Annotated in this window: 37 protein-coding genes and 1 pseudogene; 13 read left to right on the top strand and 25 right to left on the bottom strand. The window is 70.2% G+C overall.

Annotated features, from left to right (window positions below; genetic code table 11):
* From ON30_RS10510 to ON30_RS10490, 5 genes are all read right to left on the bottom strand, one after another.
* A partial coding sequence (locus tag ON30_RS10510) for a beta-ketoacyl synthase N-terminal-like domain-containing protein (protein WP_218006245.1) occupies window positions 1–1,534 on the bottom strand: 1,534 nt, incomplete at its 3' end.
* A complete protein-coding gene (locus ON30_RS10505) occupies window positions 1,531–2,151 on the bottom strand; it encodes an anthranilate synthase component II (protein WP_051029161.1) in 621 nt (206 codons plus the stop codon). The genes ON30_RS10510 and ON30_RS10505, both read right to left, overlap by 4 nt.
* Entirely contained in the window at window positions 2,148–3,764 is a 1,617-nt protein-coding gene (gene pabB / locus ON30_RS10500) for an aminodeoxychorismate synthase component I (RefSeq protein ID WP_063719859.1), read from the bottom strand. Before pabB ends, ON30_RS10505 begins: the two co-directional genes overlap by 4 nt.
* 40 nt (window positions 3,765–3,804) lie before the next feature.
* On the bottom strand, window positions 3,805–4,668 hold the full coding sequence (locus ON30_RS10495; protein WP_157183682.1) for an alpha/beta fold hydrolase: 864 nt from the start codon (window positions 4,666–4,668) through the stop codon (window positions 3,805–3,807).
* A gap of 69 nt (window positions 4,669–4,737) precedes the next feature.
* Window positions 4,738–6,270 carry a class I adenylate-forming enzyme family protein gene (locus tag ON30_RS10490; RefSeq protein WP_083911292.1) on the bottom strand — a complete coding sequence of 511 codons (1,533 nt, stop codon included), beginning with the start codon at window positions 6,268–6,270 and terminating at the stop codon, window positions 4,738–4,740.
* An 876-nt stretch (window positions 6,271–7,146) separates the two neighbouring features.
* Here ON30_RS10490 and ON30_RS10485 point away from each other — a divergent pair.
* From ON30_RS10485 to ON30_RS10475, 3 genes are all read left to right on the top strand, one after another.
* Entirely contained in the window at window positions 7,147–7,596 is a 450-nt protein-coding gene (locus ON30_RS10485; protein WP_040706134.1) for a nitroreductase/quinone reductase family protein, read from the top strand.
* 56 nt (window positions 7,597–7,652) lie between these two features.
* Entirely contained in the window at window positions 7,653–8,822 is a 1,170-nt protein-coding gene (locus ON30_RS10480) for an alpha/beta hydrolase (protein ID WP_040706132.1), read from the top strand.
* Window positions 8,823–8,977: 155 nt separating this feature from the next.
* On the top strand, window positions 8,978–10,009 hold the full coding sequence (locus tag ON30_RS10475) for a helix-turn-helix transcriptional regulator (protein ID WP_040706130.1): 1,032 nt from the start codon (window positions 8,978–8,980) through the stop codon (window positions 10,007–10,009).
* A 147-nt stretch (window positions 10,010–10,156) separates the two neighbouring features.
* Here the strand turns inward: ON30_RS10475 and ON30_RS10470 are convergent, their stop codons facing one another.
* The 11 genes from ON30_RS10470 to infC form a co-directional block, all read right to left on the bottom strand.
* Window positions 10,157–11,446 carry a type III PLP-dependent enzyme domain-containing protein gene (locus tag ON30_RS10470; protein ID WP_040706128.1) on the bottom strand — a complete coding sequence of 430 codons (1,290 nt, stop codon included), beginning with the start codon at window positions 11,444–11,446 and terminating at the stop codon, window positions 10,157–10,159.
* 3 nt (window positions 11,447–11,449) lie between these two features.
* Window positions 11,450–14,248 carry a phosphoenolpyruvate carboxylase gene (gene ppc, locus ON30_RS10465; protein ID WP_040706126.1) on the bottom strand — a complete coding sequence of 933 codons (2,799 nt, stop codon included), beginning with the start codon at window positions 14,246–14,248 and terminating at the stop codon, window positions 11,450–11,452.
* Between the two features lie 168 nt (window positions 14,249–14,416).
* The gene (locus tag ON30_RS10460; RefSeq protein WP_040706151.1) at window positions 14,417–15,436 is read right to left on the bottom strand and encodes a hypothetical protein; all 1,020 of its coding nucleotides are present in this window, start codon (window positions 15,434–15,436) and stop codon (window positions 14,417–14,419) included.
* 48 nt (window positions 15,437–15,484) lie between these two features.
* The gene (locus tag ON30_RS40360; RefSeq protein WP_051029159.1) at window positions 15,485–15,988 is read right to left on the bottom strand and encodes a hypothetical protein; all 504 of its coding nucleotides are present in this window, start codon (window positions 15,986–15,988) and stop codon (window positions 15,485–15,487) included.
* Between the two features lie 45 nt (window positions 15,989–16,033).
* Window positions 16,034–16,813: an alpha/beta hydrolase gene (locus ON30_RS10450; RefSeq protein ID WP_245553995.1), complete on the bottom strand. Its 780-nt coding sequence runs from the start codon at window positions 16,811–16,813 to the stop codon at window positions 16,034–16,036.
* An 8-nt stretch (window positions 16,814–16,821) separates the two neighbouring features.
* The gene (pheT, locus tag ON30_RS10445) at window positions 16,822–19,323 is read right to left on the bottom strand and encodes a phenylalanine--tRNA ligase subunit beta (RefSeq protein WP_040706124.1); all 2,502 of its coding nucleotides are present in this window, start codon (window positions 19,321–19,323) and stop codon (window positions 16,822–16,824) included.
* A gap of 31 nt (window positions 19,324–19,354) precedes the next feature.
* On the bottom strand, window positions 19,355–20,419 hold the full coding sequence (gene pheS / locus ON30_RS10440) for a phenylalanine--tRNA ligase subunit alpha (RefSeq protein WP_040706122.1): 1,065 nt from the start codon (window positions 20,417–20,419) through the stop codon (window positions 19,355–19,357).
* 181 nt (window positions 20,420–20,600) lie between these two features.
* Window positions 20,601–21,389 carry a TrmH family RNA methyltransferase gene (locus ON30_RS10435; protein WP_040706120.1) on the bottom strand — a complete coding sequence of 263 codons (789 nt, stop codon included), beginning with the start codon at window positions 21,387–21,389 and terminating at the stop codon, window positions 20,601–20,603.
* 26 nt (window positions 21,390–21,415) lie between these two features.
* Window positions 21,416–21,796, bottom strand: a complete 381-nt coding sequence (rplT, locus tag ON30_RS10430) for a 50S ribosomal protein L20 (protein WP_040706118.1) — start codon at window positions 21,794–21,796, stop codon at window positions 21,416–21,418.
* Between the two features lie 96 nt (window positions 21,797–21,892).
* Window positions 21,893–22,087, bottom strand: a complete 195-nt coding sequence (rpmI, locus tag ON30_RS10425) for a 50S ribosomal protein L35 (RefSeq protein WP_040706116.1) — start codon at window positions 22,085–22,087, stop codon at window positions 21,893–21,895.
* A gap of 57 nt (window positions 22,088–22,144) precedes the next feature.
* On the bottom strand, window positions 22,145–22,834 hold the full coding sequence (gene infC / locus ON30_RS10420) for a translation initiation factor IF-3 (protein WP_083911295.1): 690 nt from the start codon (window positions 22,832–22,834) through the stop codon (window positions 22,145–22,147).
* A gap of 408 nt (window positions 22,835–23,242) precedes the next feature.
* On the opposite strand from infC, the gene ON30_RS10415 reads away from it, so the two are divergent.
* Window positions 23,243–23,584 (top strand): DUF1844 domain-containing protein, encoded by a 342-nt coding sequence (locus ON30_RS10415; protein ID WP_040706113.1) that lies wholly within the window; start codon window positions 23,243–23,245, stop codon window positions 23,582–23,584.
* A 48-nt stretch (window positions 23,585–23,632) separates the two neighbouring features.
* The gene (locus tag ON30_RS10410; RefSeq protein WP_040706110.1) at window positions 23,633–24,346 is read left to right on the top strand and encodes an alpha/beta fold hydrolase; all 714 of its coding nucleotides are present in this window, start codon (window positions 23,633–23,635) and stop codon (window positions 24,344–24,346) included.
* Between the two features lie 529 nt (window positions 24,347–24,875).
* Here ON30_RS10410 and uvrA read toward each other — a convergent pair.
* The gene (gene uvrA / locus ON30_RS10405) at window positions 24,876–27,998 is read right to left on the bottom strand and encodes an excinuclease ABC subunit UvrA (RefSeq protein WP_040706108.1); all 3,123 of its coding nucleotides are present in this window, start codon (window positions 27,996–27,998) and stop codon (window positions 24,876–24,878) included.
* Window positions 27,999–28,425: 427 nt separating this feature from the next.
* Between uvrA and ON30_RS10400 the strand changes: the two genes are divergently transcribed.
* The gene (locus tag ON30_RS10400) at window positions 28,426–29,076 is read left to right on the top strand and encodes a response regulator transcription factor (RefSeq protein ID WP_040706106.1); all 651 of its coding nucleotides are present in this window, start codon (window positions 28,426–28,428) and stop codon (window positions 29,074–29,076) included.
* 35 nt (window positions 29,077–29,111) lie between these two features.
* On the opposite strand, the gene ON30_RS10395 is transcribed toward ON30_RS10400, so the two are convergent.
* Complete coding sequence (locus ON30_RS10395) at window positions 29,112–29,897, bottom strand: sigma 54 modulation/S30EA ribosomal C-terminal domain-containing protein (protein WP_051029158.1); 786 nt, start codon at window positions 29,895–29,897, stop codon at window positions 29,112–29,114.
* Between the two features lie 140 nt (window positions 29,898–30,037).
* Here ON30_RS10395 and ON30_RS10390 point away from each other — a divergent pair, with 140 nt between their 5' ends.
* Entirely contained in the window at window positions 30,038–31,768 is a 1,731-nt protein-coding gene (locus ON30_RS10390) for a sensor histidine kinase (protein ID WP_040706104.1), read from the top strand.
* A gap of 43 nt (window positions 31,769–31,811) precedes the next feature.
* Here ON30_RS10390 and ON30_RS10385 read toward each other — a convergent pair whose 3' ends face one another.
* Window positions 31,812–33,002, bottom strand: a complete 1,191-nt coding sequence (locus ON30_RS10385) for a beta-ketoacyl synthase N-terminal-like domain-containing protein (RefSeq protein ID WP_051029157.1) — start codon at window positions 33,000–33,002, stop codon at window positions 31,812–31,814.
* A 213-nt stretch (window positions 33,003–33,215) separates the two neighbouring features.
* Between ON30_RS10385 and ON30_RS10380 the strand changes: the two genes are divergently transcribed.
* Window positions 33,216–34,565, top strand: coding sequence for a sensor domain-containing diguanylate cyclase (locus ON30_RS10380; protein WP_040706102.1), 1,350 nt, complete (start codon window positions 33,216–33,218; stop codon window positions 34,563–34,565).
* A gap of 227 nt (window positions 34,566–34,792) precedes the next feature.
* Entirely contained in the window at window positions 34,793–37,054 is a 2,262-nt protein-coding gene (locus ON30_RS10375) for a HelD family protein (RefSeq protein ID WP_040706141.1), read from the top strand.
* A 49-nt stretch (window positions 37,055–37,103) separates the two neighbouring features.
* Here ON30_RS10375 and ON30_RS10370 read toward each other — a convergent pair whose 3' ends face one another.
* Both ON30_RS10370 and ON30_RS10365 read right to left on the bottom strand, forming a co-directional pair.
* Window positions 37,104–37,556, bottom strand: coding sequence for a universal stress protein (locus ON30_RS10370; protein ID WP_040706100.1), 453 nt, complete (start codon window positions 37,554–37,556; stop codon window positions 37,104–37,106).
* 318 nt (window positions 37,557–37,874) lie between these two features.
* Window positions 37,875–38,744, bottom strand: coding sequence for a helix-turn-helix domain-containing protein (locus tag ON30_RS10365; RefSeq protein WP_040706098.1), 870 nt, complete (start codon window positions 38,742–38,744; stop codon window positions 37,875–37,877).
* A 52-nt stretch (window positions 38,745–38,796) separates the two neighbouring features.
* Between ON30_RS10365 and ON30_RS10360 the strand changes: the two genes are divergently transcribed.
* Complete coding sequence (locus ON30_RS10360) at window positions 38,797–39,279, top strand: VOC family protein (RefSeq protein WP_040706096.1); 483 nt, start codon at window positions 38,797–38,799, stop codon at window positions 39,277–39,279.
* 32 nt (window positions 39,280–39,311) lie between these two features.
* On the opposite strand, the gene uvrB is transcribed toward ON30_RS10360, so the two are convergent.
* The gene (gene uvrB / locus ON30_RS10355; RefSeq protein WP_040706094.1) at window positions 39,312–41,501 is read right to left on the bottom strand and encodes an excinuclease ABC subunit UvrB; all 2,190 of its coding nucleotides are present in this window, start codon (window positions 41,499–41,501) and stop codon (window positions 39,312–39,314) included.
* A gap of 97 nt (window positions 41,502–41,598) precedes the next feature.
* Between uvrB and ON30_RS10350 the strand changes: the two genes are divergently transcribed.
* Window positions 41,599–42,123, top strand: a complete 525-nt coding sequence (locus ON30_RS10350) for a ribonuclease FAU-1 family protein (RefSeq protein WP_040706092.1) — start codon at window positions 41,599–41,601, stop codon at window positions 42,121–42,123.
* 70 nt (window positions 42,124–42,193) lie between these two features.
* Here the strand turns inward: ON30_RS10350 and ON30_RS10345 are convergent, their stop codons facing one another.
* Both ON30_RS10345 and coaE read right to left on the bottom strand, forming a co-directional pair.
* Window positions 42,194–42,634, bottom strand: coding sequence for a hypothetical protein (locus tag ON30_RS10345; protein ID WP_040706089.1), 441 nt, complete (start codon window positions 42,632–42,634; stop codon window positions 42,194–42,196).
* A 132-nt stretch (window positions 42,635–42,766) separates the two neighbouring features.
* Window positions 42,767–43,867 (bottom strand): annotated as a pseudogene (coaE, locus tag ON30_RS10340) (dephospho-CoA kinase); the annotation flags it as partial.
* 311 nt (window positions 43,868–44,178) lie between these two features.
* Here coaE and ON30_RS38980 point away from each other — a divergent pair.
* Window positions 44,179–44,391 (top strand): hypothetical protein, encoded by a 213-nt coding sequence (locus ON30_RS38980; RefSeq protein WP_040706088.1) that lies wholly within the window; start codon window positions 44,179–44,181, stop codon window positions 44,389–44,391.
* Window positions 44,392–44,455: 64 nt separating this feature from the next.
* Here the strand turns inward: ON30_RS38980 and ON30_RS10330 are convergent, their stop codons facing one another.
* The gene (locus ON30_RS10330) at window positions 44,456–45,844 is read right to left on the bottom strand and encodes an SPFH domain-containing protein (RefSeq protein ID WP_040706086.1); all 1,389 of its coding nucleotides are present in this window, start codon (window positions 45,842–45,844) and stop codon (window positions 44,456–44,458) included.
* Window positions 45,845–46,015: 171 nt separating this feature from the next.
* On the opposite strand from ON30_RS10330, the gene ON30_RS10325 reads away from it, so the two are divergent.
* The coding region (locus ON30_RS10325; protein ID WP_040706138.1) for an MMPL family transporter at window positions 46,016–46,914 on the top strand (899 nt) is incomplete at its 3' end.

The following is a 46,914-nucleotide window of genomic DNA, read 5'->3' as shown; positions in this document are numbered from 1 at the left end:
ACCGCTCGGCCGCGGCCGCGCGCAGCGCGCGACGCGCCTGCTCGACGTCCGCGGCGACCACGGCGAGTCGGTGATCGAAGGCGGACCGACCCACCGCCAGGGTGTAGGCGGCCTCGGCCAGGCCGGTGCTCGGCGAGCAGCGCAGGAATTCGTCCAGGTCGGCGGCCTGGCGACGCAGCGCGGTGGCCGTCTTGGCCGACAGGCACAGCAGGTGCGCGTCGCGCGCGGGTCCGGCCGGCGCTTCCTGCTCGGCGCGGAACTCCTCGAGCAGCACGTGCGCGTTGGTGCCGGAGAACCCGAAACCGCTCACGCCCGCGACCAGCGCGCCCCGGTCGTTGCGCTGCCAGGGCACCCGCTGGGTCGGCACCCGGGCGGGCGCGTTGGCAAGGTCCAGGGCCGGATTCAGCGACCCCACCTGGCGATTGGGCGGAATCTCCCCGCGTTCGAGGCTCAGCACGGTCTTGACCAGCGCCGCCATCCCGGCCGCCTGCTCGAGGTGACCGAGGTTGGTCTTCACCGCGCCGAGAGTCACCCGGCCGGTGCGTTCGGCCCCGAAGGCACGCAGGATGCCGTCGACCTCCTTCGGATCGCCCACCGCCGTCCCGGTGCCGTGGGTCTCGACGAAGGTGACCTCCTCGGGCCGCATGCCGCCCCGGGCCAGCGCCTGCACCAGCACCTCGCGCTGGGCATCGGGCGAGGGCGCGATCAGGGCGGGGGTGTGCCCGTCGTGGTTGATGGCGGTGCCCCGCACGATCGCGCGCGGGGTCAGCCTACGGCGTCGGGCCTGGTCCAGGCGCATGACGATCAGCGCGCCGCAGCCCTCGGCGCGGGCGAAACCGTCGGCGTCCTCGGAGAAGGTCTTGCAGCGGCCGTCGGGCGAGAGCACGTTGAGCTCCGAGAGCAGCAGGTGTTGAATGGGATTGACGATCGCCTGCGAGGCCGCCACGATCGCGGTCTCGCACTCGCCCGCCAGCAGGCTCTGGCAGGCCACGTGCAGCGCCACCAGCGAACTCGAGCAGGCGGTGTCGAGGGCGAAGGTCGGCCCGGACAGGTTCAGGAAATGCGCGACCCGGCCCGCGGCCATGCAGAACAGCCCGTTCACGCCGCCGAAGCCCGCGTGCCGGAAATTGCGGCCGAGGAATTCGTTCTGCGCGGGACCGAAGAACACCCCGGTCTTCGTGCCGCTCAACGACGACGGCGCGATCCCGGAATTCTCCAGCGCTTTCCAGGTGGTCTCCAACAGGATCCGGTGCTGCGGGTCCATGCCGCGCGCCTCGGATTCGCTGATCCCGAAGAATTCGGCGTCGAAACCGCAGACGTCGTCGATGAATCCGCCGCGTTCGGCGTACATCTTCCCGACGGCGGGTTCGGGCGAATAGTAGCGGCCCCGGTCCCAGCGCTCCTCGGGAATCTCACCGGTCGCGTCGATCGCGCCTTCCAGCAGCGACCAGAACGCGGCGGGACTGTCGGCCGAACCCGGGAAATTACACGCCAGACCCACGACCACCAGGGGATTGTCTGGGTAGTCACTCATCTGCTCATCACCCGTTCGCTGTAGTCGTGATTCTCGCCGGCCCACCCGCCCGCGAGGAAATTGCCGAGTATCGCCTTGCCCGTGGCGGTGCCGATGGATTCCGGATGGAACTGCACGCCGTGGATGGGGTGGACGCGGTGTCGCACACCCATCAGCACGTCGCCGGTGGTGGCGGTGACGGCCAGGCAGTCGGGCAGACTGGCCGCCTCGGCCACCAGCGAGTGGTAGCGCATCACCTCGACCGTGGCGGGCAGGCCGGTGAACACCCCGCGCCCGTCGTGTTCGATCCAACTGGTCTTGCCGTGCATGGGCTGTTCGGCGCGCACGATGCGCCCGCCGAAGGCGTGCACGATCCCCTGGTGGCCCAGGCAGACGCCGAGAATCGGAATGCGCTGCCCGAGTTCGCGAATGGTCTCCAGGCAGACCCCGAAATAGTCCGGGTCCTCCGGGGAGCCCGGTCCGGGCGAGATGATGATCCGGTCCGGGTTCTCGCGGGCGATATCGCCCACGGACACCTCGTCGTTGCGGAACACCAGCGGCGCCTCGTCCAACCCCGCGACGTACTGGTAGAGGTTGAAGGTGAACGAATCGTAGTTGTCCAGGATGATCGTCTTCACTGTCGCGCCTGCCTCACCGCGCCGAAATCCGCGCCGATGTCACGGTTCTCGTGTCCGTCCTCGGGCGCGAAGATCGCCTGCACGTTGCGCAGGGCGGTGACCAGCGCCCGTGCCTTGTCGATGGTCTCGTCGTATTCGCCGTCGGGATCGGAGTCGGTGACGATCGCCCCGCCCACGTGGAAATGGCAGAGCCCGTCCTTGACGACGAACGTCCGGATCACGATGCTGAAATCCGCGTGGCCGGAATGGTCCAGATAGCCGATGGCGCCGGAATAGATGCCGCGCGGGCGGCGCTCCAGACTGTCGATGATCTTGAGCGATTCGATCTTCGGCGCACCGGTCATCGATCCGCCCGGAAAGGCCGAACGCACCAGATCCAGTGCGGTGCAGCCGGGTCGGAGTCGCCCGACCACGGTGGACACGAGTTGGAACACCGTCGCGTACTCCTCGACGACCAGCAGTTCGGGCACCTCGACCGAATCCACCTCGCAGACGCGGCCGAAATCGTTGCGCACCAGGTCCACGATCATGATGTTCTCGGCGCGGTCCTTGATCGCGGTCCCCAATGCCACGCGACTGCGCTCGTCCTCCTCGGCCACGCCGGTGCGTCGCCGGGTGCCCTTGATCGGCCTGCTCTCGGCGCGTCCGTCGCGATCCACCCGCAGGAACCGCTCCGGCGAGGAGGAGACCACGGCCAGGCCGGGCACGGACAGGAACGCGGCGAACGGCGCGGGATTGATCCGGCGCAGTTCGCGGTACAGGTCCCAGGCGCTGCCGCGCAGGCGCGGCGAGGTCAACCGGTGGGTCAGGCAGACCTCGAACACGTCGCCCGCGGCGATGTGCTCCTTGGCCCGTTCGACCAGCGCGCCGTATTCGGCGCGGTCGTTGGCCGACCACACCGGCGGCGGTTCGACCGCGCGGGTCGGCCCCGTCCAGGGCGCGGGCGGATTGTCCTCGAGGTGGGCGATCCGTTCGAGCCAACGGCGGCGCACCCGCGCGATCTCGGCCTCGGCCTGGTCGACGGTCTGCCCGCGGCCGACGATCGACAGGTAGCAGCGACCGGTCTCGTGGCAGGTGGCCAACACGCTGTCGACGAACATGAACAGCACGTCGGGCGCGCCGATGTCGTCCACCCCGGAGGAGGGCACATCCTCGACGAAAGCGGCTGCCTCGTAACCGAAATAGCCGACCGCGCCGCCGGTGAACGGCACCGCCGTCGAGGTGGGCCGCACCCGCAACCGGTCGAGCAGTCCGGCCAACTCGCCGAAGACGTCGCCGGTGCGGTAGGCGCGCACCTCGGGACCGCGCACACCCGGCGAGGAGTCGGTGAGCCGCACCTGCACGTCGCCGCTGGGATGTCCCTCGGCGGCGCGGCGCGCCTGGAAGACCAGGTACGGGTCGCCGCCGAGAAAGGAGTACCGGCCCAGGCGGGCGTCCTGTTTGGCGCTGTCGAGCAGGAACGAGTACGACGCGGAGGCGAAGACCTGTTGGTAGAGGTGGAACGGTAGCCGCAGCGAAATGTCGACCATCGCGTGACGATGGACGGGAGCCACTTCGAGTTCCGGATCGAGCGACGCTCCGGCGGCACCGTTGATCGGCAGATCGACGGTCATGGGGGGACCACTCACACTTTCTGGAAGAGCCTGGCGGAGATCAGCTCTCGGCGAAGCGCAGGACCGCGGCGGCGAAGGCGTCCGGGTCCTGCTGGACCACGCAGTGCCCGGTGGCGAAATGCGTGCGTTCCAGACCCGGGAGCAGTTTCTCCGCGGCCGTGACCATGGGGGCGTAGACCGGCTCGGACGACTGACAGGAGGCCAGGCACACCGGTACCCGCAGCGTCGCCAGTGACGCGAAGATCTCCGAATTCGCGTAGGACTGCTCCATCGCGCGGAAGATCGGCAGCAGCATCGCCGCCTCGGTACTCGGTGCGCAGCGCAGGTGCCACGCGCCGTCGCGCCGCACCAGACCGTGTTCGACGAAGGCGCGCAGCGGGGCGTCCCGCCAGCCGGCGAATCCCGAACCCCTGGCCAGCCGCGTGCGGGCCTGCTCGGGGTCGGGGAATTCGCTGCGGCGCTCGCGCACCTTGCCCAGGACGAAGCTCGGGATCTGACCGAGCGGCTGATCGGGGACGACATCCTCGCGCGGGATCATCACGGTCGGTTCGACGGCGAAGATCCGCGCGAAGGCCGCGGGCCGACGGGCCGCCGCGAGCAGCGCGTCCGTCGCGCCCGCGCTGTGGGCGACGGCATAGGCGCCCGCGAGGTCGAAATGGTCGATCACCGCGCACAGGTCGTCGGCGAAGTCCACGAAGTCGTAGCCCTCGGCGGGCTGATCGCTGAGCCCCTGACCGCGCCGATCCATGGCCAGCACGGTGTGCGTGGGGGCCAGGGCGGGCAGGATCTCCTCCCAGACCTGGGCCACGTATCCGGTGCCGTGGATCAGGACCGCGACGGGCCGACCCGGTTCGGGATCGGCCGTCGCGTGCACGACGACACGGACTCCGGTGGGACCGGACACCGTGTGCCGCACCGGGAATCGATCAGCCCCGGACACGGCCGGCCCCGTCGAGACAGCCGCCCCCGGACCTCATTCGGCCGCCTGCAGCGCGCGGGCGAGCAGGTTGCGACGCACCTTCCACGATCCGGTGAACGGGATCTCCTCCCAACGACGTTGCACCACGGGCACTTCGGCGATGCCGAGTTCGGCGGCGAGTTCGTCCCAGCGCGCGGAGTCGAGGGTTTCGCCGTCGCGCGGACAGACTACCGCCACCAACCCGTCCTCGGGTTTCACGAACACGACCTCGGCGAGTTCGGGCAGCGCCCCGAGCAGGCGGTCCTCGAGTTCGAGCAGGCTGACCCGACCCTCGGCCTTGTCGAAGGCGCGGTCGTGCAGTTCGAGCAGACCGTCCTCGCGCAACCGGCCGACGTCGCCCAGATTCCACCACGAACCGGGCGCGAGTTGTTCCCCGCCCACGTAGCCGACCTGGAGACCGTGCGTCTTGACCTGCAAGTTCCCGGCCGTGCCCGCGGGCAGTTCGGTGCCCTCGTCATCGACCACGCGGACCTCGGTGAACCCGCCCAGCGGCGCGCCGACGACCCGCGACTCGAGGGTGTCCAGGTTGGCCCGGCTCGCGATGCCCACGGTGATCGGGCCGCATTCGGTCTGCCCGTAGCCCTGGAGGTAGACCACGTCGGGCTGATCGGACCCGGTGATGAGGGCGCGCACGGTGCGCGGGTGGATGGCGTCGAAGGTGCCGATGTAGCGGCGCACCGAGCCCAGCGGCCTGCTCGGGTCGGCGGCCAGCCCCTCCCAGCGCAGGTAGATGTTCGGGTGGGTCTCGATTGTGTCGGGCTGGTAGTCGAGCAGGATCTGCTTGACGTGCTCGGGTTCGGGATCGGTGACCGCCATCAGCGGCATACCCAGTTCGAGCAGGATGAGCAGCGCCGAGCACGCGCGGGCGTGCACGAACGACAAGCAGCGCAACGACTTTCCGGGCTGGGTGCTGACGCTGCGGCTGAGCGCGATGATCGCGGCGGCGTGCGCGTAGAGCGAGGCGTGGGTGTGCGGGACCAGTTTCGGGTAGCCGGTGGTGCCCGAGGTGTGGTTGATGACCGCGATCTCGTCCAGGGTGTTGCGGTGCCGCTCGTGGGTCTCGGTGGCGGTGGCGTGGGTCAGCCAGGTCACCTCGGTCTCGCTCAGCGAGAGCAGGGCGGTGGTGAGTTTGCCCAGGCGTTCGGCCAGATCGCCGAATCGGGCCGCGGTGTGGTCGTCGAGGACCGCGTAGGGCCGGTTCAACTTCTCGAACGAGGCGTAGAGCTCCTCGGGAAGCAGCTTCTCCGACAACAGGACCGGCACCGCGCCCAGGCGCTGGGCCGCCACGGCGACGGCCAGGATGTCGGTGTTGTTGCGTTTGCACACGACCACCTGATCGCCGAAACGCACTCCGGCGGACCACAATCGGTCGGCCAGCTCCGCCACGTGGCGCGCCAGCTGCCCCTGGGTGCGGATCTCCTCGGCGGCGTGAACCCAGGGCGTATCCGTCAGGAACGGCACGTCGGGATGTTCCGCGGCGGCACGTTCCAGGGCATCAGGCAAACTCGTAGCTATCACATCGTTCATGGGACGTAGTCCCCTCCCCTGCTCGACCTCGAACACAGGCACCGCCAAGCGGGCTCCGGCTGACCCGGCTCGTCGCCGGTGGCACTCACAGTAGGTTGCCGCGACCGTCGGTTGTCAACGTTTCGAACGCCGAGTCCCAGAATGTGGGCACCGGACAACCCTCGCGAAGCGCCCGGCAAACGCTCGCGATCGGGCGGCCCGCGCACCGGCCGCCCGCACGCCCGATCGACTGCGGACCACCCGCCCGACACCGCGGCACAACTGCGGGGACATGTCCACCAAACACTGTCAGATCGACTGTCCAACTTACTGTTTCGCCGAGTACGGAACCGCCCGGGCCCAGTTGCCCGGAGCGGGTCCGCCGAGGGGCGACACTCCATCCGAGCTGGCTGTTTGCCCGAGCTGTCCGAGTGCGCCGCGCAGGTCCGCCGAACCACCGGCGCGACCCCGGCACGGGTGCGCTGTCCGCGTCGCGGACCGGGCGGACGCGCGCCCGCCCGGCGCTTGCACACCGTACGAACGCCATCCGAAAACCCATGTTCCGCACCTTCCGGGCGACCGCGGAATCCGGGGCGAAAAGCTGGATTACCCGACACCCGCCGAACGGTCGGTTCGCCGTTCAGCGAAGTCATGGCAACCGCAAGCCACACTGACACCGCCCGCCCGCCGATCGACGCGGACGGACACCTCGCGCCGATACGCTGGCGCGGCGGGCCCGTCGCTGTTACGGTCTCGAATCGTGTGCGGGCCGCGGCGGTCGCCCCAATTCGGTTGCGCACCCGAGTATTCGACGGCCCTTCACCCGGGGCGGGTTGCGCGCAGTACCACGATCGAGTCACCGGGAACCGTGCCGGTGTCGAGCAGAAACGAGTCACCATGGCCTTGTCACCGGCAGCACAGTCGTTCAACAAACGCATCCTGCACCCCGTGATGGTCACGGCGCTGCGACTGGGCATCGCGCCGCCCACCTTCGCCCTGCTCGAGACGACCGGGCGGCGCACCGGCAAGCGACGCCAGGTCCCGGTCGCCAACGGCATCGACGGCGACACCTTCTGGCTCATCGCGGGGTTGGGCGAGAAATCGCCGTTCGTGCGCAACATCGAGGCCGACCCGCGCATCCGCGTCAAGGTCAAGCCCGCGCGTTTCCGCGACGGCCTGCTGCCGCGCTGGCGCACCGGCACCGCCACCCCACTGCCCGAGGACGACAGCCTCGCCCGGCACCGCACCCTCGGCGTGGGCCGCCCCGGCTACCGCGCGGACGGCGTCCTGCTCAGGAAGCTCGCCGAAGGCGGCCGACTGCTCACCGTGCGGGTCGACCTGGACTGAACTCCCGCGCGGCGCGCCGGATCCGGCCGGGCGGCGGCATCTGGGTTAATGGCCCCATGCTGATTCGCTCGATCGTCACACTCCTCGGGGTGGCGTTGGCCGCGGCGCTCGGCACGGCCGCCTACGTCATCGCCTCGGCCACCATTCCCGCGGCGTTGATCCCGGTGTCCTTCGTGACCGGCGACTACGGCCTGTACCTGATCGCCGCGGGCGTGCTCGGCCTCGGCATCGGCCTGATCCTGCTGCAACGCCGCAACCACACGGCGCTGCGCCTGCTCGGCGCGCTGATCGCGCTCGTGTCCGTCCTCGGGGCGGTGGCCGCGTTCTTCCCGCAGTCGGCCGCCTGGCGCGAAGCCGATCGCGTCGGCGCGGACATGTCGGTGCTGAACTACCTGACCGAAGGGCTGAACACCGGCGGCGCGGACGATTCGCTCGCGGTGCCCTACGCCACGGTCGACGGCACACCACTGCTGCTGGAACCGATGGTGCCCACCGACTACGTCGATCGGCCGCGGCCCGCCGTGGTCTGGGTACACGGCGGCGGATTCACCTCCGGTGACCGGGGACAGTCGCCGCGCTGGCGCGAATGGCTGCGCAACCGGGGCTACGCGGTGTTCAGCGTCGACTACCGACTCGCGCCGCCGCCGCGCTGGGATCAGGCCGCCGCCGACGTGAAATGCGCGATCGGGTGGATCAGACAGCAGGCCAGGCAGTTCAGCATCGACCCGGACCGGGTCATGGCGGCGGGCGCGTCGGCGGGCGGCAATCTCGCATTGCTGGCGGCCTATTCGGACGACCGGATCACGCCGAGTTGCCCGGTCGGGGACACCTCGGTCAGCGCCGTCACCGCCTTCTACCCGCCCACCGACCTGGCCGCGGGTTGGCGCGACTCCGGCGACCCGGACTACACCCACCAGGTTCTCACCGACTATCTCGGCGGCCCGCCGGAGTCCGTGCCCGACCGCTACGCCGCCGCCTCGCCCCTGACCTATGTGCGACCGGGACTGCCGCCCACCCTGCTGCTGCACGGCACCAGGGACCACGTGGTGCCCTTCGACCAATCGAGGGCGCTGACCGAGGCGCTGGAAGGCGCGGGCGTCCCGCACACCCTGCAACCGCTGCCCTACGCCGAACACGGCTACGACGTCGCCTGGGGTGTCTGGCCCACCCAGATCTCGCGCCACGTCTTCGCCGAATTCCTCGACCAAAGCTTCCCCGTACCCTGAACCGCTCGGCGCTTCAGCGCTTCTGGACCACGCGCTCCCCCGCCCCGGGCCTCCACACGGTGATCCGCAGGTGGTCCTCGACCACCTCGACGGCGAGATGACGCTACGAGGTGAACCTGTCATCTGCTGTCAGGTTCACCGGCTAGTCTCGGGCGATGCGCGCGAGCAGACTGGTGCGGTTGCTGTTGATCCTGCAAACCAGGGGTCATGTCACCGCGGGCGAGTTGGCGGGCGAACTCGAGGTGTCGGTGCGCACGATCTACCGCGATGTGGAGGCGCTGTCGACCGCGGGCGTACCGGTGTACTGCGAACAGGGGCGCGGCGGCGGCGTGCGACTGATCGAGGGATATCGCACCCGGCTGACCGGCCTGACCTCGGAGGAGGCTGACGCGGTCCTGCTTGCGGGCCTGCCGGGGGCCGCCGCCGATCTGGGTCTGGGCGCGATGCTGGCGACCGCGCAGTTGAAGGTGCTGGCCGCGCTGCCGCCGGAACTGCGCGGCCGCGCCACCCGCATCGCCGAGCGGGTGCACCTCGACGCGCCGGGCTGGTTCCATCGCCCCGAACAGACCCCCACCCTGGCCACCCTCACCGACGCGCTGTGGCGCGACCGCCGCCTCGCCGTGGACTATGACCGCGGGGACCAGACCGTGCGCCGCACCCTGGACCCGCTGGGCCTGGTCCTCAAGGCGGGCACCTGGTACCTGGTGGCCCGTCATCGTGACGATGACGCAGCACCTCGACCTCCCGAAATCGACCGTCACCGTGACGGTTCCGTCCCGGAGATCCGTTCCTACCGCGTCAGCCGCATCCGCGCCGCCGCCGCGCTGGACGAACCCTTCACCCGCCCGGCCGATTTCGACCTGGCCGCCCACTGGCGGGCCGCGCAGGAGGATTTCGCCCGCTCGATGCTGCGGGTGCGGGCGGTGTGCCGGGTCGACGCGGAACACCTCGGACTGCTCGGACTGGGTTTCGAGCCCGCCGCCGTCGCCGAAGCGCGCGCGTCGATGTCCGCCCCGGACGCCGAGGGTTGGGTCCGCCTGACCTTGCCCGCCGAGTCCTATCCGGTCCTGCTGCACGGCGTGCTGTTCCTCGGCCAGCACATCGAAATCCTGGAACCGCCGCACCTGCGCGCCGAGATCACCGCGATCGCCGCCGCCATGGCCCGCCGCTACGGCCTCGACCACTGAGGGATTCCGGAACCTGTGGCGGCGCGGCGATCCCAACCGGTCGCAACGCAACCGCCGGTGGCCGGGCACACCGACGGGCAAGCGTGACCATGATCTGCCGCGCGGTTCCGGCCCGTGCCGCGCGTCCCGACCAGCGCTGGGCGGCGGTCAGAAAAAGGTGTGGACCAAGTCGATCACGCGAGGGGCGGGGGCTTCGACGTCGTCCAGGACCGGGATGAGTCGCCACTTGTCGAAGGCCGTGCAGGGATGGGAAAGTCCCAGACGCACCGTCGATCCCACGGGAAGCGCCGTCTCGGCGGGGAGGCGGAGGTAAGCGTGTTGGTCGTCCATACCGGTGACCGAGGCGTCCGGCAGAGCCGTCCACGCACCGTCGATCAGCGCCCGTTGCGGGACCGGGAATCCCTTGTCGTACGGGAGATCACGTTTGCCCGCGTCCAGCAGGGCCAGGCCCGGTTCGGGACGGGAGACCACCCGCGCCCACCCGTGCATGGCCGAACGGAGCGGACGGCGCGCGCGGTCCGGGGTCAGCGGTGAGATCCCGGCGTAGAACCCGTCGTCGTGGACGAGGTAGGCCCCCGCGCGCAGGACCACGGTGGTCGGTGTTCCGCGCGCGCCCGCCTCGTCGGACAACTCCGCCAGCCGCTCGACCACCAGGTCCGGGTAGGCGCTGCCGCCCGCGGTGACGAGCGCGGCGTCGTCGTACACCCCGTCCCGCAGGTACTCGTGCAGGCCGGCGATCGCGTCCAGCATGGCGCGCACCGCGGCGAGGGCGGCAGGCCCCCGGTCCGCGCCGAGGATGCCCTCGTACCCGCCGACGCCCGCCAGACGTAGCGTGTCCGCGCCGTGTACCGCGTCGGCGACGGCGCGCGCGGTCGCGAGGTCACGGGTTCCGGTGCGCCCGCCGGGCCCGCCCACCTCCACCAGCACCCGCAACGGCGGTGCGCCCGCGGGCCACCGCCGCCGCAGCAGGTCGACCGCCACGACGCTGTCGACCCAGCACCAGCACTCGAACTCCGGGTCGTGCTCGGCTTCCGCGGCCAGCCAGGCCACGCCGACCGGGTCCAGCGCTTCGTTGGCCAGCACGATCCGACGCACCCGGTAGGCGCGGGCCAGCTGGACCTGCCACAGGGTGGCGAAGGTCAGACCCCAGCTTCCCGCCGCCAACTGGTCGGCCCACAGGCGCGGGGCCATCGTCGTCTTGCCGTGCGGGGCCAGGCGCACGCCGTGCGCGGCGGCCCAGTCGCCCATGATCGCCGTATTGGCCGCCAACGCCGCCCGGTCCAGGGTCAGCAACGGGGTCTGGAAATCGGCCGGAACCGGTGCGGTGGCGAGGAATTCGCGGACGGTCGAGCCCCAGGCGGCGGGCGGCAGCGCCTTGTGCTCGGGACCGATCACCCGGTCCGTGAGGGCCTCGACGGCCTGCCGGTCGATGTCCACGCGCTACCCCGAGTTGCGCAACGCGGTCGCCAAACCGTTCATCGTCAACAGGATTCCGCGTTTGACCAGTTCCGAATCGTCGCCCGCGCGCAGCCTGCGCAGCAACTCCACCTGCATCTGGTTCAACGGCTCCAGATACGGGAAGCGGTTGTGGATGGATTCGGCCAGCGACGGGTTGTCGGCGAGCAGGTGATCGTTGCCGGTGATCGCCGCGTGCATCCGGACCGTGCGCTCGTGCTCCTCGCGGATCATCCCGAAGATGGTGTCGCGCAACGTCTCGTTCTCGACGAGGTCGGCGTAGCGGGCGGCGATGTCCAGATCGCTCTTGGCCATCACCTGCGCCAGATTCGACAGCACCGTGCGCAGGAACGGCCAACGCCGGTACAGATCCGACAGCACCGCCAGCCGCTCGGGATCGCCGCCCACCCACTCCTCGAGCGCGGAACCCGTGCCGTACCAACCCGGCAGCATCACCCGCGCCTGACTCCAGGACATCACCCACGGGATCGCGCGCAGATCCCCGACCGACTGGGTGGGTTTACGCGAGGCGGGCCTGCTGCCGATGTTCAGATCGCCGACCTCGGCGACCGGGGTGGACTGCCGGAAGTACTCCACGAACCCCGGGGTCTCGTGGACCAGTCGCGCGTAGGCCGCCCGCGCTCGCGCCGCCAGGTCGTCCATCAGTTCGTAGGCCGGTTCGGCGTCCGGGCCGAGCCCTTCCACGTCCAACAGCGTCGACTCCAGCGTGCCCGCGATCAACGATTCCAGATTGCGGTGCGCCGCACGGGGTTCGGCGTATTTGGCGGCGATGACCTCGCCCTGTTCGGTCAGCCGCAGCGATCCGCGCACCGCGCCCGCGGGCTGGGCGAGGATGGCGTCGTAGCTGCGCCCGCCGCCACGACCGACGGTGCCGCCGCGACCGTGGAACAGCCGCAACCGGATGCCGGTCTTGCGCACCACCTCGACCAGGTCGAGTTCGGCGCGGTAGAGCGCCCAGTTCGCGGCCAGGTATCCGCCGTCCTTGTTGGAGTCGGAGTAGCCGAGCATGACCTCCTGGCGCATCCCGCCCGCGGCCACCAGATCCCGGTACACCGGCACCTCGAGCGCGGCCGACAACGTCGCCGCGCCCGCGGCCAGATCCTCGATGGTCTCGAACAGCGGCACGATGCCCACCGAGGAGACGGGCGGCGCGTCGGCGGCCCCCGCGTCGAGCAGGCCGCCCTCCTTGAGCAGCAGCGCCGCCTCGAGCATGTCGCTGACCGAGGTGCACATGCTGATGATGTAGTTCGGCACCGCCTGCGGACCCAGCGCCGCGACCACGTCGCGGGCGGCGCGGACGATCCCGAGTTCCTTCTCGGCCAGTTCACCCAGGCGCGCGCCCGGCCCCAGCAACGGTCGGCGCGTGCGCAATTCGTTGGCGAGCAGATCGACGCGCTCGGATTCGGACAGGCTCGCGTAGTCGGCGTGCACGCCCGCCCAGGCCAGCAGTTCGGCCACCACCTGCTCGTGCACCTCGGAGTTCTGGCGCATGTCCAGGCTCTGCAAGTGGAACCCGAAGGTTTCCACCGCGTGCCGCAGGGCGGCCAAGTGATCGTCGGCCAGCAGGTCGTCACCGCTGGCCCGCATGGAGGCGTCGATCGCGTCCAGGTCGTCGAGCAGCGCGCGCGGGTCCGGATACGGTGTCGCGGCGTCGATGTCGCCCGCGACGTGCGCGGCCGTCACCACTTCGGCCGGATCGACGCCGACCGCGCTCAGCGCGGTCCGCGCGGTGGCGCACAGGCGCAACCGGATGGCGTGCAGCGCACGGCGGTACGGTTCGTCGGCGTGGGTGCCGTCGTCGGGATAGCCCGCCTCGGCCAGTTCGGCGACCCGGTCGCTGACCCGCACCAACCGCGCCGACTGCGCCAGCGACTTCTCCAGGTTCTCCAACTCGCGCAGGTATCTGCCGAACGCGACGCCCGCGGCCTGGCCTGCCGCCAACCGCACCACCGCCGCGGTGACGTAAGGGTTGCCGTCACGATCGCCGCCGATCCAGGACCCGGGGCGCAGGATCGGGCGTCGCAGCAGATCGACACCGGGCCAGCGTTCGCGCAGCGCGGCGCGCACCTCGGCGTTGATCGCCGGGATGACGTCGAACAGGGTCAGTTCGTAGTAGCGCAGCCCCACCGCGATCTCGTCCTGGATCCGCAGGCGCTGCAACCGGATCAGCGCCGTGCGCCACAGCGCCAGCACCTGCGTGCGGATGCGCTTGTCCAGATCGGCGCGCTCGTGTTCGGAATAGCGCTGCCGCAACCGCATCAGTTCGGTGATACGGGTCTGCACGTCGAAGACGGTGCGCCGCCTGGTCTCGGTCGGGTGCGCGGTGATGACCGGCGACACCAGCGCCTCCGCCAACAGGTCGGCCACCTCGGCGCCGTCGAGGGCCGCCGCGTCGAGTTTGCGGTAGGTGGCCGCCAGCGAGGAGTCCTGCGGCGGTTCCCCCGCCGCCTCGTGGGCCGCGCGCCGCCGGTCGCGCTGGATGTCCTCGGCGAGGTTGGCGAGCAGGACGAAATAACTGAACGCCCGGATCAGCGGCAGCGCCACCGCGATGTCGACACCGGCCACCATCCGCGCGACCGCGCTGCGGCCGACTTCCTCGCGCCGGATGCGGAACGCCTCGATGCGCACCTGCTCGATCAGGTCGAAGACCTCGGGGCCCTCGTGATCGCGAATGGTGTCGCCGAGCACGCCACCGAGGTACCGGATGTCGTCGCGCAGCGGCCGGATGGCGTCCTGGTCGGTCTCGATCCGCGATTCGGTCATCCCTGAACAGTACTGCCGGGTAACCCTCGGCGGGCTCGTGGACGTGCGCAGATCACACTGTCGAACGCGGCCCGGCGGCGGCCGGCGAACTCCCGGCGGCGACGGCTTTCACCACGAACACCCAGGCCGAGCGCGCGACCCGACGGGGCCGGCCACGTTCCGGCGAATTCAGCCCGCGAGGATGGCGAGTACCGCCTCGGAGGTGTAGAACGGCTCGAGGCGCTCGCGGATCAACCGGGCCAGCACGCCCTCACGCTTGGCCCCCTCGATGACGGCCGGGCCGTAGCGCAGGATCTCGGTGACCACGTCGTCGCCGCTGACGCCGAGTTCGGGCAGCATCGCGGCCAAGGTGTAGTCGCCGTACTTGGCGAAGAACACCTCCACGCAGTCGTCGAGCAGCAGTCCGAGGTATTCCTTCTCCCGGGTGGTGACGGCGATCTCGTAGACCATCAGCACCAGTTCGTTGAGGTCCTTGCGGGTCAGGTATTCGCGCAACCCGCTGACCGGTTCGTCGGCGTGCAGATCCCAGAACTCCATCGCCGCCGAATGCACCGGCGCCTCGCGCAGCATCTCCCGGATAGCGTTGTTGGTGCGCTTGAGCGCGAACAGCGCGCCCTTGCCCGCCAGATCCCCGACGAAAGTGCCGTCGGCGGCCTTCTTGGCCCGGTTGGCGGCCTGCTGCCCGATCGACATCAGCGAGGACACGCCCGGAATCTTCTCGGCCCGCTCCCGGTTGGCGGCGACGAAATCGTTGATCAACCGGTCCACGAATTTGGAGGCGACCGTGGCGACCAGCGGACTCTCGGTGAGCCGGTCCAGAATCCGCTCCTGGGCCTGGTGCATGCCGAAGATCTTCTCCAGCAGCGCCTCGACCGGTTCGCGCTCGACCACCTGCCCGAGGGTGTAGTCGTCGTTGGCCGCGATGTGGTCGTAGATCGAATCCGCGAACACCCCCGCCATATCGGCGAAGACCGGACTGCCGCCGATCAGGTCGACCACCGTGCGCACGGTCTGCTTGGCCTGCTCGACCTCGACCACCTCGCGCACCGCCAAGGTCTCGGCGACGGCAAGGACATCGGCGACGTCGCGGCCGATCACCTCGGCGAGACGATCACCGCTCACCTCGGCCAGCAAGTAGTCGACCTGGGCGTCGAGCAGTCGTTCGGCGATCTCGCGGGGCTCGCTCATCGGAAATCCGTCCATCCCTGTGCTCGGCGCGCCGGGACGGACCGAGGGTTATTCGTCCTTGCCGTGCAACGACTCCCGGATCCGGTCCAGACGCTCGCGCGCGGCCTGTTCGCGCGCTCGGAACTGTTCGTCCGCGTCGCGGCCCGCCGGGGTCTGCCGATCGAGTTCGCCCATCCCCTGCGCGGTGCCGAAACGCCGCTCGACCTTATCGCGTACCGAGTCGAACGTCGGCACACCGGACGGGGAATATCCGCCGACCGGCGCGGTGCCGGTGACCGCGGATTCCCCCGTCGGTACCGCCGGTACCGGGAAAACCGTACCGACCTGCCCCGATGCCGCGGCCTCCAGGTCGGAGTGATGTGTCGCCGAGGACGGAGTGTCCCGTTTCACATCCTCGATCAGTTCCGCATCACGCACCCCCGCCAACGCCTCCAGCACGTTGCGCAAGGCCCACAGACCCGAGCGCCCCGCCACCACCGGACGCAGCACCGCCACCAGTTCGGCGTCCGAGAGCGCCGCCAGGCGCGCGGTGATCCCGCTGTCTTCGCTCATACATCCAGGCTACGCAGCGCGGGCGGCCCCTTCAGGACGCGTTCGTCAAGCGGGCAGGACCTGCGTGGTCCACTCCCGCACGACCCGCGTCCAGCGACCGCCGTCGGTGACGATCAGATCGCTGTGCCCCGCCCCCGGGAACACCTCGAGCCGCTTGGGCTCGGCCGCCGCCTCGTACAACCGCTCGGCGTGCCGCAACGGCAGCAGTTCGTCGCGGTCGCCGTGCATGATCAGCACCGGCACCCGCAGATCGCGCACCCGCCGCAGACTCGGATACGCGTCGGGCACCAGGCGCGCGGGCAGATACGGATACACCGAGCGGGCCGCGTCCCGCAGGCCCGTGAACGTCGACATCAGGAACAACCCGGCGGGCGGATACCGGGTGCTCAACTCCACCGCGACCCCGCCACCCAGCGAATTCCCGAAGTACAGCACCCGTTCCGGGTCGACGCCGGGCTGCTCCAACAGGGCCCGCCGGGCCGCGCGGGCATCCAGGGCCGTACCGAATTCGCTCGGCCTGCCCGTGCTGCGCCCGTACCCGCGGTAGTCGAAGGCCAGCACGTCCAGACCCGATTCCACCAGCAGCGCGTACAGCGGCACCCGATCGCCGATCGTGCCGCCGTTGCCGTGCGCGAACAGCACGTGCCCGCGCGCGTTCGGCGCGGGCAGCCACCACCCGTGCACGGTCTGGCCGTCCGCGGTGCGCATCAGCAGATCCGAGTACTCCAGCCCCAGCACCGCCGGGGTCTGGAGGATTCGCCGATCCGGCTGGAAAGTCAGCGCGTTGAGGATCGGACTCGCCGGGTGCCACAGGACCGGACGCATCGCCGCGCTCAGCGCAGGACCGCGCCGACCGCCGCACCCGCCGCCGCCACCGCCGCGTCACGCGCCGCGCTGGCCTCGTCCTCGGTCAGGGTGCGGTCGGGCGCGCGGAAACGCAGCGCGTAGGTCAGCGATTTGCGGCCCGCGCCCGCCTGCTCGCCCTCGTAGACGTCGAACAGCGCGATGTCCTCGAGCAGAGCGCCGCCACCACCGCGCAACGCCGACTCCACCGCCGCCGCGGGCACCGCCTTCTCGACGCTGACCGACACGTCCTGCAGAACCGCCGGGAACGGCGAGACCACCGGCACCGGCCGAACTTCGACCAACGGGAGCGCGTCCAGATCCAGTTCCAGCGCACAGGTGCGCGCGGGCAGACCCGCCCGCTCGAGCACCGCGGGATGCAGTTCGCCCGCGTAACCGACGACCACGCCGTCGACCACGAGTTCGGCGCAGCGGCCAGGATGCCACGGCAGGTGCGCGACCGGACGGCGCTCGATCCGCACCCCCGCCGCGTCGGCGATCACATCCGCCAGCGCGAACGCGTCGGCCGCCTCGGCCTGCCGCCCCGGACCCCACGGCCCGCGCGGGTCACGGCGACCGGTCAGCACCGCGCCGACCCGCACCGGTTGCGCGGGCAGCGAATCCAGCAGTTCGGCGATCTGCTCGTCGGTGGGACGGCGGTCGACCGGCAGCGCCGCGACGGACCTGGTCCCCTCCCCCGGCAGCACGACCTGCGCGATGCCGAACAGCGTCAGATCGCGCGCGCCGCGCGAGAGGTTGCGCGCGGCCACCTCGAGCAGGCCCGGCAGCACGGTGGTGGCCAGTTCGGCCCGCTCCACATCCAGCGGATTCAGTACCCGCGTGGTGGCGCGCCGAGGGTCGTCGGCGTCCAGACCCCACACGTCGAAGACGTCGGCGGGCAGGAAAACCGGGACCAGCACCTCCACGCCGCCCGCGAACGCCAGCGCACGGCTGACGGCGCGACGGCGACGCTGCGTAGCGGTCAGTCCGCGACCGGCCGGGGCGGTGGGCAGCACCGAGGGGATCTGCTCGAGCCCCTCCAACCGCAGCACCTCCTCCACCAGATCGGCGGGCTGCGCGAGATCGGGCCGCCAACTCGGCGGGGTGACCACCAGCTGACCGTGCCCGGTCTCCTCGTTCACCGCCACCTCGACGGCGCAGCCGATCTGGGCCAGCCGCCGCGCCGAGGTGCCGTTCGGGTAGGTGACGCCCGCGACCCGGTCGGCCAGATCCAGGTCGATGCGGATCGGCTCGGTCGCGGGCACACTCGCGCGCACGTCGGTCAGCACGGATTCGACCGTGCCGCCCGCGATCTCGGCCAACAGGTGCGCGGCCCGGTCCAAGGCGGCGACGTTGATCTCCGGATCGACGACCCGCTCGTAGCGCTTGCCCGCCTCCGAGACCAACTTGTGCCTGCGCGCCGTCCGGTAGATCAGCAGCGGATTCCAGGTCGCCGCCTCCAACACCACATCGGTGGTGTCGGGACCGACCTCGGTGCTCGCGCCGCCCATGACGCCCGCCAGCGAGATCACGCCGGAATCGTCGGCGATGACCACGTCCTCCGCGTCCAGCACCCGCTCGACGTCGTCCAGGGTGCGCAGCGTCTCCCCCTTGTTGGCGGTGCGCACCACCAGCCCGCCCGACAGCGACGCCGCGTCGAAGGCGTGCAGCGGCTGACCGAGTTCGAGCATGACGTAGTTGGTGACGTCCACCGCGGGCGAGATCGGCCGCACCCCCGACAGCAACAGCCTGCGCTGCAACCACCACGGGCTGACCGCCGCCGGATCGATGCCGGTGACCCGCCGCGCCGCGAAACGCGTGCACCGCGAGTCGGCCTCGACGGTGACCGGCCAGGCGAGTTCCGCGGCATCCGGCAGCAGACGCACCGCCGGATCGGCGTACTCCAGGTCGAAACCGCAGGCCAGCTCACGGGCCAGACCGCGCACCGAGAAGCAGTAGCCGCGATCGGGGGTGATGTTCAGCTCGATGACCGTGTCGTCCAGGCCGAGCAGATCGTTGGCGTCGGTCCCCGGCTCGGCCGTCCCCGGCTCCAACACCAGGATGCCGCTGTGGTCCTTGCCGATGCCGAGTTCGGCGACCGAGCAGATCATGCCGTGGGACACGTGCCCGTAGGTCTTGCGCGAGGAGATGGCGAAACCGCCCGGCAGCACACCGCCGGGCAGTACCACCACCACCAGATCGCCGACCGCGAAATTGCTCGCGCCGCAGACGATCTCCTGCAATTCCGGATTGCCCACGTCGACCTTGCAGAAGCGGATCGGCTTCTTGAACTCGGTCAGCTCGGTGATCTCGGCGACCCGACCCACCACCAGCGGCTTGTCGATGTCGCCGGTCACCCGCTCGAGCCGGTCGACCTCCTCGACCTCGAGGCCGACGCGGACGAATCCGGCGTCCAGCTCCTCGACGCTCACCGACCACTCGGGATCGGTGCGCCGGATGATGTCGGTCAGCCAGGACTGCGCTACTCGCACGTCAGTGTTCGCTCTCTCGATCGGAGGGGAATCAGGACCGGATACCGAAGGGCAGCGTGAACCGCACGTCGCCCTCGACGATGTCGCGCATGTCCGGAATGCCGTTGCGGAACTGCAAGGTCCGCTCCAATCCCATCCCGAACGCGAACCCGCTGTACACCTCGGGATCGATCCCGCTGGCGATCAGCACCTTCGGGTTCACCATGCCGCAGCCGCCCCACTCGACCCAGCCCGCGCCGCCCTTCTTGTCCGGGAACCACACATCGACCTCGGCCGACGGTTCGGTGAAGGGGAAGTAGTTGGGGCGCATCCTGGTTCGCGTCTCGGGGCCGAACAGCGCGCGGGCGAACGCGTCCAGCGTGCCGCGCAGGTGCGCCATCGTCAGCCCCTTGTCCACGGCCAGACCCTCGACCTGCGAGAACACCGGGGTGTGCGTGGCGTCGAGTTCGTCGGTGCGGAAGGTCCGGCCCGGGCACACCACGTAGATCGGCAGGTCGCGCTCGAGCATCGACCGCACCTGCACCGGCGAGGTGTGGGTGCGCAACACCTGACGCGACCCCTCCGGCGCGATGTGGAAGGTGTCCTGCATGGTGCGCGCCGGATGGTCGGGCAGGAAGTTCAGCGCGTCGAAGTTGAAGTGCTCGGTCTCCACCTCGGGACCTTCGGCCACCTCCCAGCCCATCGCGACGAACACGTCCGCCACCTGCTCGGAGATCACCGTGATGGGATGACGCGCGCCCACCGGATGCCGGTTCGCGGGCAGGGTGACATCGATCGCCTCGGCGACCAGCACCGCCGCGTCGCGCTCGGCCAGCAGCACCGCGCGCCGGGACTCGAACGCCTCCGACACCCGCGCCCTGGCCACGTTGACCCGCTTGCCCGCGTCGGCCTTCTCCGACTTCGGGATCGACCCGAGCGCGCGCTGGGCCAGCGCCAGCGCGGCCTTGCCGCCCAGATGTTCGGTCTTGGCCAGCGCCAGCGCGTCCAGATCGGCCGCGGCGGCGAAAGCCTTCTCGGCCGCCGCCGCGGCGGCGGCCAGCGACTCCTCGGTCAGCGTCGCGTTCTGTTCGGAGGCGTCATTCGTGTCGTCGGCCACGATCGTTCGTCTCTCCCCTTGGGGTCGGTTCACACGGGCGGGGCGGACTGCCCTGCCACATTGCTGCTGGTGGAATCCTATGGGATGCCGTATGGCGGCTTCACCTGGATTACCGCCACCCCCACCCGGCGACCGCGCGAGGAACCGGTGGGCATCGCCATCGGCCCAGGCAGCGCGCCGATCACACCGCGCGCGAGGACGCGTACAGGCAGATGGCGGCCGCCGCCGCGAGGTTCAAGCTCTCCGCGCGTCCCCGGATCGCGATCCGCACCCGATGATCGGCCCGCGCCGCCACGGCCGGAGCGAGTCCGTGCGCCTCGTTGCCGAACAGCCACGCCACCGGACCCGCCAGGATCTCCCCCGCGTCGTCCAGGTCGACCTCGCCGTCGGCCGCCGTCGCCACCAGGGTGATCCCCGCGCCGCTCAGCGCGTCCAGCGTCGCGCCGACCTCGCGTCCCCGGGCGATCGGCACGTGGAACAGGCTGCCCGCGGCGGCGCGCACGCATTTGCCGTTGTGCGGGTCGACCGTGTCGCCCGCCAGCACCACGCCGTCGGCGCCCACCGCGTCCGCGACCCGCGTCAGCGTGCCCGCGTTCCCGGGTTCGGCGATCTCGACCGGCACGGCCAGCAACCGGGGCCGCCGGTCGAGGATCTCGGCGAGCGGGACGTCGAGCAGATCGCACACCGCGACCAGGCCCGGCGCGGTCACCGTCTCGCCGAGACGCTGCGCCGCGCGCTCGGTCACCAACGTCACCCGCACACCCGACGCCGCCGCGCCCGCGACGAGATCGTGCTCGCGGCCCGCGGCCCGTTCGGAATAGAACAGCTCGCGCACCCGCCCCGTCTCCAGCGCGGCGGCCACCGAATTGGCGCCCTCGGCCAGGAACTGTCCGGCCTTGCGCCGGTGCGCGGACCGCTGGAGCTTGACAGCGGAAACGACCCGTGGATTGCGCTCGGACAGCGCGTCCACGGGTCGTTCCGGAGAAAGTGCCAAACTCAGGCGGCCGGCGCGTTGACGTCGGCGGGCAGCGCTGCCTTGGCCACCGCGACCAGGCCGGCGAACGCCTCGGCGTCGGACACGGCCAGCTCGGCCAGGATCTTGCGGTCCACCTCGACGCCCGCGGCCTTCAGGCCCTGGATGAAGCGGTTGTAGGTGATGTCGTTGATCCGCGCCGCGGCGTTGATGCGCGCGATCCACAGCTTGCGGAAATCACCCTTGCGCGCGCGGCGGTCGCGGTAGGCGTAGGTGAGCGAGTGCAGCTGCTGTTCCTTGGCCTTGCGGTACAGCCGCGAGCGCTGGCCCCGGTAGCCCTTGGAGGCCTCGAGGATGGAACGGCGCTTCTTCTGAGCGTTGACGGCCCTCTTGACGCGTGCCACTGGTCAGTCCTGTTCGAAGTCAGGGGCGCGGTCCTCGCGCCCGAATACGGTCGGGGTGGCGCCGGATGGTCTCCGGTCGCGAACACTGCCCGGGTGTCAGATACCCAGCAGCTTCTTCACGCGACGGACGTCGGCAGCCGCGACGACCTCCGTGCCGTCCAGACGACGAGTCCGGCGGGTGGGCTTGTGCTCGAACAGGTGGCGACGATTCGCCTGCTGACGCAGCAGCTTGCCTTTGCCGGACACCTTGAATCGCTTCGAGGCGCCGCTGTGACTCTTCATCTTCGGCATGGATTCCTCTATCTGTCTCGTGCCGGTGGTTCTCCCGAACCACCGGTTCTGTCGGTGTTACTGCGGATCGGCCTGCGCGGCCTGTTCCGCGGCGGGTGCGGCCGGTGCGGCGGCGGTCGGCGCGGGGGCGGACTGCTGCGGTCGCGGAGCGGGAGCCGAGGACTCCTGCTGGGCCTTCACTCGCGTCTTCGCACCCTTGTGGGGCGCGAGGACCATGGTCATGTTGCGACCGTCCTGCTTGGCAGAGGTCTCGACGAAACCGAGTTCGGCGACGTCGGAGGCGAGGCGCTGCAACAACCGGAAGCCCAGTTCCGGACGCGACTGCTCGCGTCCGCGGAACATGATCGTCACCTTGACCTTGGACCCGGCCTCGAGGAAGCGAACGACGTTGCGCTTCTTGGTCTCGTAGTCGTGGTCGTCGATCTTGGGGCGGAGCTTCTGCTCCTTGATGACGGTCTGCACCTGGTTCTTGCGAGATTCGCGCGCTTTCTGCGCGGTCTCGTACTTGAACTTGCCGTAGTCCATGATCTTGCAGACCGGCGGACGGGCATCCGGGGCCACCTCGACCAGGTCGAGGTCGGCTTCGAGGGCGACGCGTAACGCATCTTCAACACGCACGATCCCAACCTGCTCGCCGCCAGGCCCGATGAGTCGGACCTCGGGAACACGGATGCGATCGTTGATGCGGGTCTCAGTGCTGATGGGGCCTCCTAGGTCAAGCGGTGTCGTCGGACGACCGCAGGCAATAACTGCAACCCCTTGTTCAACACGAAGGCCCCGGGATGGTATTTCGCCATCACGGGGCCCGAGTCGACCGGTCACCGGCGCACGGGTACGCCGATTCCGCGCGAAACAAGCATTCCGCACGAGAAACCCGCTCGAAATCGGGCGGGTGACCGGACCGTATGACCGGTACGATTTCTCGTCGGCAACGGTGGGAGTCGGGCTCCACTTATCAGCCCCGGGTGATGTGTCGGCACGAAGCAGTACACGTCCGGGGCGGTCGTCGGGAACAAGTCTAACATTGCCGAACGCTATCGCCGAATCGCGTGGTCACCCGCCCGGAGGCCGACGACACGCCGAGCGGAGGAAACGCCGGTGCCGGCCCCGTCCCGGCGCGTTCGGCCCCGCCGGGCATGGCCTAGCCTTTCGGACATGACTGAACAGCCGGACGCCACCGTGCGCGAGCTCGCCGACATCCCCGCGGTGGAGGTGATCAGCCGCGCGGCCGTCATGCTGATGAGTTCGGCGGCCGAGAAGTTGGGTCTGGCCGAGGTCGAACCCGGCGCGAGCCCGCGTCTGGACCTGGACGAGGCGCGCCGGGTCATCACCGCGCTGGCCGGACTGGTCACCGCCTCGGTGGAGTACCTGGGGCCGCACGCGGGCCCGATCCGGGAAGGGCTGCAATCGTTGCAGCGCGCTTTCCGCGAGGCGTCGGCGCATCCGGACGCGCCGGGGCAGGGGCCGGGCGAGAAGTACACCGGCCCCGTCCACTGACTCCGCACGCGCGCCGAATCTGTCGGTGCCGTAGGGCAGGGTGAGGGCATGGCGACTCGCATTCTGCTGATACCCGGATTCTGGCTCGGCGCGTGGGCTTGGGACGAGGTGGCCGGAACCCTGCGCGGGTACGGCCACGACGTGCGGGCCCTCACGCTGCCCGGCCTGGACCCCGACGACACCGACCGGCTCACGGCCACCCTCGACGATCAGGCCGAGGCGATCCTGGCGGCCATCGGCCCCGACGACGACGCGGTGCTGGTGGCCCACTCCGGCGGCGCGGTCCCCGCCTACCTGGCCACCGACCGCGCACCGGGCCGCATCCGGCACGCCATCTACGTCGACAGCGCACCGATCCCCGACGGCATCGCGCTGCGCGAGGATCTCGGCGCGGACCGCGAGGTGGTCCTGCCGTCGTGGGCCGAACTGGAGGCGGAAGGCAACAGCCTCGCCGGACTGGACGAGGCGGCGCTGGCGAAGTTCCGGGAGCGTGCGGTGTCCCAGCCCGCGAGCATCGCGGGAGCGCCACTGGCGCTGAGCGAGTCGACCGCGCGACTGGAGGTGCCGACGACGGTGGTGTGCACGAGTATCACCGCGGAGTTGGTGGGCCAGTTGGGCGCGAGCGGTGAGGCGCCGATCTTCGCGGAGGTGCCGCGGGTGGGCGCGGATCTGGTGGATCTGCCGACGGGGCACTGGCCGATGTGGTCGGAGCCCGCGGCGTTGGCCGAGTTGATCCACGGGGTGGTCGAGAAGTCGGCCTGAACGCGACGGCGGGGCCGGCCGCGCGCCGACCCCGCCCCACGGGTCACTGTCCGGGGGTCACCGAGATGGATGAGCCGCTGCTGATCATGTTGGCCAGGGCCGTGAAGAGGGCAGTGAAACCCGCGCTTCCGGTGTCCATGTGGTGCTTCCTTTCGAGAGCGCGCTCAGGCGCCGGGGGTGTAGTTGATGGACGAGCCGGTGCCGAGGAACTGCAGGATCGTGGCGACCAGCGCGCCGATGTCGACGCCTTCCATGGGACTTCCTTTCTCACACCGGTATCCCGGTTCACACAAGGCCGCTGCCCGATCGCTACCGGACAGGTAGGGCGATCTTACACACGCCTATTTCACTTTTGTCCCGGTTTTCGGCGCACTCACAGTCCTGCCCACGTCACCCCTGTGGAATAGACAGCCCGCGACCCTGTCACCCGACAGCGTGGCGCGCTCCGCGGCGCACGCGTCGCGGACGAACGCCGAAGCGGCCGCCCCGGGAACCGTGGTTCACCGGGACGACCGCTCCCGCGCACGGATCAGCGCAGCGCCGCCGCCTTGCGGGCGAGCCTGCGCGCGGCCGCGGGTTCGGCGGCCTTCTTCGCCGCGGCCGTCTTCTTGGCCGCCGGTTTCTCGGCCGCCGCTTTCTTCGCGGCGGTCTTCTTGGCGGGCGCGCTCTTCGCCGGCGCTTTCTTCGCGGCGTCGGCGGCCTTGGCGGGGGCCTTCTTCGCCGGAACCGCGGCCCGCGCGGACTTCTCGGCGCGGGCGGCGCGACGGGCGGCCGCGGAGGTGGGCTCGGTGGCGGGCGGGGCCGCCAGCACCTCCTTCAGGAACTGCCCGGTGTAGCTGTCGGCGACCTCGGCGATCTCCTCCGGAGCGCCCTCGGCGACGACCGTGCCGCCGCCGGAACCGCCCTCGGGACCCATGTCGATCACCCAGTCCGAGGTCTTGATGACATCGAGATTGTGCTCGATGACGATCACCGAATTGCCCTTGTCGACAAGACCGTTGATGACGCCGAGCAGTTTGCGGATGTCCTCGAAGTGCAGACCGGTGGTCGGCTCGTCCAGGATGTAGACGGTGCGCCCGGTCGAGCGCTTCTGGAGTTCGGCCGCCAACTTGACGCGCTGGGCCTCACCGCCGGACAGCGTCGGCGCGCTCTGCCCGAGTCGCACGTACCCGAGGCCGACGTCGACCAGCGTCTTGAGGTAGCGGTGGATCGAGGTGACCGGTTCGAAGAACTCGGCGGCCTCCTCGATGGGCATGTCCAGCACCTCGGCGATGGTCTTGCCCTTGTAGTGCACCTCCAAGGTCTCCCGGTTGTAGCGCGCGCCGTGGCACACCTCGCACGGGACGTACACGTCGGGCAGGAAGTTCATCTCGATCTTGAGCGTGCCGTCGCCCGAACACGCCTCGCAGCGACCGCCCTTGACGTTGAAGGAGAACCGGCCCGGCTGGTAGCCGCGCACCTTGGCCTCGGTGGTGGCCGCGAACAGGGTGCGGATCTTGTCGAACACGCCGGTGTAGGTCGCCGGGTTCGAGCGCGGGGTGCGGCCGATCGGCGACTGGTCGACCTGGACCAGCTTGTCCAGGTGGTCGAGTCCGTTGACCCGGGTGTGCCTGCCCGGCACCTGTCGCGCGCCGTTGAGCTTGTTCGCCAGGACGGTGGCCAGGATGTCGTTGACCAGCGTGGACTTGCCCGAACCCGAGACGCCCGTGACGGCGGTGAGCACGCCCAGCGGGAAGGCGACGTCGATGTTCTTCAGGTTGTGCTCGGTGGCGCCGACGACGGTGAGCCTGCGCTTGCGGTCGATCGGCCTGCGCACCATCGGCACCTCGATCCGCTCGCGGCCGGACAGGTAGGCCCCGGTGAGCGAATGCGGATCGGTGAGCAGTTCTTCGTACGGTCCGCTGTGCACGACCTTGCCGCCGTGCTCGCCGGCGAGCGGGCCGATGTCCACGACCCAGTCCGAGGCGCGGATGGTGTCCTCGTCGTGTTCGACCACGATCAGCGTGTTGCCGAGATTGCGCAACCTGGTCAGGGTGTCGATGAGCCTGCGGTTGTCGCGCTGGTGCAGGCCGATGGACGGTTCGTCGAGCACGTAGAGCACGCCGACCAGACCGGAACCGATCTGGGTGGCCAACCGGATGCGCTGGGCCTCGCCGCCGGACAGCGTCGCCGCCGCGCGCGAGAGCGACAGGTATTGCAGCCCCACGTCGAGCAGGAAGCCCAGCCGCGCCTGCACCTCCTTGAGCACCTGGCCCGCGATCGCGGCCTCGCGCTCCCCCAGCGTCAACGCGTTGAGGAAGGCCGAGCAGTCCGCGATGGACAGTTCGCTGACCTCGGCGATGGATTTGCGCTCCCCGGCCGCGGCGATGGTGACCGCGAGGATTTCCGGGCGCAGGCGCGCGCCGTGGCAGACCGGGCACGGCACGTCGCGCATGTACCCGTCGTAGTGCTCCTTCATCTGCTCGGACTCGGTGTTGTCCATGCGCCGTTGCAGGAACGGCATCACGCCTTCGAAATCGGCGTAGTAGGAGCGCTTGCGGCCGTAGCGGTTGGTGTAGGAGACGTGCACCTGGTCGGAACTGCCCTCGAGCACGGCCTTGCGGGCGCGCGGCGGCAGATCCTTCCACGCCGTCTTCATGGAGAAGCCGACCGCTTCGGCGAGCCCGGACAGCAACCGCGTGAAGTATTCGGCGGTCTGCCCGCGCGACCACGGCGCGATCGCGCCGTCGGCCAGGCTCAGTTCCGGGTCGGGCACCACCAGGTCCGGGTCGACCTCCTTGCGGATGCCAAGACCGGTGCAGTCGGGGCAGGCGCCGTAGGGCGAGTTGAAGGAGAACGAGCGGGGCTCGAGATCCTCGATGTCGAGCGGGTGACCGTTCGGGCAGGCCAACCGTTCGGAGAAGCGGCGCTCGCGGTCGTGGGCGTTCTCCTCGCGATCCACGAAATCCAGCACGACGATGCCGTCGGCCAGGCGCAGCGCCGTCTCGATCGAATCGGTGAGCCGCTGCTTGGACTGGGGTTTGACGGCGAGCCGGTCCACGACCACCTCGACGTCGTGCTTCTCCTGCTTCTTCAGCTTCGGCGGATCGGTGAGCGGGTAGACGACCCCGTCGACCCGCACACGGGAGTAGCCCTGGGAGTTGAGCTGGTCGAACAGGTCGACGAATTCGCCCTTGCGGGTGCGCACCACCGGCGCCAGCACCTGGAACCGGACGCCCTCCTGCATGGCGAGCACCTGGTCGACGATCTGCTGCGGAGTCTGCTTGGCGATGAGTTCGCCGCAGACCGGGCAGTGCGGGGTGCCCGCGCGCGCGTAGAGCAGACGCAGGTAGTCGTAGACCTCGGTGATGGTGCCGACGGTGGAACGCGGGTTGCGGTTGGTCGATTTCTGATCGATGGAGACCGCGGGCGAGAGCCCCTCGATGAAGTCGACATCGGGTTTGTCCATCTGCCCGAGGAACTGCCTGGCGTAGGCCGACAGCGATTCCACGTACCGACGCTGGCCCTCGGCGAAGATGGTGTCGAAGGCGAGGCTGGATTTGCCGGAGCCGGACAGACCGGTGAACACGATGAGACTGTCGCGGGGCAGATCCAGGTCGACTCCCTTCAGATTGTGCTCCCGAGCTCCGCGCACGGTGAGGCGTTCGGCCACCAGGTGAGTCCCTTCTCATTCGTCTCGATGTTCGATCCACGCGACGTTCGCTCGAGCGCGCGCCCGCCCGGACCTGCCGCCGACCTGCGCGGCAGTCCCCGGGCGTACCCCCGCCGACATGCTAGGCGCGACCACCGACAAGTTCCGTGGGTCGGCGTTACCCCGCTCCCGCGCCCGCGAACCGTCCCCGTCGGGTTTCGCGCGGGCCGCGCTCGCGCGTCGGCGGCCCGGCGGATCGGACACGGCGGGTCACGCGCGCTTTCCAGACTATCCCCGCTGTTCGCGCGCGGCCGGGTGATGCTCGCCTCCAGCAACGATTTCGCGACACCGGGCCCGCCGCCGGCGCTACGGTGATACGGGGCAGAACCGTAGGGGGCGCTCGCGAGGGCGGGACGTGCCGGGGGTTCGAAATCGCTGGGAGGCGAGCGTGATCAAGGTGTTCCTGGTCGACGACCACGAGATCGTGCGGCGTGGCCTGATCGATCTGATCGACAGTGATCCCGAACTCAGCGTGATCGGCGAAGCGGGCGATGTGGCCCACGCGATGACCGGTATCGCCGCGGCCCGACCCGACGTCGCGGTGCTCGACGTGCGCCTACCCGACGGCAACGGCATCGAACTGTGCCGCGATCTGCTCGCGGGGACCGAGGGCCTGCGCTGTCTGATCCTGACCTCCTACACCGACGAGCACGCCATGCTCGACGCGATCCTGGCGGGCGCGAGCGGCTATGTGGTGAAGAACATCAAGGGCATGGAACTCGCGGAGGCGATCAAGGCGATCGGCTCGGGGCGCTCACTGCTGGACAACCGGGCCGCGGCGGCGCTCAAGGCGCGACTGCGCGGCGGCGTCGACGAGGGCGGCCCGCTGGCGGGGCTGACCGATCAGGAGCGGCGACTGCTCGCCCTGCTCGGCGAAGGTCTGACCAATCGCCAGATCGCGGCGCGGATGTTCCTGGCGGAGAAGACGGTCAAGAACTACGTCTCCCGACTGCTGGCCAAACTCGGGATGGAGCGGCGCACCCAGGCGGCGGTGCTGGCCTCACGACTCGAGGATCCGGGATCGGCGCGGCAGTCGTGACCGGCGCGGCGGGCGGGACCGGCGGCGCCGAAGGTTCAGGCGGGAACGACGACGGTGAGATCGCCGTCGTAGCGACGGTAGAGCAGGGTGCCGCGTCCGGTGCGCTCGTCGGTGAAGAACAGGAACGGCAGGCCCGCGCGGCACAGCCAGGTGGCCGCCTCGGCCTCGGTGAGCGTGGGCGTCGGGTCCGGGCGCACGCTGACCGGCAGCGCGCTCGCGGTCAGCGGCCGTTCCGCCGGGGCGGCGGGCGCGAAACTCGCGCGCTGGCGAGCCAGCACCACACCGACCGGGTCGGCCCAGCAGACCAGCGCGTCCTCACCGGATTCGGCGTCGGTGAACAGGTAGGAGTCGTAGTCCATCGCGTCCATCACCGAGGTGGCCTCCTCGGGGGTTCCGGTCAGCAGCGCGCATTCCTTGCGGCGGGTGATCGGGCGCGGGTCGGTGATCCGGGCCAGCGGCGGCCGGGCCGGATCGGGCCAGCAGCGGGATTCGTTGGAGGCCAGTCGGGTGATCTGGCGGTCGAGTCGTTCCACCGCGAAGGTGACGGCGAAGCCGCGCGGGCCGGTGACCTGGACCCGGGTGGGCACGTCGTGCATCCGGATGTTGGCCTGCACGACGGTGGGCTGGTCGTGGTCCTCCGGGGCGGTGACCCGTACCCTGGCGGGGACGTCGAGGTGGTGACGGCGCAGCACCCGTCCGATGGCGCGCACGGCTCTGGTGACGTCGGCGGGCGGCACGGCGCCGCGGGTGGTGACGGCGAGATCGGGATCGGAGGCAGTGGTCCACTGCTCCGAAAGGTACAACGGCTGCGACGAATTCATAGGACACCTCTGCTCTCTAATCCTCCGATCCGACCATCCCACCGTTCCCGCGCCGCCGCGTACAGGGCCGAAAGTCCCCGATCCGGGAATCGGACCCGGGTCGCGGCGGTCACTTCTTGTCCGCGGGACGGGGTTCGGCGATGACCGAGGACGACGCCGGTGAGGTGTACTCGGTCCGGGACACGCTCTCGCAGTTGCGACTTCGCGAATTGCTCAGCGAGGTCAAGGAACGCGTCGAACTCATCATCGACTCGCGCGACCGGATGGACGGTCTGGTCGAGGCGATGCTCACCGTCACTTCGGGACTCGACCTCGACGACACCCTGCGCACCATCGTGCGCACCGCGACCAGCCTGGTCGACGCGCGCTACGGCGCGCTCGCGGTGCTCGGCCACGACCACCAGGTCACCCAGTTCATCGACGAGGGCATGGACGAGATCACCCGCGAGCGGATCGGCCGACTGCCCGCGGGCCACGGGGTTCTCGGCGCGGTGTTCACCCGGCCGCGACCGCTGCGCCTGGATGACCTGACCCAGCACCCGGATTCGGTCGGCCTGCCCGAGGGGCACCCGCCGATGCGCACCTTTCTCGGTGTGCCGGTACGCATTCGCAACGAGATCTTCGGCAGTCTCTACCTGACGGAGAAGGCGGGCGGGCAGCCCTTCACCGAGGACGACGACGTGCTGGTGCAGGCGCTGGCCGCCGCCGCGGGCATCGCGGTGGACAACGCGCGCCTCTACGAATCCGCGCGCACCCGGCAGGCGTGGATCGAGGCCACCCGCGACATCGCGACCGAATTCCTCAAGGGCACCGAACCGGATCAGGTGTTGGCCCAAGTGGTCGACCACGCGCGCACCCTCACCGGATCACACCGGTCGTTCCTGGCGGGCGCGGCGAGCAAGGACGACGAGGAGTTGATCGTGACCCGCTGGGCCGGGCCGGGCGCGGAGCACGCCGGCCTGCCCGCGCTCACCGAGAACACCGCGCTGGGCGAGGCGTTCGCGCGCCGCACTCCCCTGCGCTTCGATGACGCCGCTGCGATCGACCTGGGCGTGGTGATCCCCGATGTCGGTCCGGCGCTGATCCTTCCGCTGTGCACCCCCGATTCCACCCTCGGCGTGCTGGTCACCGTGCGCCCCGCCGGATCGGCGCCGTACTCCGACGAATTGGTCGAACTCACCGCGGCGTTCACCGATCAGGCCGCGCTGGCCATGCAGTTGGCGGGCACCCAGCGCCGGGTCCGCGAACTCGACATCATCGCCGACCGCGACCGCATCGCCCGCGACCTGCACGATCACGTCATCCAGCGACTGTTCGCGATCGGGCTCACTTTGCAGGGCGCGGTCCCCAAGGCGGTGGTTCCCGAAGTGCGCCAACGACTCTCGACTGTGGTCAACGAGCTGCAGGAGGTCGTCCAGGAGATCCGCACCTCGATCTTCGACCTGCACGGCGGCGACGGCGGGACCACACTGCAACACCGCCTGGAACAGGTGCTGCGCCGCCAGACCGCCGATACGCCGGTCCGGGCGAGTATGCAGGTGACCGGTCCGCTGTCGGTGATCGAGGCGGAACTGGCCGATCACGCCGAGGCCGTGGTGCGCGAGGCGGTCAGCAACGCGGTCCGGCATTCGGGCGCCGAGACGGTCGCGGTGGAGATCAGCGTGGACGACGATCTGACCATCGTGGTGACCGACAACGGCTGGGGCATCCCGAATCACGTGGTCCGCAGCGGATTGCGCAATCTACAACAGCGCGCCGAGAAGGCCGACGGCGATTTCGTGGTCGGTCCGGCGGGCCGTCCCGAGGACGCCGACCGGGAGGGGATGCCCGGCACGCGCCTGTGCTGGTCGGTGCCGCTGCCTCCGGAATGACCGTCGCCGCCCGCACGACCTTCCTCTCCCGACCGACCGGCGGTCAGTCCGGCGGACCGATCAGCACCATCGAGTTGTGCCCGCCCATGCCGAGCGCCAATTTCGCGGTGATCCCGCCGCCGAACGGGTGCACGCCGTCGAGCAACCGTTCGTAGGCGGGCGCGACGATCGGCGCGGCGGGCACCAGACCGCGTTCGTAGCCGAGCGCCGCCACCGCGAGTTCCACGCCCGCCGACGCGCCCTGGCAGTGGCCGACCAGCGGTTTGACCGAATACACCCACGGTTTGTCGGCGAAGACCCGGGCGAGCAGGTCGCGTTCGGCGTCGTCGCACTGGCGGGTTCCGGTGCCGTGGGCGTTGAAATAGTCGACCTCCCACGCCCGGACCCCGGCGTCGGCCAAGGCCAGTCGCGCGCATTCCAGGATGTTCTCGTGACCGGGTTCCACCGACACCACGTGGTAGGCGTCGTTGGTCATCGCGCCGCCGAGCACCCGGGCGTAGGGGCGGTCGACGGTGCGGCTCAGCACGAACGCCACCGACGCCTCCCCCATGCTGAATCCGCGACTGCCCTGCTGGAACGGCCGCGAGACCCGCAGCGGTTCGTCGTCGGCGACGGCCGCGCCCATCCGGACGAAGTGCTCGACCAGTTCGGGGGTCGCCGACAGGTCGCTCGCGACGCAGATCACGTCGTCGGCCAGGCCGTGGTCCAGCCACATCCGGGCGGTGAGCAGCGCCGCGTTGGCCGAACTGCACGCCGCGGAGACGTTCATCGACGGGCCGCGCCAGCCGTATTCCTGCATGAGCACCGACAGCGGCGTCGAGGGGAGTAGACGCAGGAAATCCCGGGACCGACGGCGGCCGTCGTCGCGCAGATAGAACTCCCGCCAGTTGGCGACGTCGCCCAGGACGAACCCCTGCACCAAGCCCACCGTGCGCCCCGGACGCCAACCTCGCGACCGCGCGTCGGCGACCGCCTCGCGCACCGAGGCGTGCACCGCGCGGCCGTAGCGACTGCCGCCGATCGCCGGGTCGCCGCCCTCCGGCACCAGCGCCACCCAGCCGTGATCGCTGCCGTCCAGGCCGTAGCCGGGCTCGAAGGTGGCCGCGGACCGTCCCTCGACCAGCCCCCGCCACAGTGCCTCGCGATCCCATCCGTACCCCGTGACCGCCCCGATCCCGGCGATCGCCGGGCGATCGCGCGCGTGCTCTACGGTGGATGGGGTGGCGCCGGACATCAGGTGGCTCCTCTACGGTGTCTCCGCGATATCGGGATCGGTTCGGACCGGGCGAGAACGTCGGGTTCTCTGTCATGATCGAGCCGGACAAGTCATGATGGAACGCCCAGTTGTGAGCGAAACAATAGAGTCGGTGTGATCTCGTGCACCTCGGAATCAGGTCGAATCTGCGCGGCGGGTATCCGGAAACGGTCGACGATCGGGGGTTGACGAGTGGGTGAGGACAGGGCAGCCGAGCGCTCGGCGGACACCGCCGAGCAACTCGCGCAGCGCTACCGATCCCTGGTCGAGCACACCCCCGACGGGATCTGCGTGCACGAGGGCGGTCGGATCGTCTACGTCAACCCGGCCACCGTCCGCCTGCTCGCCGCCGAGGACGCCGAGGAACTGATCGGCCAACCGCTGACCCGCTTCGTCCACCCGCGCTCGGTCCCCGCCATGCTCGACCGCATCGGCCAGATCGACACCGAGGGCGCGGCCTCCGATCCCACCGAGATGACGCTGCTGCGCCTGGACGGCGAATTCGTGCAGGTCGAGACGGTCTCGGTGCGCACGCCGTGGTTGGACCGACTCGCCTACCAGGTGGTCATCCACGACCTGACCGCCCAGCGCGCCGCCGAAGCGGCCGCGCGGCGCGCCGAACAGCACTTCACCACCGTGGTCTCCCAGCTCGAGGAAGGCGTGGTCGTCATCGACCGCACCGGTCGCATCGAATCGGCCAACCCCGCCGCCGGACGCATCTTCGGCAGCGAGCAGGGCCCCGGCGACCTGACCGGGCGCACCATCGACGAACTGCCGATGGTGCTGCTCGACGCCAACGCCCGGCCGCTGCCGCCCACCCGGCATCCGGTCGCCCGCACACTGGCCACCGGCGAGACGATCACCGGCTACGTCTTCGGCGTCGACCGCCAGGACGGTCAGCGGCGTTGGCTCTCGGGCAGCAGTCGCCTGCTCAACCCCGACGATCCGCGGTCCTCGGCGGTGTCCTCCTTCGCCGACATCACCGAGTTCCGGGCCAGCAGACGACAGCTGGAATACCAGGCGACCCACGATTCGCTGACCGGGCTGGCCAACCGGTCGCTGATCCTGTCGCAGTTGGCGGCCGCGCTGGCCACCAGCGAGGATCTGCCGGTCTCGACGGTGATGTTCATCGACCTCGACGGCTTCAAGGCGATCAACGACAGCCTCGGTCACGCCATCGGTGACACCGTCCTGCAGATCGTGGCCCAGCGGTTGCAGCGCGCCCTGCGCGCCGACGACCTGGTCGGACGCCTGGGCGGCGACGAATTCCTGGTGCTGCTGTCCGGCGGTCCGCGCAGGCTCGACGTGGACGCGCTGGTCGAGCGGTTGCACACCACGATGGCCGAACCGATCATCGCGCGCGGCCACCGCATCGAGGTCAACGCCTCCATCGGCGTCACCGGCCTGGCCTCCGACGATCACCGCACCCCCGAGGCGGTCCTGCACGACGCCGATCTGGCGATGTATCGCGCCAAATCCACCGGCCACCGCGACGGCGCGCTCGGCGCGGGTCTGCGTCCGAACAGCACCCACGCCTCCTGAGACCTCCGACAGGCCCCCGACCTGCGCGGGCGGCGCGACCCGCCGATCCGCAGTAAGCTCGACAACTCTGTTTTCACTCGTGCGCGCAACCCCGTCGCGCACCCCCTCGCGGTGACAAGGAGTCCAGCGTGCCCGACCGCCTCACCCAGGACCGTGCCGAACGCGACGGCGACGCGGGCACGCCCGAGCGCGACAGCCCCGCGCGGCCGGCGGACCCCGACGCCGACCTGGCCCACGAGCAGTCGCACCTGAGCCTGCTCTACGAGCGACTCGACGAGATGCGCGCCTACGCCCAGAAACGCCTGTCGACGGTGCTGCTGGAGACCGGCGGCACCCCGCAGGCCCGCACCGAACGCGAGTCGTTCACCCAGCTCTACACCGAGGACCTGGCCAAATACGATGCCGCCGAGCACGGCCTGTGCTTCGGGCGCATCGATCTGGACGGCAGCACCGACCCCGCCGACGGCGACGGCGAGAGCCGCTACATCGGCAGGCTCGGCATCCTCGACGAGAAAGACGACTACGAACCGCTGCTGCTGGACTGGCGCGCCCCGCTGGCCCGGCCGTTCTACCTGGCCACCACCGCCGCGCCGGACGGCGTCGTCCGGCGCAGGCACCTGCGCACCCGCAACCGGCGGGTCACGGCGGTCAACGACGAATACCTGGACCTGGCCGCCGCCCGTCGCGCGGGCACCGTCGAGGACGCGGGCGGCGTGGGCAGCGAGAGCGCGCTGCTGACCGCGCTCAACGCCGCGCGCACCGGCCACATGAACGACATCGTGGAGACCATCCAGAGCGAGCAGGACGCGATCATCCGCTCCGAGCACAAGAGCGTGCTGGTCGTGCAGGGCGGTCCCGGCACCGGCAAGACGGCCGTGGCGCTGCACCGCGCCGCCTACCTGCTCTACACCTTCCGCCAGCAACTGGCCAAGGCGGGCGTGCTGATCATCGGCCCCAACGCCACCTTCCTCGACTACATCGGCCAGGTGCTGCCCTCCCTCGGCGAGACCGGCGTGCTGCTGTCCACCATCGGCGATCTGTATCCGGGCGTGAAGGCGACCCGCGAGGACTCGCTGCGGGCCGGGGAGGTCAAAGGGTCCTCGGCGATCCTGGAGGTGCTCAAACAGGCGGTCCGCGACCGGCAGGAGATCCCGGCGCAGCCGATCGCGCTGACCTTCGACGGCTACCCGGTCACCCTCGACCGAAAGATCGCCACCAAGGCGCGCGGCCGGGCCCGCTCCTCGCGCCGCCCGCACAACCTGGCCCGCCCGATCTTCGCGACCTCGGTCATCGACGCGCTGACCGATCAACTCGCCCAGACCATGGGCGCGGACCTGTCCGGCGGACCGAGTCTGCTCAGCCGCACCGACCTGGCCGAGATCCGCGACGAGATGAAGGCCGACGCGGAAGTGCAGGCGGCGATCGGGCGACTGTGGCCGATCCTGTCGCCGCAGGAGGTGCTGGCCGACCTGTTCGCCGACCCGAAGCGCCTCGACCGCGCGGGCGCGAGCCTGGCCGCGGCGGACCGCGCCGAACTGCACCGCGCGGACGACGGCGAATTCAGCGCCGCCGACGCCCCCCTGCTCGACGAACTGGCCGAACTGCTCGGCGTGGACGACACCGAGGAGCGCGAACGCTCCCGCAAGCGCTGGCGCGCCCAACTCGCCGAAGCGCAGGACGCCCTCGACATCCTCACCGGGTCCGCGCCGCAGGACCTCGAAGACGAACTCGATCCCGAGATCCTGATGGCCTACGACCTGATCGACGCGAGTCAACTCGCCGAACGCCAGGACGTGCGGGCCCGGCAGACCACCGCCGAACGCGCCGCGGGCGACCGCACCTGGACCTACGGGCACGTCATCGTCGACGAGGCGCAGGAACTGTCGGAGATGGCCTGGCGCATGGTGATGCGCCGGATCCCGAACCGGTGGATCACCGTGGTCGGCGACGTCGCCCAGACCGGCGACCCCGCGGGCGCGTCCTCGTGGGGCGCGATGCTGGAACCGTATGTGGCCCAACGCTGGAAGCTCACCGAGCTGACCGTGAACTACCGCACCCCGGCCGAGATCATGGCCGTGGCCGCCGAGGTGCTGGCCGCCATCGATCCCGGTGCGGCCGCGCCGCGTTCGGTGCGCGAATCGGGTCATCCGCCGCTCGCGCACCGGGTCGCGCCCGCGGAGGTGCGCGCCACGCTGGCCGAGACGATCGCGCGCGGACGCGGGCCGGGAACCACCGCGGTGATCGTGCCGCACGCCGCGGTCCACCAGTTGTCCGAACTCGCCGCGGAATCGGTGCGCGTGCTCACCGTGGCCGAGGTCAAGGGCCTGGAATTCGACACGGTCATCCTGGTCGAGCCGGGCCGCATCGTGGCCGAATCGCCGCGCGGACGCAACGATCTCTACGTCGCGCTGACCCGCGCCACCCAGCGACTGCACGTCGTGCACACCGAGGACCTGCCGCCGGAGCTGTCCGCACTGGCCCGGACATGACGACGTCCCGCGGTGCGCGCCGGGCGCACCGCGGGACGTCGGGGGTCGATCAGCGGACGGTGTGGACGATCAGCACATCCGAGCGCGACTTGCGCGCCACGTCGGAGGGCACCGAGCCGAGCAGCCGCCCGGCCAAGGTGTTCAGGCCGCGGTTGCCGACCACCAGCAGATCGGCCTGTACCTCCCGGACCAGGTCGAGCAGGCTGTCGACGGGTTCGCCGACCACGGCGCGCTCCACGATCTCCTTGGCTCCCGCGGCGGTCGCGCGGTCACGGGCCACGCGCAGGATCTCGTTGGTGGGCGCGGAGCCGCGGACCTGATACGCCTCGTCCTTGAGGACGTCCGCGGCGGCGGCGACGTCGCGATCGTCGGTCGGGTAGTAGGCGCAGGCCACCACCAGGGTCGCGCCGGCGGCGCCCGCCAGCGAGGCGGCCTTGTCGACGGCGACGTATGACGAGTCCGAGCCATCGGTACCGACGACAATGGTCCGGTAGGCGGTCATGTGTGTCCTCCAACTATGCGGGTCGGGTGCCTCGGCACCGGCGCTTTCCGGACGGTCGGGGCACCGGTGCGGCGACTGCGCTCGACCCTAGCGGCAAATCGTCCGGAAATTTCAGAAATCGCAACACATCACACTCGGCGGTGTCGCGCCTTTCGCCGCCGGCACGCCGGGATCGGTTTGCGGCCCGCCGACCGACCAGCGCCTACCCCATTTCTCCGGCCGAATTCTGTGACCCATCACAAACTCCGCCAACCCGTTTGCGGCCCTGGGAGATTCATCACAGAGGACGGCTTCGTGATTCCGGCCACCGCCACCCGCCTATCGGCCCGCCGGAAAGACTTTCGAGGTGACCTCGTCGCGCGATCGTATCGAATTCTTCGCGTATTCCAGCGGCGCCATTCCGATCTCGGCGGTGAACTCGCGGGAGAAATGCGCCTGATCGAAGTAGCCCAACTCGGCCGCCAGCGCCGCCAGATCCGCGAATCGCCCGCGCGCGAGCAGATCCGCGCCGTCCTGGAGTCGGTAGCGGCGCAGCACCCACTTCGGCCCGGCCCCGACGTAGCGACGGAACATCCGTTGCAGCGTCCGCGCGCCGACGCCGAACCGATCGGTGACCTGATCGACCCGGGTCAACTCCGGATCGTGTTCCATCGCCGCCACGATCCGCAGCACCAGCGGATAAGTGGGATCGGCCGGGACCGGGAGACCGGCGAAGAATTCCTCGGCCACCTCGCGCCGTCGGGCATCGGACGATGCCTCCAGCACCCGTTCGGACAGTCCGACCGCCGCCGGTATCGCCTCGGTCAACGCGATCGCCGAATCCTTGAAGGCCCCGACGTCCAATCCGGTGCAGGCCCCGAAACCGCCCGCGCGGAAACGGACGCCGAAAGTCTCGCCGACCCCGGACAGTTCGCGAATGTATTTCCCGGTGCTCACCCCGTTGACGAATCCGCCGACCCGCGCGCCGTCCCGTTCGAAGGTGACGTTCACGCACGGGAAGGACAGCACCTCGGCCCGGTACGGCGCGCGGCCGCGCAGGTCCCAGCGCACCGACCAGTACCACTCGACGAAACGGCCGGTCACCGGACCGGCGGGCAGGCGCGCGAGCGTGCGGTACTTGGCCTGTTCGTCGGGATGCAGGATGCCCTTGCGGTCCTCGGGACCGGGGACCGCGCCCGCCTCAGCCACGGTGTCGCGTTCTTACAAGACCCGGCCGGGCCGAGCGAGCAGGCTCGAAGCCATGACCGAGACAACCGATCCCACCGTGTCCCCCATCCCCGAGGGCTACCACTCGATCACCTGTTTCCTGGCCGTGCCGGACGGCAACAAGGCCATCGAGTTCTACCGCGCCGTGTTCGGCGCGGAGGTGATCAGCCGCAACGACCTGCCCGACGGCCAACCCGCGCACGCCGAACTGCGCTTCGGCGACTCCACCCTGCAACTGGGCATGCCCATCCCCGACAACGGCGTGCTCGCCCCCGCAGGCGACTGGGTGCACACCTCGATCGTGCACTACTGCCCCGACGTCGACGCCGTGATCCGCCGCGCGCTCGACCACGGCGCGCGCAGCGCCGAGGAACCGCAGACCTTCGTCACCGGCGACCGCTACGGCGTCGTCCTGGACCCGTTCGGACACCGCTGGGCGGTGATGACCCGCGTCGAGGACGTCTCGCGCGAGGAGGCCGAGCGCCGCGTGAACGAATGGATGGCCACCCAGGGCTGAACGCCCCGGCGCGGACGCGGACCGGTGCGGGCTCAACTCAGACCGGCCGCGTCCATGCCGCGCAATTCCTTCTTCAGGTCCGCGATCTCGTCGCGCAGCCTGCCCGCCAACTCGAATTGCAGTTCGCGGGCGGCGTTCATCATCTGCGCGGTGAGTTCGGTGACCAGATCGGCCAGTTCGGCGCGCGGCATCGACTTGACGTCGCGCCCCTCGATCACGCCCGCGCTCACCGCCCGGCCGGGCTCGCCCTGGGCGCGCCTGCCGCGACTGGCGTTGCGGCCGGACCCGCCGACGGCGACCTCGTCGTCGGCCTCCTGGTAGACCTGATCGAGGATGTCGGCGATCTTCTTGCGCAGCGGTTGCGGGTCGATGCCGCGCTCGGTGTTGTAGGCGACCTGCTTGGCCCGACGGCGCTCGGTCTCGTCGATGGCGTGCCGCATCGAATCGGTGATCTTGTCGGCGTACATGTGCACCTCGCCGGAGACGTTGCGCGCCGCGCGGCCGATGGTCTGGATGAGGCTGGTGCTGCTGCGCAGGAACCCTTCCTTGTCGGCGTCCAGGATCGCCACCAGCGACACCTCCGGCAGGTCGAGCCCCTCGCGCAGCAGGTTGATGCCCACCAGCACGTCGTATTCGCCCAGACGCAACTGCCGCAGCAACTCCACCCGGCGCAGGGTGTCGATCTCGGAGTGCAGGTAACGCACCCGCACGCCCATGCCCAGCAGATAGTCGGTGAGATCCTCGGCCATCTTCTTGGTCAGCGTGGTGACCAGCACGCGTTCGTCGCGTTCGGTGCGCGCGGTGATCTCGTGGACCAGATCGTCGATCTGCCCCTTGGTCGGTTTGACCACCACGTGCGGATCGACCAGGCCGGTGGGCCGGATGACCTGCTCGACCACCTCGCCGCCGGACTGCCCGAGTTCGTAGGGCCCCGGGGTGGCCGAGAGGTAGACCGTCTGTCCGATCCGGTCGGCGAATTCCTCCCAGGTCAGCGGCCGGTTGTCGATCGCCGAGGGCAGCCGGAAGCCGAATTCGACCAGGTTGCGCTTGCGCGACATGTCGCCCTCGTACATACCGCCGATCTGCGGCACCGTGACGTGGGACTCGTCGATGACGAGCAGGAAATCCTCCGGGAAGTAATCCAGCAGCGTCGCGGGCGCGGACCCCGCGGCGCGACCGTCGATGTGCCGCGAATAGTTCTCGATGCCCGAGCAGAACCCGACCTGACGGATCATCTCCAGGTCGTACTGGGTGCGCATGCGCAAGCGCTGGGCCTCGAGCAGCTTGCCCTGGCGCTCCAATTCGGCCAACCGCTGCTCGAGTTCGGCCTCGATGTCGCGGACCGCGCGCTCCATGCGTTCGGGACCGGCCACATAGTGGGTGGCCGGGAAGATCCGCAGCGTGTCGACTTGGCGGACCACATCGCCGGTCAGCGGGTGCAGGTAGTACAGCGCCTCGATCTCGTCGCCGAAGAACTCGATGCGCACCGCGAGTTCCTCGTAGGACGGGATGATCTCGACGGTGTCCCCGCGCACCCGGAACGAGCCGCGCACGAACGACAGGTCGTTGCGGGTGTACTGGACATCGACCAGCAGGCGCAGCAGCGCGTCGCGATCGATCTCCGTGCCGACCTCGAGTTGCACGGACCTGTCGAGGTAGGACTGCGGGGTGCCCAGGCCGTAGATGCACGACACCGAGGCGACCACGACCACGTCGCGCCGCGACAGCAGCGACGAGGTGGCCGAGTGCCGCAGCCGCTCGACGTCGTCGTTGATCGAGCTGTCCTTCTCGATGTAGGTGTCGGTCTGGGCGATGTACGCCTCGGGTTGGTAGTAGTCGTAGTAGGAGACGAAGTACTCGACCGCGTTGTCGGGCAGCATCTCGCGCAGTTCGTTGGCCAACTGGGCGGCCAGCGTCTTGTTGGGGGCCATGACCAGCGTGGGCCGTTGCAATTTCTCGATCAACCATGCCGTCGTGGCCGATTTGCCGGTGCCGGTGGCGCCGAGCAGCACGACATCGCGTTCCCCCGCCGTGACCCGGCGTTCCAGTTCGGCGATGGCGGCGGGCTGGTCACCGGCGGGCCGGTGGTCGCTGACGACGCGGAACCGCCCGTCGGCCCGCTCGATCTCCCCGACCGGACGGAACTCCGAGTGCGCGAGCGGCGTCTCGCCGTGGGCGCGGTCCTCGTAGCCCTCGGCCGGAATCTCGGTTGCGAATGCCATGCTCACCAGCCTAGGCCCCGCCACCGACACATTCCGGGCGACGAGGACGGCGGGCGCTCGGCTCGACGGCGCGGCCACGGCGGTAGATTCTGGGTGCATGACGCAGGCGCCGGAAGTCCACGTGCACAAGCCCAAGGTCGAACACTTCGACGTGCCCGGTCTGACCAACACCGATCCCAAGGGTCTGGTCCGCCAGGTCGAGCGCTATCACGTGGAGCCGTTCGGCCTGTACATGGCGCGCTCGGCCGACCACCCGGAATTCCACTATCTCGAATCGTGGCTGCTGCCGGAGCTGGCGCTGCGCGCCACGATCTTCCACTACCGGCCCGAACACCGGCGGGATCAGAACTACTACCTCGACCTGGGCGAATTCACCAGGGGCAGCGCCGGGCAGTGGACCTCGGTGGACCACTACCTCGACATCGTCGTGCGCACCGGCCGCGACCTGGAACTGCTCGACGTGGACGAACTGCTGGCCGCGCACGCCGCCGGACTGCTCGGCGCGGCCGAATCGCAGGCGGCGATCGAACGCGCGACCGCCGCCATCGATGGCATCGCCGCCAACGGCTACTCCCTGGAACGGTGGCTCGAGACCCTCGACATCACCCTGACCTGGAAGTAGCCGCCCGCGACGGCCGCCGTCCCCCGACCGGACGACGGCGAGGGGATCGCCCCGCGGCGATCCTCTCGACTCAGTTGCTGGACAGACCGGGGATCAGTCCGCCGAGTCCGCCGCCGCATCCGCCGCCCGCGCTGCCGGTGCTCGCGGGCTTCTCGGCGACCGCGATGGTGACCGAATCGCTGATCAGCAGTTGGCGCGCCTCGATCTTGTGGTTGCCCGCGGTCTCGGGGGTCCACTTGAGGGTGACCTTGTTCGAGAGCAGCGAAGGGGTCACCGGGCTGCCGGGGATGGCCTTGCCGTTGTCGGTGAACCGGACCTCGGTGAGCCGGTCGATCTCCACCGTCGCGGTGATCGTGTAGCTGCATCCGACCTTGTGCTCGGTGCCGCTGACGCTGATCTCCCCGACCCAGGCCGAGGCGTGCGGGGCGGTGAGAACCGCGATGGCCGCGACCGCGCCGAAGGCCGAGAGGCCGGTGCCCGCGCGACGCAGACGCCGATGCTGTGCTGTCATGCTGGATCCACTTCCTGTGATGCCTCCCACTCCAGGTGGGCGAGCACGACACTATCCGGCACGGCGCACCCGCACGGCAGTTTCCGAAACATTGATGTTTCAGAGCTGCGCGGCGGTCGACTACCCCGTTTCCGCCGAAGCGGCGACCTGGGCGGGCGAGCCCTGCACCCGGACCACGACCGTCGCGGGCCGCCCCGGATCGGCGTTGCCGTGCCACGATTCGGCCGGGCGATCACGGGCGGCCTCGGCGTCCGACGACTCCGCGTCCGACAACCCCGCGTCCGACAACCCCGCGTCCGACAACCCCGCGTCCGACGGTTCCGACGAGCCCGTGCCCGACGACTCCGACTTCGCGGCGGGCACAGTGCCTGCGGGCAGCGCCGGGAAACCCGCGCCGCCCAGCGCCGCGCGCACCGAGTCGACGTGCGCGGCGTCGGCCACGGTGATCTGGATCTCGAGCAGATCGGGCGCGGCTCGCCCCGGGACGGCGGTCGCGCCGACGTGATCGATGCGCGTCGCGTTCGCCCCGCAGGCCACCCACAACCGCGCGATCAACCGCCGCGCCTGCGCGGGCCACTCCGGGTCGGCGGCCACGACCGTCGCCTCGGCGGGCGCGGGCGTCCCTGCGCGCAGATTCCGCTCGAACGGCACGAGCCTGTCGTCCCAGAGCGCGGCCAGCACCGGTTCGACCGCGCCCTCGGGACCGCTGTTGTCGAGCAGGACGTCGGCCACCAGACGTCGCTGCTCGTCGGTGGCCTGGGCCGCGATCCGCGCTTTCGCGTCGCCCTCGTCCACGCCACGGAACTCCACCAACCGCCGCAACCGGGTCTCGGCGGGCACGTCGACCACCAGCACCAGATTCATGAACGGCGCGAGATTGTTCTCCACCAGCAGCGGGATGTCCTGCACCACGATGGCGTCCGGCGCGGCCGCCGCGATCAGTTCGGTGGTGCGCCGACCCACCAAGGGGTGGGTGATGGAGTTCAGCGTCGCGCGCGATTCGTCGTCGGCGAACGCGCGGGCGGCCAGGGCCGGGCGGTCCAGAGCGCCGTCCGCGTCGAGGATCTCCGGGCCGAACGCCGCCACCAGCGCGGCCAGGCCCTCGGTGCCGGGAGCCACCACCTCCCGGGCGATCACATCCGAATCCACGATCACCGCACCCCGCTCGGCGAGGATTCGCGCCACCGTCGACTTGCCCGCTCCCATGCCTCCGGTGAGGCCGATCCGCAACATGCCCCACAGTCTCGCATCGCCCCCACGCGCCCACCCGGGCACCGCACGGCGACTACCGCCCGAGGGACTTTCACCCCCGAAGCGCGTGATTACCCACCGGCATTTCGGAATTCACCACCCGGCGGGCGCTTTGCCCGTTCCGTGACTACCCCGAGACCGATTCGCAACATTTCCGGCGAAATGCGCCACGCCGACGACAACTTTCCGACACGCCGGGACAATCGCGGTCGCAAAATCCCCTGCGCCGCCCATTTCTTCGGCTAATCTTCGCCCTGGCGATCCAGGCCACACCAGCTAGCAAAGGAACATCATTGGGCACCAGAATCAACCAGACGGGTCGCCACCGCCTGGGAATGGCGGGAGGCGTGCACTGCATCGAGATCCCCGCTGTCGCGGCCGCGCTCGCCGAGCATCGCCGCTCATGGTTCACCGCATTGATCAGCCCCGCGCGACACAGTTTCGCGGCCATGCGAAAACGCCCCGCTGTCGCCGCCGTGCACTGGCTCCCCGCCGCGGCAGGCTGACGCTCGTTCCGCCCGGTGGCCCGACTCCCCGCGAGTCGGGCCACCGTCGTGTGTCGGCCCGGGCTCAGCCGTCGCGGCGCTGATCGGACCGGTCCGCCGTCCATGACTCGAGCAGGCCGCCGAGTTGGGTCAGCAATGCCGACAGTCCCGACACGTCGCCGCCGAGTTGATAGGTGCGCAGTTCGGCGGGCGTCGGCAACTGCGAGACGATCTGCGGCAGATTCTCGATCAACTGCGCCTGGATGCTCGCGCCGTTGCGGGCGTTGGCGGCCACCACCCGCAGTCGGTCGCGTTCGAGGTCGAGCAGTTCGCCTTCGTGCTCGGCGCGCAGTCTGGCCTCGGTCAGCGCCAACTCGCCGTCGAGTTCCTGGCGGCGCAATTCCTGTCGCCTGCGCAGGTTCTCGGCCTGTTCGGCGTGCTGTTCGCGCTCCAGGCGCAGCGCGTGCGTGGCGGTCTGCTGCTCCAGATCGGCGACCGCGCGCTGGTCGTCGTGCTCGCGGGTGGTGCGCCGCAACTGTTCGGCGGTCTCGCGGTCGAAGGCGGCGGCCTCGTTGCGCGCGCGCAGTTCGGCCAGTTCGCGCTCGTTCTCGATGCGTCGCTGCTCGGCCGCGCGGTGGGTCTGGGCCTCCCGGGCCGAGATGACCTCGTGGGCGGCCAGTTCGGCCAACCGCGCGATCTGGCTCTGTTCGCTGCGGTAGGGCTTCTGGAGGTTCTCCCACAGGGTCGAGGAGCTGACCACCGCCTCCTTGATCTGCACGGTGACGATGCGCAACCCCAGACCGCGGTCGCCGTCGGCGCTGCCCTCGGCGACCGCGCGCAGTCGGGCGGTGAGTTCCTCGATGATGGGCTGCTTGTCGCTGAGCACGTCGCGCACGCCCATGGTGGAGACCTTGTCCTTGATGGCCGCCTCGGCCTGCTCGCGCAGTTGGATGTTCACCAGGCGCATGGGGTCCTCGGCGTCGGAGAAGTCCAGTTTCCGGTAGGCGGTGGCGAAATCCTCGATGATCCACTGCACGTAGCCCTGGACCAGCACGCCCTGCAATTCGCTGCAGATGCAGTAGGCGTTGATGAGGATGGTCTGCATCGCGCCGGGGACCACCAGGAACGAATCGGTGCTCGGATCGAAGCGGAACGAGACGCCCAGACCGATGTGCACGGGTTCGCCACGCCCCCGGCGGGTGTGCACGACGAAGGCGTTCGGGGGAACGAGAACCGTTCGCCTGCGCCAGAATCCGGTGATCTTCACCTCCACGGGGCCGGGCCCCGCCGACTGCGCGGGCTGACCCGCCCGCTCGGCGCGTTTGGCCATCACCCCGCGCGGCGCGGGCGCGCCGGGCGGCGGCGGCGCGGCCGCGGGGGCCGCCGGTTTGCGTGTGCGCAGGTCGTCCTCCAGCGCGGCGGACTGCGCCACGACCTGGTCGAGGTAACTGTTTCTTCCCGGATCTGTCCCCATGGGTCGGCACAGTACCCGGGCGAATCCGGTCGGGCCGAACGGATTACGCGACCGGTTCGGGGTCGTGGGCGATCGGCGGGCGCGCGTCCCTCTTGCACGGTCGCCGTCGGCGTTCCTACACTGACACATACCTGAGAGTGGCTTTCAGGTAACAGTTACCTGGGAGGGTCGATGACTCTGCACGCCACCGCCGCGCCCCCGGCGGTCACCCCGTCGCCGGGGCCGCTCGGCCGCTGGGGTCGGCTGATGGCCCGGCATCGCCGCCTGGTCGTCCTGGCCTGGATCGTGCTCGCCGTCGGCTGCGCCGCCACCTTCCCCGCCCTGCACGACCGCCTCGGCGCGCCCGACTACGCGGTACCGGGCTCCGATTCCGCCCGCGTCGAACAACTCGCCGCCGAACACTTCGCCGACCTCGGCGCCGAACAGGACCTGCTCGTCGCGCATTCCGCGCGCCACCGCGTCGACAGCCCGGAGTTCCGCGCCGCGCTGGACGCCGCGCTCGACGCGGCCAGGGGCGTGGCGGGCGTGGCCGGAGTGGTCGGCCCCCACGAGGGACTGCCCGCGCTGCAGATCTCCGCCGACGGCCACACCGCGTTCGCGATCGTCGGCGTCGACGGCGCCATGGCCGACCGCGTCGACGTTGCCGAACGACTCCAGGCCGCCATCGCCGCCGTCGCCGTACCCGAAATCGAGACCGGTCTCACCGGCTACGCGCCGATCCAGGCCGACCTGATGGCGCTGGAGACCTCGGACCTGCGCCGCGCCGAAGCCCTCGGTCTGCCGGTCGCGGCCGCCGTCCTGCTGCTGGCCCTCGGCGCGGTGGTCGCGGCGAGCATCCCGATCACCGTCACCGCGGCGGGCATCGCCGTCGCGGTCGGGGTCCTGTTCGGGCTCACCACATTCCTGGCCTTCGACTCGCTGGTCCTCTCGGTCGCGACGATGGTCGCCACCGGCACGGCGATCGACTACGCGATGTTCGTCGTCAGCCGGTTCACCGAGGAGTTGAGCCGCCGCGGCATCACCTCGCGCGCCGACCGCGCGGGCATCGCCGAAGCCCTCGGCGTCGCCCT

It is taken from the genome of Nocardia takedensis NBRC 100417, from assembly GCF_000308695.1.
In the GTDB taxonomy this organism is placed as follows: Bacteria; Actinomycetota; Actinomycetes; order Mycobacteriales; family Mycobacteriaceae; genus Nocardia; species Nocardia takedensis.
The sequence above is the reverse complement of the archived record's forward strand: the minus strand, read 5'-3'. Positions and strand labels throughout refer to the sequence as shown.

Excerpts from the sequence above, each read along its gene's own strand:
- pabB (WP_063719859.1), bottom strand. The coding sequence starts at position 3,764 with ATGACCGTCGATCTGCCGATCAACGGTGCCGCCGGAGCGTCGCTCGAT.
- ON30_RS10490 (WP_083911292.1), bottom strand. The coding sequence starts at position 6,270 with ATGAACGATGTGATAGCTACGAGTTTGCCTGATGCCCTGGAACGTGCC.
- ON30_RS10485 (WP_040706134.1), top strand. The coding sequence starts at position 7,147 with ATGGCCTTGTCACCGGCAGCACAGTCGTTCAACAAACGCATCCTGCAC.
- ON30_RS10480 (WP_040706132.1), top strand. The coding sequence starts at position 7,653 with ATGCTGATTCGCTCGATCGTCACACTCCTCGGGGTGGCGTTGGCCGCG.
- ON30_RS10475 (WP_040706130.1), top strand. The coding sequence starts at position 8,978 with ATGCGCGCGAGCAGACTGGTGCGGTTGCTGTTGATCCTGCAAACCAGG.
- ppc (WP_040706126.1), bottom strand. The coding sequence starts at position 14,248 with ATGACCGAATCGCGGATCGAGACCGACCAGGACGCCATCCGGCCGCTG.
- ON30_RS10460 (WP_040706151.1), bottom strand. The coding sequence starts at position 15,436 with ATGAGCGAGCCCCGCGAGATCGCCGAACGACTGCTCGACGCCCAGGTC.
- ON30_RS40360 (WP_051029159.1), bottom strand. The coding sequence starts at position 15,988 with ATGAGCGAAGACAGCGGGATCACCGCGCGCCTGGCGGCGCTCTCGGAC.
- ON30_RS10450 (WP_245553995.1), bottom strand. The coding sequence starts at position 16,813 with ATGCGTCCGGTCCTGTGGCACCCGGCGAGTCCGATCCTCAACGCGCTG.
- rpmI (WP_040706116.1), bottom strand. The coding sequence starts at position 22,087 with ATGCCGAAGATGAAGAGTCACAGCGGCGCCTCGAAGCGATTCAAGGTG.
- ON30_RS10415 (WP_040706113.1), top strand. The coding sequence starts at position 23,243 with ATGACTGAACAGCCGGACGCCACCGTGCGCGAGCTCGCCGACATCCCC.
- ON30_RS10410 (WP_040706110.1), top strand. The coding sequence starts at position 23,633 with ATGGCGACTCGCATTCTGCTGATACCCGGATTCTGGCTCGGCGCGTGG.
- ON30_RS10395 (WP_051029158.1), bottom strand. The coding sequence starts at position 29,897 with ATGAATTCGTCGCAGCCGTTGTACCTTTCGGAGCAGTGGACCACTGCC.
- ON30_RS10390 (WP_040706104.1), top strand. The coding sequence starts at position 30,038 with ATGACCGAGGACGACGCCGGTGAGGTGTACTCGGTCCGGGACACGCTC.
- ON30_RS10385 (WP_051029157.1), bottom strand. The coding sequence starts at position 33,002 with ATGTCCGGCGCCACCCCATCCACCGTAGAGCACGCGCGCGATCGCCCG.
- ON30_RS10370 (WP_040706100.1), bottom strand. The coding sequence starts at position 37,556 with ATGACCGCCTACCGGACCATTGTCGTCGGTACCGATGGCTCGGACTCG.
- ON30_RS10360 (WP_040706096.1), top strand. The coding sequence starts at position 38,797 with ATGACCGAGACAACCGATCCCACCGTGTCCCCCATCCCCGAGGGCTAC.
- uvrB (WP_040706094.1), bottom strand. The coding sequence starts at position 41,501 with ATGGCATTCGCAACCGAGATTCCGGCCGAGGGCTACGAGGACCGCGCC.
- ON30_RS10350 (WP_040706092.1), top strand. The coding sequence starts at position 41,599 with ATGACGCAGGCGCCGGAAGTCCACGTGCACAAGCCCAAGGTCGAACAC.
- ON30_RS10345 (WP_040706089.1), bottom strand. The coding sequence starts at position 42,634 with ATGACAGCACAGCATCGGCGTCTGCGTCGCGCGGGCACCGGCCTCTCG.
- ON30_RS10330 (WP_040706086.1), bottom strand. The coding sequence starts at position 45,844 with ATGGGGACAGATCCGGGAAGAAACAGTTACCTCGACCAGGTCGTGGCG.